At 69.5% G+C, this 56,450-nt stretch carries 51 protein-coding genes and 1 tRNA gene (2 of these 52 only partly in view); 25 read left to right on the forward strand and 27 right to left on the reverse strand.

Features of this window, described 5'->3' with window-relative positions:
* The 5 genes from ggt to rsmD form a co-directional block, all read right to left on the reverse strand.
* Positions 1 to 1,645, reverse strand: partial view of a gamma-glutamyltransferase gene (gene ggt / locus IHE47_RS11185; protein WP_192105964.1) — the 5' portion only. The gene continues 74 nt to the left of window position 1, outside the view; 1,645 of the gene's 1,719 nt are visible here — the first part of the coding sequence; its start codon is at positions 1,643 to 1,645; its stop codon lies off the left edge, out of view.
* The gene (locus IHE47_RS11190) at positions 1,642 to 1,902 is read right to left on the reverse strand and encodes a YfhL family 4Fe-4S dicluster ferredoxin (protein WP_192105965.1); all 261 of its coding nucleotides are present in this window, start codon (positions 1,900 to 1,902) and stop codon (positions 1,642 to 1,644) included. The genes ggt and IHE47_RS11190 overlap by 4 nt, the downstream gene beginning before the upstream one ends.
* A gap of 74 nt (positions 1,903 to 1,976) precedes the next feature.
* Complete coding sequence (locus IHE47_RS11195; protein ID WP_192105966.1) at positions 1,977 to 2,480, reverse strand: hypothetical protein; 504 nt, start codon at positions 2,478 to 2,480, stop codon at positions 1,977 to 1,979.
* Positions 2,473 to 3,030, reverse strand: coding sequence for a pantetheine-phosphate adenylyltransferase (gene coaD, locus IHE47_RS11200; protein ID WP_192105967.1), 558 nt, complete (start codon positions 3,028 to 3,030; stop codon positions 2,473 to 2,475). The genes IHE47_RS11195 and coaD overlap by 8 nt, the downstream gene beginning before the upstream one ends.
* A 29-nt stretch (positions 3,031 to 3,059) precedes the next feature.
* A complete protein-coding gene (rsmD, locus tag IHE47_RS11205) occupies positions 3,060 to 3,629 on the reverse strand; it encodes a 16S rRNA (guanine(966)-N(2))-methyltransferase RsmD (protein WP_192105968.1) in 570 nt (189 codons plus the stop codon).
* A 77-nt stretch (positions 3,630 to 3,706) separates the two neighbouring features.
* Here rsmD and ftsY point away from each other — a divergent pair, with 77 nt between their 5' ends.
* From ftsY to IHE47_RS11230, 5 genes are all read left to right on the forward strand, one after another.
* The gene (gene ftsY, locus IHE47_RS11210; protein ID WP_192105969.1) at positions 3,707 to 4,777 is read left to right on the forward strand and encodes a signal recognition particle-docking protein FtsY; all 1,071 of its coding nucleotides are present in this window, start codon (positions 3,707 to 3,709) and stop codon (positions 4,775 to 4,777) included.
* A 12-nt stretch (positions 4,778 to 4,789) separates the two neighbouring features.
* A complete protein-coding gene (locus IHE47_RS11215; RefSeq protein WP_192105970.1) occupies positions 4,790 to 5,866 on the forward strand; it encodes an AsmA family protein in 1,077 nt (358 codons plus the stop codon).
* Positions 5,863 to 6,924: an A/G-specific adenine glycosylase gene (gene mutY, locus IHE47_RS11220; protein ID WP_192105971.1), complete on the forward strand. Its 1,062-nt coding sequence runs from the start codon at positions 5,863 to 5,865 to the stop codon at positions 6,922 to 6,924. The genes IHE47_RS11215 and mutY overlap by 4 nt, the downstream gene beginning before the upstream one ends.
* Complete coding sequence (locus tag IHE47_RS11225; RefSeq protein WP_192105972.1) at positions 6,921 to 7,199, forward strand: oxidative damage protection protein; 279 nt, start codon at positions 6,921 to 6,923, stop codon at positions 7,197 to 7,199. The genes mutY and IHE47_RS11225 overlap by 4 nt, the downstream gene beginning before the upstream one ends.
* Positions 7,200 to 7,477: 278 nt before the next feature.
* On the forward strand, positions 7,478 to 8,008 hold the full coding sequence (locus tag IHE47_RS11230) for a hypothetical protein (RefSeq protein ID WP_192105973.1): 531 nt from the start codon (positions 7,478 to 7,480) through the stop codon (positions 8,006 to 8,008).
* On the opposite strand, the gene IHE47_RS11235 is transcribed toward IHE47_RS11230, so the two are convergent.
* Positions 7,986 to 8,465 carry a GNAT family N-acetyltransferase gene (locus tag IHE47_RS11235; protein ID WP_192105974.1) on the reverse strand — a complete coding sequence of 160 codons (480 nt, stop codon included), beginning with the start codon at positions 8,463 to 8,465 and terminating at the stop codon, positions 7,986 to 7,988. The two genes, IHE47_RS11230 and IHE47_RS11235, sit on opposite strands and share 23 nt — an antisense overlap.
* 246 nt (positions 8,466 to 8,711) lie before the next feature.
* Between IHE47_RS11235 and IHE47_RS11240 the strand changes: the two genes are divergently transcribed.
* The 3 genes from IHE47_RS11240 (at position 8,712) to IHE47_RS11250 (ending at position 10,381) form a co-directional block, all read left to right on the forward strand.
* Positions 8,712 to 8,787, forward strand: a tRNA-Phe gene (locus IHE47_RS11240).
* 128 nt (positions 8,788 to 8,915) lie between these two features.
* A complete protein-coding gene (locus tag IHE47_RS11245) occupies positions 8,916 to 9,998 on the forward strand; it encodes a sensor domain-containing diguanylate cyclase (protein ID WP_192105975.1) in 1,083 nt (360 codons plus the stop codon).
* Positions 9,999 to 10,123: 125 nt separating this feature from the next.
* On the forward strand, positions 10,124 to 10,381 hold the full coding sequence (locus IHE47_RS11250; protein WP_192105976.1) for a hypothetical protein: 258 nt from the start codon (positions 10,124 to 10,126) through the stop codon (positions 10,379 to 10,381).
* A gap of 1 nt (position 10,382) precedes the next feature.
* On the opposite strand, the gene ybaL is transcribed toward IHE47_RS11250, so the two are convergent.
* From ybaL to IHE47_RS11270, 4 genes are all read right to left on the reverse strand, one after another.
* Complete coding sequence (gene ybaL / locus IHE47_RS11255) at positions 10,383 to 12,062, reverse strand: YbaL family putative K(+) efflux transporter (RefSeq protein ID WP_192105977.1); 1,680 nt, start codon at positions 12,060 to 12,062, stop codon at positions 10,383 to 10,385.
* A 343-nt stretch (positions 12,063 to 12,405) separates the two neighbouring features.
* On the reverse strand, positions 12,406 to 14,220 hold the full coding sequence (recQ, locus tag IHE47_RS11260) for a DNA helicase RecQ (RefSeq protein WP_192105978.1): 1,815 nt from the start codon (positions 14,218 to 14,220) through the stop codon (positions 12,406 to 12,408).
* Between the two features lie 786 nt (positions 14,221 to 15,006).
* On the reverse strand, positions 15,007 to 16,620 hold the full coding sequence (locus IHE47_RS11265) for an APC family permease (RefSeq protein ID WP_192105979.1): 1,614 nt from the start codon (positions 16,618 to 16,620) through the stop codon (positions 15,007 to 15,009).
* Positions 16,621 to 16,875: 255 nt separating this feature from the next.
* Positions 16,876 to 18,258: an L-serine ammonia-lyase gene (locus tag IHE47_RS11270; RefSeq protein WP_192105980.1), complete on the reverse strand. Its 1,383-nt coding sequence runs from the start codon at positions 18,256 to 18,258 to the stop codon at positions 16,876 to 16,878.
* Between the two features lie 65 nt (positions 18,259 to 18,323).
* Here IHE47_RS11270 and IHE47_RS11275 point away from each other — a divergent pair, with 65 nt between their 5' ends.
* Entirely contained in the window at positions 18,324 to 18,563 is a 240-nt protein-coding gene (locus tag IHE47_RS11275) for a glutaredoxin family protein (RefSeq protein ID WP_192105981.1), read from the forward strand.
* An 81-nt stretch (positions 18,564 to 18,644) separates the two neighbouring features.
* Here IHE47_RS11275 and IHE47_RS11280 read toward each other — a convergent pair whose 3' ends face one another.
* Together IHE47_RS11280 and IHE47_RS11285 are read right to left on the reverse strand one after the other, a co-directional pair.
* Positions 18,645 to 19,202 carry a YceI family protein gene (locus tag IHE47_RS11280; protein ID WP_192105982.1) on the reverse strand — a complete coding sequence of 186 codons (558 nt, stop codon included), beginning with the start codon at positions 19,200 to 19,202 and terminating at the stop codon, positions 18,645 to 18,647.
* On the reverse strand, positions 19,199 to 19,771 hold the full coding sequence (locus IHE47_RS11285) for a cytochrome b (protein ID WP_192105983.1): 573 nt from the start codon (positions 19,769 to 19,771) through the stop codon (positions 19,199 to 19,201). The genes IHE47_RS11280 and IHE47_RS11285 overlap by 4 nt, the downstream gene beginning before the upstream one ends.
* 219 nt (positions 19,772 to 19,990) lie before the next feature.
* On the opposite strand from IHE47_RS11285, the gene IHE47_RS11290 reads away from it, so the two are divergent.
* Entirely contained in the window at positions 19,991 to 23,548 is a 3,558-nt protein-coding gene (locus tag IHE47_RS11290; RefSeq protein WP_225561779.1) for a hybrid sensor histidine kinase/response regulator, read from the forward strand.
* 79 nt (positions 23,549 to 23,627) lie between these two features.
* Here IHE47_RS11290 and IHE47_RS11295 read toward each other — a convergent pair whose 3' ends face one another.
* Together IHE47_RS11295 and IHE47_RS11300 are read right to left on the reverse strand one after the other, a co-directional pair.
* On the reverse strand, positions 23,628 to 24,047 hold the full coding sequence (locus tag IHE47_RS11295; RefSeq protein WP_192105984.1) for a DNA polymerase III subunit chi: 420 nt from the start codon (positions 24,045 to 24,047) through the stop codon (positions 23,628 to 23,630).
* 77 nt (positions 24,048 to 24,124) lie between these two features.
* Positions 24,125 to 25,612: a leucyl aminopeptidase gene (locus IHE47_RS11300; RefSeq protein WP_192105985.1), complete on the reverse strand. Its 1,488-nt coding sequence runs from the start codon at positions 25,610 to 25,612 to the stop codon at positions 24,125 to 24,127.
* A 96-nt stretch (positions 25,613 to 25,708) separates the two neighbouring features.
* On the opposite strand from IHE47_RS11300, the gene lptF reads away from it, so the two are divergent.
* Genes lptF through ltaE form a run of 3 tightly spaced genes read left to right on the forward strand, consistent with a single transcriptional unit; the run spans position 25,709 to position 28,966 of the window.
* On the forward strand, positions 25,709 to 26,839 hold the full coding sequence (gene lptF / locus IHE47_RS11305) for an LPS export ABC transporter permease LptF (protein ID WP_192105986.1): 1,131 nt from the start codon (positions 25,709 to 25,711) through the stop codon (positions 26,837 to 26,839).
* The gene (gene lptG / locus IHE47_RS11310) at positions 26,836 to 27,927 is read left to right on the forward strand and encodes an LPS export ABC transporter permease LptG (protein WP_192105987.1); all 1,092 of its coding nucleotides are present in this window, start codon (positions 26,836 to 26,838) and stop codon (positions 27,925 to 27,927) included. The genes lptF and lptG overlap by 4 nt, the downstream gene beginning before the upstream one ends.
* Positions 27,928 to 27,946: 19 nt before the next feature.
* Entirely contained in the window at positions 27,947 to 28,966 is a 1,020-nt protein-coding gene (gene ltaE, locus IHE47_RS11315) for a low-specificity L-threonine aldolase (protein WP_192105988.1), read from the forward strand.
* 273 nt (positions 28,967 to 29,239) lie between these two features.
* Here the strand turns inward: ltaE and IHE47_RS11320 are convergent, their stop codons facing one another.
* The 3 genes from IHE47_RS11320 to ubiH all read right to left on the reverse strand — a co-directional run bounded on the left by IHE47_RS11320 (position 29,240) and on the right by ubiH (position 32,645).
* The gene (locus tag IHE47_RS11320; protein ID WP_192105989.1) at positions 29,240 to 30,037 is read right to left on the reverse strand and encodes a dienelactone hydrolase family protein; all 798 of its coding nucleotides are present in this window, start codon (positions 30,035 to 30,037) and stop codon (positions 29,240 to 29,242) included.
* Positions 30,038 to 30,228: 191 nt separating this feature from the next.
* Positions 30,229 to 31,428 (reverse strand): UbiH/UbiF/VisC/COQ6 family ubiquinone biosynthesis hydroxylase, encoded by a 1,200-nt coding sequence (locus tag IHE47_RS11325; RefSeq protein ID WP_192105990.1) that lies wholly within the window; start codon positions 31,426 to 31,428, stop codon positions 30,229 to 30,231.
* Entirely contained in the window at positions 31,425 to 32,645 is a 1,221-nt protein-coding gene (ubiH, locus tag IHE47_RS11330; protein WP_192105991.1) for a 2-octaprenyl-6-methoxyphenyl hydroxylase, read from the reverse strand. The genes IHE47_RS11325 and ubiH overlap by 4 nt, the downstream gene beginning before the upstream one ends.
* A 79-nt stretch (positions 32,646 to 32,724) precedes the next feature.
* Here ubiH and IHE47_RS11335 point away from each other — a divergent pair, with 79 nt between their 5' ends.
* From IHE47_RS11335 to IHE47_RS11345, 3 genes are read left to right on the forward strand one after another with little or no spacing between them, the layout of a single operon-like run.
* Positions 32,725 to 33,324, forward strand: a complete 600-nt coding sequence (locus IHE47_RS11335) for a hypothetical protein (RefSeq protein WP_192105992.1) — start codon at positions 32,725 to 32,727, stop codon at positions 33,322 to 33,324.
* A 2-nt stretch (positions 33,325 to 33,326) separates the two neighbouring features.
* On the forward strand, positions 33,327 to 33,899 hold the full coding sequence (locus tag IHE47_RS11340; protein ID WP_192105993.1) for a cob(I)yrinic acid a,c-diamide adenosyltransferase: 573 nt from the start codon (positions 33,327 to 33,329) through the stop codon (positions 33,897 to 33,899).
* Positions 33,900 to 33,908: 9 nt separating this feature from the next.
* Positions 33,909 to 34,832 carry a histone deacetylase family protein gene (locus tag IHE47_RS11345; protein ID WP_192105994.1) on the forward strand — a complete coding sequence of 308 codons (924 nt, stop codon included), beginning with the start codon at positions 33,909 to 33,911 and terminating at the stop codon, positions 34,830 to 34,832.
* 65 nt (positions 34,833 to 34,897) lie between these two features.
* Here IHE47_RS11345 and msrB read toward each other — a convergent pair whose 3' ends face one another.
* Complete coding sequence (msrB, locus tag IHE47_RS11350) at positions 34,898 to 35,296, reverse strand: peptide-methionine (R)-S-oxide reductase MsrB (RefSeq protein ID WP_192105995.1); 399 nt, start codon at positions 35,294 to 35,296, stop codon at positions 34,898 to 34,900.
* 96 nt (positions 35,297 to 35,392) lie between these two features.
* Between msrB and lptD the strand changes: the two genes are divergently transcribed.
* Genes lptD through IHE47_RS11390 form a run of 8 tightly spaced genes read left to right on the forward strand, consistent with a single transcriptional unit; the run spans position 35,393 to position 44,108 of the window.
* Positions 35,393 to 37,843, forward strand: a complete 2,451-nt coding sequence (gene lptD, locus IHE47_RS11355) for an LPS assembly protein LptD (RefSeq protein ID WP_192105996.1) — start codon at positions 35,393 to 35,395, stop codon at positions 37,841 to 37,843.
* 31 nt (positions 37,844 to 37,874) lie between these two features.
* The gene (locus IHE47_RS11360; protein WP_192105997.1) at positions 37,875 to 39,242 is read left to right on the forward strand and encodes a peptidylprolyl isomerase; all 1,368 of its coding nucleotides are present in this window, start codon (positions 37,875 to 37,877) and stop codon (positions 39,240 to 39,242) included.
* 11 nt (positions 39,243 to 39,253) lie between these two features.
* The gene (gene pdxA / locus IHE47_RS11365; protein WP_192105998.1) at positions 39,254 to 40,282 is read left to right on the forward strand and encodes a 4-hydroxythreonine-4-phosphate dehydrogenase PdxA; all 1,029 of its coding nucleotides are present in this window, start codon (positions 39,254 to 39,256) and stop codon (positions 40,280 to 40,282) included.
* 46 nt (positions 40,283 to 40,328) lie between these two features.
* Positions 40,329 to 41,144: a hypothetical protein gene (locus IHE47_RS11370; protein ID WP_192105999.1), complete on the forward strand. Its 816-nt coding sequence runs from the start codon at positions 40,329 to 40,331 to the stop codon at positions 41,142 to 41,144.
* A 48-nt stretch (positions 41,145 to 41,192) separates the two neighbouring features.
* Complete coding sequence (gene rsmA, locus IHE47_RS11375; RefSeq protein ID WP_192106000.1) at positions 41,193 to 41,990, forward strand: 16S rRNA (adenine(1518)-N(6)/adenine(1519)-N(6))-dimethyltransferase RsmA; 798 nt, start codon at positions 41,193 to 41,195, stop codon at positions 41,988 to 41,990.
* 50 nt (positions 41,991 to 42,040) lie between these two features.
* Complete coding sequence (apaG, locus tag IHE47_RS11380) at positions 42,041 to 42,424, forward strand: Co2+/Mg2+ efflux protein ApaG (protein WP_192106001.1); 384 nt, start codon at positions 42,041 to 42,043, stop codon at positions 42,422 to 42,424.
* A gap of 12 nt (positions 42,425 to 42,436) precedes the next feature.
* Positions 42,437 to 43,285, forward strand: a complete 849-nt coding sequence (locus IHE47_RS11385; RefSeq protein ID WP_192106002.1) for a symmetrical bis(5'-nucleosyl)-tetraphosphatase — start codon at positions 42,437 to 42,439, stop codon at positions 43,283 to 43,285.
* Between the two features lie 46 nt (positions 43,286 to 43,331).
* Positions 43,332 to 44,108: a class I SAM-dependent methyltransferase gene (locus IHE47_RS11390; RefSeq protein WP_192106003.1), complete on the forward strand. Its 777-nt coding sequence runs from the start codon at positions 43,332 to 43,334 to the stop codon at positions 44,106 to 44,108.
* Positions 44,109 to 44,176: 68 nt separating this feature from the next.
* On the opposite strand, the gene secA is transcribed toward IHE47_RS11390, so the two are convergent.
* Positions 44,177 to 46,900 (reverse strand): preprotein translocase subunit SecA, encoded by a 2,724-nt coding sequence (gene secA / locus IHE47_RS11395; protein WP_192106004.1) that lies wholly within the window; start codon positions 46,898 to 46,900, stop codon positions 44,177 to 44,179.
* Positions 46,901 to 47,081: 181 nt separating this feature from the next.
* On the opposite strand from secA, the gene IHE47_RS11400 reads away from it, so the two are divergent.
* The gene (locus tag IHE47_RS11400; RefSeq protein WP_192106005.1) at positions 47,082 to 47,525 is read left to right on the forward strand and encodes a DUF721 domain-containing protein; all 444 of its coding nucleotides are present in this window, start codon (positions 47,082 to 47,084) and stop codon (positions 47,523 to 47,525) included.
* A gap of 149 nt (positions 47,526 to 47,674) precedes the next feature.
* Here IHE47_RS11400 and lpxC read toward each other — a convergent pair whose 3' ends face one another.
* The 8 genes from lpxC to ftsW all read right to left on the reverse strand — a co-directional run.
* Entirely contained in the window at positions 47,675 to 48,589 is a 915-nt protein-coding gene (gene lpxC / locus IHE47_RS11405) for a UDP-3-O-acyl-N-acetylglucosamine deacetylase (RefSeq protein ID WP_192106006.1), read from the reverse strand.
* Between the two features lie 440 nt (positions 48,590 to 49,029).
* Positions 49,030 to 50,211, reverse strand: a complete 1,182-nt coding sequence (gene ftsZ, locus IHE47_RS11410) for a cell division protein FtsZ (protein ID WP_192106007.1) — start codon at positions 50,209 to 50,211, stop codon at positions 49,030 to 49,032.
* Positions 50,212 to 50,357: 146 nt separating this feature from the next.
* Positions 50,358 to 51,593: a cell division protein FtsA gene (ftsA, locus tag IHE47_RS11415; protein ID WP_192106092.1), complete on the reverse strand. Its 1,236-nt coding sequence runs from the start codon at positions 51,591 to 51,593 to the stop codon at positions 50,358 to 50,360.
* A gap of 13 nt (positions 51,594 to 51,606) precedes the next feature.
* Complete coding sequence (locus IHE47_RS11420; RefSeq protein ID WP_192106008.1) at positions 51,607 to 52,353, reverse strand: cell division protein FtsQ/DivIB; 747 nt, start codon at positions 52,351 to 52,353, stop codon at positions 51,607 to 51,609.
* A complete protein-coding gene (locus IHE47_RS11425; protein WP_192106009.1) occupies positions 52,350 to 53,363 on the reverse strand; it encodes a D-alanine--D-alanine ligase in 1,014 nt (337 codons plus the stop codon). The genes IHE47_RS11420 and IHE47_RS11425 overlap by 4 nt, the downstream gene beginning before the upstream one ends.
* On the reverse strand, positions 53,363 to 54,808 hold the full coding sequence (murC, locus tag IHE47_RS11430) for a UDP-N-acetylmuramate--L-alanine ligase (protein WP_192106010.1): 1,446 nt from the start codon (positions 54,806 to 54,808) through the stop codon (positions 53,363 to 53,365). The genes IHE47_RS11425 and murC overlap by 1 nt, the downstream gene beginning before the upstream one ends.
* A complete protein-coding gene (gene murG, locus IHE47_RS11435; protein ID WP_192106011.1) occupies positions 54,805 to 55,881 on the reverse strand; it encodes an undecaprenyldiphospho-muramoylpentapeptide beta-N-acetylglucosaminyltransferase in 1,077 nt (358 codons plus the stop codon). The genes murC and murG overlap by 4 nt, the downstream gene beginning before the upstream one ends.
* Positions 55,878 to 56,450, reverse strand: partial view of a putative lipid II flippase FtsW gene (gene ftsW, locus IHE47_RS11440; protein ID WP_192106012.1) — the 3' portion only. 666 nt of this gene lie beyond the right edge of the window; 573 of the gene's 1,239 nt are visible here — the last part of the coding sequence; the start codon falls outside the window, past its right edge; its stop codon occupies positions 55,878 to 55,880. The genes murG and ftsW overlap by 4 nt, the downstream gene beginning before the upstream one ends.

The raw sequence follows: 56,450 nt of genomic DNA on the forward strand, positions 1-56,450 counted from the left end.
AGGTGACCACGTTCATGAAGCCCCAGCCTTCGCGCGGCTTGAGCGTGTAGCCCATCTTCTGGAGCTGCGCGCTGGTGGCGGCGTCGAACACGCCATCCTCCACGTACACCACGTCGGGCAGGAACTGGTGGTGGAAGCGCCTGGCGGCGGTGATCTGCTGCGCGCTGTCGCCGTCGATGAAGTGCAGGATGCCTTCCAGCACCTGGGTGATGATGGTGGAGCCGCCGGGCGAGCCGATCACCGCGCTGCGGTCCTTGCCGAGCACGAGGCTGGGCGACATCGAGGACAGCATGCGCTTGCCGCCCTCCGGCGCGTTCGCCTTGCTGCCGAGCAGGCCGTAGACGTTGGGCTGGTCCGGCACCAGCGCGAAATCGTCCATCTCGTCGTTGAGCAGCACGCCGGTGCCCGTGGCGACGAAGGTGGAGCCGAGGACGTAGTTCACGGTGGACGTGATCGCCACCATGTTGCCGTTCTTGTCGATGATCGAGAAATGCGTGGTGTGCATGCCCGGGTCGCGCGCCGACTCGTGCGGCAGCATGGACGAAGGCGTGGCCCGGTCGGGCAGGATGCTCTGGCGCAGGCCGTCGGCGTAGTACGGCGACAGCAGCATGTCCAGCGGCATCTTCACGAAGTCGGGATCGCCGAGGTAGTCGTTGTGGTCGCGGAACGCGCGGCGCATCGCCTCGATCACGTAGTGCATGCGGCGCGCCTGGTCCATCTTGGCGAGGTCGTAGCCGCGCAGGATGTTTAGGATCTCCGCGATGGCCACGCCGCCGGAGGACGGCGGCGGCGCGGTGACGATCTTGTAGCCCTGGTAGTCGACGACGATGGGCGCGCGTTCCCTGGCGCGGTAGTCCGCCAGGTCCTGCAGCGTCCAGTTGCCGCCTGCCGCGCGTACTGCGTCCACCAGCTTCTGCGCCACTTCGCCGTGGTAGAAGCCGGCGTCGGCGCCCTTCTGCGCGATCGATTCCCAGGTACGCGCCTGGTCCGGGTCGCGCCAGACCTCGCCCTCGGCCGGCGGCTTGCCGCCGGGCAGGAACTTGCCCGCCGAGGCGGGCCAGCGCTCGAGGTTCTTCTGCTCGTCCCTGATCGCGCCCAGCAGCCGCGGATCGGGCTTGAAGCCGTCGCGCGCGATGCGGATGGCCGGCGCCAGCGACACGCTGAGCGGCAGCCTGCCGTAGCGCTTCGCCAGCAGCTCCAGTCCGGCCGGCTCGCCGGGGATGCCGGCGGAGAGCGGCCCCTTCAGCGCCGCGTCGCGGTTCGGCGTGCCGTCGGGGTTGAGGTAGTCCTTCGGGTTCACCGCCATCGGCGCGGTCTCGCGCGCATCGATGAAGGCGTCGCGGTCGCCCCTGGCGGTGTGCAGGGTGGCCATGAAGCCGCCGCCAATGCCCGAGCTCTCCGGCTCGACCACCGACAGGGTGGAGGCCACCGCCACCGCCGCGTCGAACGCGTTGCCGCCCTTGGCCAGCACTTCGAAGCCGGCGTTGGTGGCGAGGAAATTCGCGCTGGCGATGCCGGCATGGCCGGGGCGCTGCGCCTCCGCGACGCCCGCTGCGGGCCGGGGCGCGCCGTCGGCGGCCAGCGCCGCGCCGCTCGTCAGCAACAGGCCGAGCAGCAGGGCGCGGCCGTGCAGGGAGATGTTCATGCGGCGGGTTCCTGGCTCATCAGGTGGCGGTACTTGAGTTCGAGCGCTTCGCGCGACTCGGCGTGCGCGGGGTCGACGATGATGCATTCGACCGGGCACACCTCGATGCATTGCGGCTCGTCGTGGTGGCCGACGCATTCCGTGCACAGCGCGGGGTCGATCACGTAGAACTCCTCGCCCAGCGAGATCGCCTTGTTCGGGCAAACCGGTTCGCAGACGTCGCAGTTGACGCAGGTGTCGAGGATCTTCAGGGACATCGTTTCGCTTCACGCGGCGCGGCCTGCGGCACGGGCATTGCGCCCGCGCCGCGCGGCCGACCATCGATTGCCGATTACATCTGCACGAAGCGGACGGTGGCGCCGGTCGGCTTGACCGCGTCCTCGACGCGCTGCTGGTCGGCCTTGTCGCCGATGAACAGCACGATCACGTCCTTGAAGGTGCCCGGCTGGGCATCCTTGAACGCGGCCACCAGCAGGTCGGCGGTGGTGGCGGACACCGGGCCGGCGAAGGCCAGCAGGTTGCCGGGGGTGACGCCGCGGGAGACCGTGTCCTGCACGTTCTGCAGCTGGCGGGCGTTCTGCGCCTTGTCGTCGTCGGTCTGGCCCGGGGTCACCAGGTAGGCGTAGGGCTGCTGCGCGGCCATGCCCTGCAGGTTCTTCTGCACCAGCTGGCTCAGGTAGGTGTTCCAGGCCTTGGCGTCGTTGATGTCGGCGGGCTTGGTGGCCGTGGTGGTCGCGGCGGCCTGCTGGTCCTGGTCCGAGCCCTGCTGCGAGCAGCCGCCCAGGGCGAGGCCGGCGGTCAGCGCGATGGCGGCGATGAGAACGAACTTACGCATGATGGTCACCTTCTTCTGTTACGGGTTGCTTGGGGAGGCCGGCGTTGCGGCCCTTGTGCCAGCGCTGACGCATGGCCTGTTGCACCGCCGGATGCACGAAACCGGAGATATCGCCGCCGAGACGGCCGATCTCGCGCACCAGCGACGAGGAAATGAAGCTGTACTGCTCCGCCGGCGTCAGGAACAGCGTCTCCGCCTGCGGGATCAGGTGGCGGTTCATGCTGGCCAGCTGGAATTCGTATTCGAAATCCGACACCGCGCGCAGGCCGCGCAGGATGACCCCGGCGCCGGTCTCGACCACGAAGTCGGCCAGCAGCGAATTGAAGCCGCACACCTCCACGTTGCGCAGGTCGGCCAGCGCCAGCCGCGCCAGCGCGATGCGCTCGTTGAGGCTGAAGCCAGGCCCCTTGCTGGAGCTTTCGGCCACCGCCACCACCACGCGGTCGAACAGCGGCGCGGCGCGCGCCACCAAGTCGGCATGGCCGTTGGTGATCGGATCGAAGGTGCCCGGATAGACGGCCAGGCGCGGGTTGCCGGAAGTTTGGTTCACGAGCCGGGGGGATGCTGTGGAAACTGCCCTTAGCTTAACGGAAGCGCGCGCCGATAGAGCGCAAAACGCACCTCGCCGGCGCGCCCCTCGCGGTGCAGCGACCAGACCGCGGGGACGGCCGGCGCCACGTCGCGCGGCGATTCCAGGTAGACCCAGGCGTGTTCGGCCAGCCAGCCGCCCTGCTCCAGGCCCTGTGCCAGTGCGCCCCACAGGTCCAGCGCGAACGGCGGGTCGAGGAAGACCAGGTCGAACGGCCGCGCCGCGCCATGCAGGAAGCCCCGCGCGTCGATCGCCGCCACTTCGCCGCCTGCGGCCTTGAGCCGGGCCAGGTTGTCGCGCAACGCCCGCGCCGCCTGCGCCTCCGGCTCGACGAAGCAGGCGCCGGCCGCGCCGCGCGACAAGGCCTCGATGCCCAGCGCACCGGTGCCCGCGCACAGGTCCAGCACGCGCGCGCCCTCGATCATCGGCGCCAGCCAGTTGAACAGCGTCTCGCGCACCCGCTCCGGCGTGGGCCGCAGGCCGGGCAGCCCGGGCACGTCCAGCCGCGAATTGCGCAGGCTGCCGCCGATGATGCGGATGCGGCCGGCACGACCGTTCATTCGGCCGGCTCCAACTCAGCGGCCGGTACAGGTGGGGGTGTTAGCATGCCGCCCATTGTCTTTGAATCGCCCCCGCAATGCTCAATTTCTGGAAGAAGAAGCCCGCCGAGACCCCGCCTGCAGCCGCGCCCGCAGCGCCTGCGGCGGACCCGTCGCCGGAAGCCGCGGCTCCCCCGGTCCCGGCCGAGGTGCCGGCCGCGGCCAGCGCCGCCGAGCCGGTCGAAGCCGCCCCGGCCAGGCGCGGCTGGCGCGAGCGCCTCGCCGGCAGTGCGCTGGGCCGTGGCCTCGGCTCCCTGTTCCAGCGCAATCCCAGGCTCGACGACGACCTGCTCGACGAACTGGAGACCACCCTCATCACCGCCGACGTGGGCGTGGAAGCCAGCACCGCACTGGTGGAAAACCTGCGCCAGCGCATGCACAAGCGCGAGTTCGCCGACGCCGCCGGGTTGCGCAACGCATTGCGCGAGGCGCTGGTGGCGCTGCTCAAGCCGGTGCAGCAGCCACTGGATCCCTCCGGCCACAAGCCTTTCGTGGTGCTCACCGTGGGCATCAACGGCGTGGGCAAGACCACGACCATCGGGAAATTGGCCCGCAGGTGGCGCGACGAAGGCCGCAACGTGCTGCTGGCCGCGGGCGACACCTTCCGCGCCGCCGCCGTCGAGCAACTCAAGACCTGGGGCGAGCGCAACGCCGTGCCGGTGATCTCGCAGGGCCAGGACGCCGATGCCGCCAGCGTGATCTTCGACGCGCTGCAGGCCGCGCGCTCGCGCGGCGCCGACGTGCTGGTGGCCGACACCGCCGGCCGCCTGCACACCCAGGGCGGCCTGATGGACGAGCTGGGCAAGATCGCCCGCGTGCTGAAGAAGCTCGACCCCGCGGCGCCGCACGAGGTGCTGATGGTGATCGACGGCACCACCGGCCAGAACGCGGTGAATCAGCTGCGCCAGTTCCGCCAGATCGTCGGCGTCACCGGCCTGGTGGTGACCAAGCTGGACGGCACCGCCAAGGGCGGCGTGGTGTTCGCGCTGGCGCGCGAGTTCGGCCTGCCGATCCGCTTCGTGGGCCTGGGCGAGACCGCCACCGACCTGCGCGCCTTCGACGCCGTCGCCTTCGTCGACGGCCTGTTGCCGGCGGCGGACCACGACTGATGCGGGGCTGACGTGGCGCCCCGGCTGCGACGCCTGCTGCTGGCCGCGAGCGCACTGGCGCTCGCCGTGCTGCTGGCCGTGGCGATCTCGGTCTACCTGTTGCTGCGCCCCGACCGCTTCACCGCGATGCTGCAGGAGCAGGCGCGGCAGGCCGGCCTCGTGCTCAACCTGGACAGTCCCGCCAGCCCCAGCGTGCTTCCGCGCCCGGCGCTGGAACTGCACGGCATCACCCTCGTCGCCGAAGGCGCGGACAGCCCCATCCTGTTCGCCACCAGCGGCCGGCTGGTGCTGCCATGGAGCACCCTGCTCGGCGGCCCCGCCGCCATCAAGCAGATGGAGGTCGACGGGCCGCGCGTCGACCTCGGCGCCCTGCAGGGCTGGCTCGCCACGCAGCCGCCACAGCCGGCGAACGCGCCGCCCGCGCTGCCGCGCATCGACACCGGCATCCGCATCGAGCACGGCAGCGTGGTGCATGGCGACGAGCTGCTGTTCGACAACGTCACGCTGACCGCCGGCACGCTGACGCCCGACCGCCGCTTCCCGCTGGACATGTCGGCCACCACCGCCTCGGGCGCGCCGCTGCAGATGCGGCTCACCGCCACGCCACGCATCCATGGCAACGCACTGCAGCTCGACGACATCCAGCTGCACCTGTCGCAGGGCAGCGGCAGCACGCTCGCGCTGCACGGCGACGCCCGCTGGCGCGGCGGGGCGAACGCGGACGCGCAACTCGGCGGCAGGCTCGACCAGGCCGATGCCGGCAGCTACGACGTCGCGCTCACGCTCACGCCCGCCGACCAGACCGACCCGCTGCTGCTGCACCTGAAACTGGACGGCCCCGACAATCACGCCGACATGAGCCTGCCGCCGCTGGCGCTGGCGCACTGGTGGAGCACGTTCGGCACGCCAAGCGATCCGCAGGCGGCGGTGCAGCCAGGCCTTCCGCCCGGCAGCGGCACGCTGCACCTGTCGAAACTGCAGATCGGCAGCCTCGGCATCACCGGCCTCGACGTGCAGGCCGGCGACGCCGTGCCCGCCGCCGCCAGCAGCGCGGCGGACAAGCCCGGCAGCGGCGGCGCAGCGAAGTGAAGCCGTTCGCCGATGCCCTGCTGGCCTGGTTCGACGACCACGGCCGCCACGACCTGCCCTGGCAGCACGCGCTGGACGACGGCCGGCGCGACGCCTACCGCGTGTGGCTGTCGGAAATCATGCTGCAGCAGACCCAGGTGGCCACCGTGGCCGGCTACTTCGAGCGCTTCGTCGCCGCGCTGCCCACCCTGCGCGACCTCGCCGCCGCGCCGGAAGACCAGGTGCTCGCGCTGTGGTCCGGCCTGGGCTACTACCGCCGCGCGCGTTTCCTGCAGCGCGCCGCGCAGCTCTGCGTGGAACGCCACGACGGCGAGTTGCCGCGCGACTTCGACGCGCTGGCCGCGCTGCCTGGCATCGGCCGCTCCACCGCCGGCGCCATCCTCGCGCAGGCGCACGGGCTGCGCTTCCCCATCCTCGACGGCAACGTCAAGCGCGTGCTGGCGCGCTACCACGGCATCCACGGCCATCCCGGCGAAAGCGCGGTGGAGAAGCAGCTCTGGCGGCACGCCGACGCGCACACCCCGGCTGCGCGCGTGGCCGACTACACGCAGGCCATCATGGACCTGGGCGCCACCGTGTGCACGCGCAGCCGGCCGCGTTGCGCAGCCTGCCCGCTGGCCGGGGACTGCATCGCCCTGCGCGACGGCCTCGTCACTCAGCTGCCCTCGCCCAAGCCGACGAAGACCACGCCCACCCGCGCAACCGTGATGCTGATACTGCGCGACGCGCGCGGCCACGTGCTGCTGGAACGGCGCGGCCCGCTAGGCGTGTGGCCCGGCCTGTGGAGCCTGCCCGAAGCCGCGGACATCGACGCCGCCTGGCGCCATGCGCGGCGGCACGCACGCATCGACGACGCGCAGGCGCTCGCCCCTTTCACCCACGTGTTCAGCCACTACAAGCTGCGCGTCGAACCGCTGCTGTTCGACGGCGCGACGGCCGCGCGCGGCATCGCCGATAATCCGGACCTGCGCTGGTGCGACGCCGGCACGCAGGCCGCGCTCGGCCTGCCCGCACCCGTGCGCAAGCTGCTGCAGAACCTCGAAGGATCCACCGCATGAGCCGCATCGTCCACTGCGCCAAACTCGGCATCGACGCCGAAGGCCTCGACTTCGCCCCCTGGCCCGGCCCGCTGGGCCAGCGCATCTACGCCGGCATCAGCAAGCCCGCGTGGCAGCAGTGGCTGGCCCACCAGACCATGCTGATCAACGAGAACCGGCTCAACCCGCTCGACCCGGCGGCGCGCAAGTACCTCGCGGAACAGATGGAGAAATTCCTGTTCGGCGGCGAGGTCGACCAGGCCACCGGCTACACCGCGCCCGACGCGGAATCCTGACGACGGCCTGGCCGGGCCGGGACCGGTCCGGCATGCCGCATGGACGGCGGCGCAAACGCCGCTTCGCATCGATCGAATGCCATAGGCATCGGCACCGCCGGCTTCACCGCCCGTGATAGCCTGCGCCGTCGATGCGCACCCGGGAGTCCGGCCGTCCGGATTCCCGGCTGCGACGGCATTCCGGCCGACGATTCCATGCACGCAAGCAGCGGCCCAGCGGCCGCGGGCGGCATGCATCGCGTCGTCCGGCGATCACTGACCGAACAGGGGAAATACAGGTGTTGACGCTCGAAGAATGGACGATGCTTGGCACATGGGCCGCACCTGCGGTGGCGGCGCTGGGTTTCCTGCTGATCCGCAACCAGCTCCAGGGCGACCGCGAGGCGCTGGAGACGCAGACCAGCTGGGAGATCTACAACGTGGGCGGCGGCATCCTGCAGACCTTCATCGGCAACCCCGAGTGCCGGCCGTTCTTCTACGACGGCGTCGAGGCACCAAACGCGGAGCCGCTGCGCAGCAAGGTGCTGGCGGTGAACGAGCTGATCTGCGATCACATGGAAAACATCATCCTGCACCGCCGCGCGCTGGATGCGGAAACCTACCAGGTGTGGGTGCTTTACATGCAGGGCCTGTACAACCGCAGCCCGGTGATGCGCGCGTTCCTGCAGCCCGAGTCCGAGGGCTATCGCTATTCCGGCCAGTTGCTGGACCTGCTGCGCGAAGGCCTGCGCGAGCAGGTGGGCTCGCAGGACTGGCTGGACCGGCAGAAGGCCGCCGCCACCGCGGTCAGGCAGCCGGGTAACGCATGATGGTGATCGGGCGGCCCACGTAGCTGTCCGTTTCCAGCGTGCGCCAGCCGAGGCGCCGGTACAGCTCCACCTGGTCGAAGGTGTACAGGTAGAGCGCCGGCGCCAGGGCCACGGCATAGTCCATGGCGTACTGCACCAACGCGGCGCCGATGCCGCGGCGACGCCACTCCGGCAACACCAGCACGTTGGCCAGCCACGGCCCCAGCCCGGGGCGGGTGGGCAAATCGTGCGGCACGATGCTGGCGATGCCCGCCAGCGCGCCGTCGACGCGCGCGCCGAAGAACTTGGGCACGTGCACCGACGCCTGCAGCGATTGCGCGATATCGTGCCGGTTCTCGGCCCAGACGGCGGCCGATTCGGCATGTGCCCATTCGTCGTAGACCCAGCTTGCCGCCTGCCCGGCTTCGCCCGCGTCGCGCAGCGGCGAGATGTCCAGGTTGGCGGGAATGGCTGGCATCGTTGCTTTCGATCATGGCGGATACGGGCTTGCACGATAACAGTCCCACGCCGCTGCGCGCGCCGGGCCGGTGCCGCCAGGGCATCGCATGGCGCAACGGATGCCGCCGGTGCACGGCATGCGGATACGCGGAAAGCCTTGCGCTACGGGCCTGCGGACACCGCGTCGGCGACGCCAGCGGAACGTGGCCGTCCCTTGACAACCCCGCCACCCGCCGCTTTAATACGCGGCTTGCCGAAATGCTTTGGCCGGGTAGCTCAGTTGGTAGAGCAGGGGATTGAAAATCCCCGTGTCGGCGGTTCGATTCCGTCCCCGGCCACCATGTTCAGACGGCCCGCAGCGATGCGGGCCGTTTTTATTTGCGCTACTGTCGCCCTCGGCCGGCTTTCACGGGTGCGGCCCGGGGAACCCGCAGGGGGTTCGGGCATTCGCACGTCGAGAGTGTTTGGTGTGGCACGGCAGTCGGCAGGACAGGGCAAACCCACGCACGAACCGAAGCGCGTCGCGCAGACGACGCTGTCCCGGCGCGTCCATCGCTTCCGCATGCTGGGCATGGGCGTGGCGGCGCTGCCGATCGCGGCGGTGTTGCACGAAAACGGCTGGTCGCCCTGGCTGGCGGCCCTGCTCGCGTTCACCGGCCTGATCTGGCCGCAGCTGGCCCGCTGGCTGGCCAGGCGCAGCGCCACGCCGTTCCAGGCCGAGCTGCACAACCTGATGGTCGATTCGCTGCTCGCCGGGCTGTGGGTGCCGCTGATGCACTTCAACCTGCTGCCGGCCGTGCTGCTCCCCACCGTGGCCACCGCCGACAAGATCAACACCGGCATCCGCGGCCTGTGGCTGCGCTCGCTGCCGGTCATGCTGCTTGGCGTGCTGGTCGGCGGCCTGCCCACCGGCTTCGCGGTGCGCCTGCAGACCAGCACGCTGGTGATACTCGCCTGCCTGCCGCTGCTGGTCGTGCATACCCTGGCGGTCAGCCTGGGCACCTACCGCCTGATCCGCACGGTGCAGGGGCGCAACCGGCAATTGGCCGCGCTGAGCCGGCAGGATCCGCTGACCGGCCTCGCCAACCATCGTCACTGGCGCGAGGAGAGCGCCCGGCTGCTGGCCGAGCGCAGCGCGCAAGGCCTGCCCAGCACGCTGCTGATGATCGACATGGACAGGCTCAAGGCGATCAACGACGAGTACGGCCACGGCGCGGGCGACGACGCGCTGTGCCGGCTGGCCGCGCTGATCCGCAGGCATGCCGGGCCGGAGGCGCTGGCCGGCCGGCTCGGTGGCGACGAGTTTTCCGTCATGCTGCCCTGCGGGCGGACCCATGCCGCGGCCATTGCCGAGCAACTGCGCGAGACCATGGCTGCCGCGCGCTGGCCACAGCGCCCGGGCCTGTGCTGCACGATCAGCGTGGGCCTGATCGAGGCCGGCGAGGTCGAGAACACGCTGCATGACTGGAGCGAAGCCGCCGACCGTGCGATGTACCGGGCCAAGCAGTCCGGGCGCAACCGCATCGCCAGCGACGAGTCGGTCGCCTCCTGAACCTTCCCGCGGCCCGGGGAGACTGTGAATGGCTTCCCGGCTGTCACCGCCCTGCCACCCGCGGATCACCGGCACGCCATGCGCGGCGGCGAGACTCTCGCGCCTAGCCCGCGAGTGCCGCAGCCGTGCCAGCCCAGTACGTCACCCCGTCGAAGTTCGGCCTGTTCCGCATCGTGCGGCACGGACGGCGCTGGCGCAGCCTGCTTGGAGGCTGCGAGCTGGCGCGGCACGACGACGCGCTCGCGGCACTGGCGTACCTGCAGTCCAGTTGCCCGCGCGCACGCTTGCCGGCCGACCTGGATGCGTGGCGCTACCTGGCCGAACCGCCGGCCCGGCTGGCGCAGGCCAGCAGCAACGACGAGGACTGGCTGTTGACGGGCTGACTCAGGCCGTGGCCGCCGCCCCGCCCGCGGCAAGGCGGTCGAGCATGCCGCGCGCGATTTCCCGCTCGCCGGACAGCACCAGGTTCGCGCCCTGCCCGCGCAGGTGCGCGGCGCCGGCGCCGGAACCCGCACGCGCGCAGATCGTCAGCCCGGGATTGATCCGCCGCGCCACGCGCACGATCTCGCCGGCCTCGAACGCATCCGGCACGGTCACCAGCAGCGCCTTCGCGGCACCGAGGTTGGCGGCGGCCAGCGCCTCGTCGCGCGAGGCCTGGCCGGAGATGGTGCGGATGCCTTGCGCGCGCAGCTCCTCGACGCGCTCGTGCTCCAGCTCCATCGCCAGCAGCGGAATGCCGTCCGCGCGCAGCGCGTCGCACAGCAGTCGCCCCACCCGCCCATAGCCCGCCACCACGACATGGCCGGACAGGTCCCCGGCCTGCTCGGGCACGGGCTCGTCGGGCGCCGCCGCCGCGGCATCCTGCGCCGCCTCGCGCGCGTCCAGCCACGGCCTGGCGCGATCGAGCAGCTTGAATAGCAGCGGGTTGAGCAGGATGGACAGGATCGCCGCGGCCAGCAGCACGTCCTGCGCCTCCTTCGACACCATCTGCTGGGCCACGCCCACGCCGATCAGGATGAAGGAGAACTCGCCGATCTGCGCCAGGCTCACCGCGATGGTGAGCGCGGTGCGCAGCGGCCGCCGCGAGGCCAGCACGATGAGCAGCGCCGCCAGCGACTTGCCCAGCACGATGATCGCCAGCGCCGCCAGCACCACCAGCGGCTCGCTGAGCAGCACGCGGTAGTTGAACAGCATGCCGACCGAGACGAAGAACAGCACCGCGAACGCGTCGCGCAGCGGCAATGTCTCCTCCGCCGCGTCGTGCGCCAGCTTCGATTCGCCCATCATCATGCCGGCGAAGAACGCGCCCAGTTCGAACGACACGCCAAACGCACCGGCCAGGCCGAACGCCACGCCCAGCGCGATCGCCAGCACCGCCAGGCGGAACAGTTCGCGCGAGCCGCTGACCGCCACCCGCGCGAGCAGCCACGGGATCAGCCGCGCGCCCACCACCAGCATCAACGCCACGAACAGGATCACCTTGCCGATGGCGATACCCACGGTGCCGGCCAGCGCGCCGAACGAGACGCCCTGCCCCGCGGCCAGCGCGCCGCCCACCGCGGGCAACAGCACCAGGGCCAGCACCATCGCGAAGTCCTCCACGATCAGCCAGCCCACCGCGATGCGGCCGCGCTCGGTTTCCAGCAGCCGGCGTTCCTCCATCGCGCGCAGCAGCACCACGGTGCTGGCCACCGACAGCGCCAGCCCGAACACGAAGCCCTGCGCGAACGGCCAGCCCAGCGCCATGCCGAGCAACACGCCCAGCACGGTGGCCACCGCCATCTGGATCAGCGCGCCGGGGATGGCCAGCGACTTCACCGACAGCAGGTCCTTCAGCGAGAAATGCAGGCCCACGCCGAACATCAGCAGCACCACGCCGACCTCGGCCAGCTCGTGCGCGATACGGCCGTCCGCCACGTAGCCCGGCGTGAACGGCCCCACCACCACGCCGGCCAGCAGGTAGCCGGCCAGCTCGGGCAGTTTCAGCCGGTGCGCCAGCGCGGCGAACACGAAGGCCAGCACGATGCCGCTGACGAGGGTGGCGATGAGCGGTGCTTCGTGCATGGCGGCTATCCGGTTCCGTAGGTCCTGATTGGCGTCGAGTCTCAGCGGCGAACTGATTTGCTCCTCCCCCTGCTTGCAGGGGGAGGCTGGGAGGGGGTGGAACCTTGCGCAAGACGCTCATGGATTGCTTTCGCGAGAGCTTAACCCCACCCCAGCCCTCCCCTGCACGCAGGGGAGGGAGTCAGTAGCGTTGCACGGTTGAGATTCGACGCTAATCAGGCTGCGCGCAGTGAAGGGAGCCAGTAACGTCGCACGACTGAGATTCGACGCCAATCAGGTCCGCAGCTGAGGTACGCACCCGTTGCACATCCGGCGGCGCGCACAAGCGCGCCTCCGCAGCGCCTCATTCCGCCGCGTTGATCACCGCGAGGAAGTCGCGCCCGTAGCGCGCGAGCTTGGCCTCGCCCACGCCGCTGACCTGGGCCAGCTCGCCTTCGTTCGCCGGCATCGCGCGCAGCATCGCCAGCAGGGTCGCATCGTGGAACACCACGTAAGGCGGCACGCCCTGCTGGCGCGCGAGCTGCGTGCGCAGCGCGCGCAAGGCATCCCACAGCGGCTGCTCGTAGGCCTCGATGCCGAGGTTGGCGCCCGTCACCAGCTGGCTGTCGCGGCGGCGGCGCGCGGAACGCACGGGTTTCGCGTCCTCGCGCAGGCGCACGTCCTGCTTGCCCAGCAGCACGTCGCGGCTGGCCGCGGTGAGCCGCAGCGTGCCGTAGCCCTCCGCGTCCGTGCTCAGCAGGCCGGCGGCGAGCAGCTGGCGGAACACCGAGCGCCAGCCCTTCTCGTCGATGTCGGCCCCGATGCCGAAGGTGGAAAGCTTGTCATGGTCGAGCTGGCCCATGCGCTCGTTGTCCACGCCGCGCAGGATGTCGATCACGTGGCCGGCGCCGAAGCGCTGGCCGCTGCGGTACACCGCCGACAAGGCCTTCTGCGCAGGCACGGTGGCGTCCCAGGTCCTGGGCGGCTCCACGCAGTTGTCGCAGCGGCCGCAGGGGCCGTGGTAGTCCTCGCCGAACGCGCCCAGCAACAGCTCGCGGCGGCAGCGCGTGGCCTCGGCGTAGGCCAGCAGCGACTCCAGCTTCTGCCGCTCGATGCGCTTGCGCTCGTCCGCCGATTCCGACTGCGCGATCATCTGGCTCATCGTCACCACGTCGGCGAGGCCGTAGATCATCCACGCCTCGGCGGGCAGGCCGTCGCGGCCCGCGCGGCCGGTCTCCTGGTAGTAGCCTTCCATGCTGCGCGGCAGGTCCAGGTGCGCCACGAAGCGCACGTCCGGCTTGTCGATGCCCATGCCGAAGGCCACCGTGGCCACCATCACCACGCCGTCCTCGCGCAGGAAGCGCTGCTGGTTCCTCGCACGCGTGGCCGCGTCGAGGCCGGCGTGGTACGGCAAGGCCTCGATGCCAGCCTCGGCCAGCCATGCCGCGGTCTCGTCCACCTTCTTGCGGCTGAGCGCATACACGATGCCCGCCGCGCCGCGATGGCCGTCGATGAACTGCATCAGCTGCGTGCGCGGGTTGTGCTTCAGCATCACGCGGTAGCGGATGTTGGGCCGGTCGAAACTGGAGACGAACTGGCGCGCGTCGCCCAGCGCCAGCCGCTCCACGATCTCCTCGCGCGTGCGCGGGTCCGCGGTGGCGGTGAGCGCGATGCGCGGCACCTGCGGGAAGCGCTCGTGCAGCACGGTGAGTTCGCGGTATTCGGGGCGGAAGTCGTGCCCCCACTGCGACACGCAATGCGCCTCGTCGATCGCGAACAGCGCGATCTCCGTCTGCCCGACCAGGCCGAGGAAACGCGGGGTGAGCAGGCGTTCCGGCGCCACGTAGAGCAGGTCCAGCTCGCCCGCCATGAACTGCCGCTCCACCTCGCGCTGCGACTGCGTGTCGAGGCTGGAGTTGAGGTAGGCCGCCGCCACGCCCGCGGCGCGCAACGCCTCCACCTGGTCCTGCATCAACGCGATCAGCGGCGACACCACGATGCCGGTGCCCTGCCGCAGCAGCGCGGGAATCTGGTAGCACAGCGACTTGCCGCCGCCGGTAGGCATCAGCACCAGCGCGTCGCCGCCCTCCGCCACGTGTTCGACGATGGCCTGCTGCTGGCCGCGGAAACCGGGATAGCCGAAGACGTTGCGGAGGATGTCGAGTGGAGAGCGGTGCATTCGGTGAATGCTAGCAAATGGGGGCAGTGCGGCGGCTGCCGCTGCGCTGACAAAACCTGTAATCCTCACCGCCCTTCGGGGTTTCGGACGACGCTGGCGCTTTATTGCGCGTTGAAATTTTTGCTTTCAAACAACCACAAGCAACAGGACGAAAACGTCGCGACGCCAGTCACCCAGTGATCGCAGGGTCGAACAAGCACAATCGCTACTGGATGACTCGCTGCGCCCCTCCTTTCGGGGCCGCCCTACGTGCGTTCTGCGCACTTCGCGCTTGTCCGACTTCTGCCGGGATGACGAGCTGTAGCTTGTAGCACTGCTTGGACTTGGCTCTGCTCCGGCCTCTGGCCATTGCTTCTGCGCGCTTGGAGCGCGCTGCTTTACCCGGGGCCCCTCGGCGGCGGTGAGGCGTGGACGATCAGGCCGCGCAGCGGGCGAGTCCACGGATGGACTCGCCTTTTCGACCGGGCAGGAGCCCGGCCGAAAAGCCCGGCCACGCCTCACGCACTCGGAGGGCAGGATGCCCGGAGAGCGCCGCCGCGGGGTGGCCTTCTCTTTTGGTTACTTTTCTCTTGGCCACGCAAGAGAAAAGTGACTCGGGCTGCGACAGCAGCACGAAACCGCTCCGTCGCTTGCGATCAAAGCAGCCAACCAACTAAGGAAACTCTGATTTTGCTCGTCATCCCGGCGAAGGCCGGGATCCAGCGTCTGTGGGCCATCAACTGCAAAGACGCTGGATTCCTGCTTTCGCAGGAATGACGAGCAAGAACCCGATTGATCAGACCTTCCTTAACCGTGCGAATGCCCAGCCGCCTCCCGCTCAGCCACCTCCACCGAAGGCGTCCGCCACCCCGACTTCACGCCCCACACGTAGAACACCAGGCTGATCACCGCGACCACCACCAGATCCCAGCCATAGGGCAGATACCCCTGCCCGCCGAACGTGGTGCTGCCCGCCCAGGACACGAGCGCAATGGCCGGCAGGTAGGCGATCAACCACCACGCCCCCTTGAGCTGGCGGCCGAAGTCATGCCAGCCGCTCTTCGCCTGGTAGTACAGGTACACCGGCAGCGCCACGACCATCAGCAGGATGATCTGCCCCGTGAGCGGCCACTTCGCCCAGTACAGCAGCTCGGTGGACATCACGAACGCGACGCCGGCGAGCACCGGCAGTCCGGCAAGGCGCAGCGGACGATGCAGGTCGGGCGCGGTGCGCCGCAGCGTCATCACGCTGACCGGACCGGTGATGTAGGAAATGATCGTCGCCACCGAGATCACCGCCGCCAGCGTGCCCCAGCCGCGGAACTGGAACAGGAACAGGTACGACACCACCAGGTTGAACCACATTGCCGGGCGCGGCACACCCGACTTCGGATCGATGTGGCCGAAGATCTTCGGCATCGTGCCGTTGCGCTCCATGCCGTACAGCATGCGCGCGGTGGTGGCGGTGTAGGTCATGCCGGTGCCGCTGGGGCTGATGAAGGCATCGGCGTAAAGCAGCAGCGCCAGCCAGTTGAGGTTGACGATGACCGCCAGCTGCGCGAACGGCGAGCTGAAATCGATGCCGTGCCAGCCGGCCTTGGCCAGCAGGTCGGGCGGCACCGCACCGAGATAGGCCACCTGCAGGATGATGTAGATCACGGTGGCCAGCCCGATCGAACCGACGATCGCGAACGGGATGCTCTTGCCCGGGTTGCGCGCCTCGCCGGCCAGGTTCACCGGACTCTGGAACCCGTTGAAGCTGAAGACGATGCCCGCGGTCGCCACGGCGGTGAGCACGGCGGCGAAATCGATCGCGTGCGCGTCGCCATGCACACCCACCGAGAAGTTCTCGTGGTGGAAGCCACTGGCGATCAGCGCGATGCCGGTGGCCGCCGGCACGATCAGCTTGAACACCGTGATCGCGGTGTTGGAGTGCGCGAACAGCTTCACGCTCCAGAAGTTCAGCAGGAAGTAGAGCAGCACCAGGGCCGCGGCGATCCACAGGCCGGGCACGGTCAGTTCGCCGTGGCCGCCCGCGGCGTGCAGGTACAGGTTCTGCGCCCATTGCCATTTCCAGCCGGCCATGTACTGCACCGAGGCCTCGGCCTCCACCGGGATCACCGAGACGATGGCGATCCAGTTGGCCCAGGCGCCGATGAAGCCGACCAGCGAGCCGTGCGAGTAGTGGCTGTAGCGCACCATGCCGCCGGACTCGGGGAACATCGAGCCGAGTTCCGCGTAGGTCAGCGCGATGGTCATGATGATCGCCGCGCCCAGCACCCAGGCCCAGATCGCGCCCGGGCCCGCCAGCCCGGCCGCGCGCCACGCGCCGAACAGCCAGCCGGAGCCGATGATCGAACCCAGGCCAGTGAGCATCAGGGCGAACGGGCTGACGTCGCGGCGGATCGAGCTGGAAGACATGGAAACTCCTGAGGCGCGTACCGCGCATTCCCCGAAACAAGTGGGGAATGGTTGCAGACCCGGCCCCGGGACGCCACCCGCCACAGGTCACGACGGCGGGTTGAGCCCCGTGGAACCGGGGTCTCGCGACGGCGTCATGCCCGCGGAGGCGGGCATCCACGTTGCCTTCCGGCAGCGCTTTTCAGCCGTATTTGGTGGATGCCCGCTTGCGCGGGCATGACGCCATCGAAGCTCTGAACGTCAAACGGACGTGCCTCAGCACTCGATGACGTTCACCGCGAGGCCGCCGCGCGAAGTCTCCTTGTACTTGTCCTTCATGTCGCGGCCGGTGTCGCGCATGGTGCGGATCACCTTGTCCAGCGAGACGCGGTGCTTGCCGTCGCTCTTCAGCGCCATGCGGCTGGCGTTGATCGCCTTCACCGAACCCATCGCGTTGCGCTCGATGCAGGGAATCTGCACCAGGCCGCCGATCGGGTCGCAGGTGAGGCCGAGGTTGTGCTCCATGCCGATCTCCGCGGCGTTCTCGATCTGGTGGATGCTGCCGCCCAGCGCGGCGGTGAGGCCACCCGCGGCCATCGAGCAGGCCACGCCCACCTCGCCCTGGCAACCCACCTCGGCGCCGGAGATCGAGGCGTTCTCCTTGTACAGGATGCCGATCGCCGCGGCGGTGAGCAGGTAGTCGACGATGCCGTCCTCGTCGGCCTTGGGGCAGAAGCGCAGGTAGTAGTGGCCCACCGCCGGCACGATGCCTGCGGCGCCGTTGGTGGGCGCGGTGACCACGCGGCCGCCGGCGGCGTTCTCCTCGTTCACCGCCAGCGCGTAGAGGTTCACCCAGTCGAGGATGGTCAGCGGATCCTTCAGCGCGGCCTCGGGCTGGTTGCGCAGTTCCTCGGCCATCGCGGGCGCGCGGCGCGCCACGTGCAGGCCGCCCGGCAGGGTGCCGGGCGAACGCAGGCCGCGGGTGACGCAGTCCTGCATCGCCTTCCAGATGGTGAGCAGGCCCGCGCGTGTTTCCGCCTCGGGGCGCCACACGCTTTCGTTCGCCATCATCAGCTGCGCGATAGTGAGGTGGTGCTGCTCGCACAGCGCCAGCAACTGGTCGCCGGTGGAGAACGGGTAAGGCTGCTCGGTGGTGTCGGCGACGATGCGGTCCTCCGCCGCCTCGTCCTGGTTCACCACGAAGCCACCACCCACCGAGTAGTAGTCGCGCGTGGCCAGCTCGTTGCCGTCGGCGTCGTAGGCGGTGAAGCGCATGCCGTTGGTGTGGAACGGCAGCTTCTGGCGCTTGTTGAACACCAGGTCGGCCTTCTCGTCGAACGCGATCTCGTGCCTGCCCAGCAGGTGCATGCGGCGCGTCTTGCGGATGCGCTCGAGGATGCCGGGGATCGCGTCGGGATCGACCGTGTCGGGATGCTGGCCCTCGAAGCCCAGCAGCACCGCCTTGTCGGTGCCGTGGCCGCGGCCGGTCATCGCCAGCGAGCCGTACAGCTCGGCGCGCACGCGCGCCACGCGGTCCAGCACGCCCTTCTCTTCCAGCCAGCGTTCGGCGAAGCGCGCCGCCGCGCGCATCGGCCCCACCGTGTGCGAGGAGGACGGCCCGATGCCGATCTTGAACAGGTCGAATACGCTGACGGCCATGCGGCGCTCGCAGATAGCGGAAACAGGACGCTATTCTACGAGCGGTACCGCCCATCCGCAGCCGCATGTCCCACCTGACCCTCTACCAGCGCGACTATTGCCACCTGTGCGACATGGCGCTGGCGGTGCTGGCCGAGGCACAGGCACCGGAGTTCGACAGCGTGTGGGTGGACGACAGCGCGGAGCTGGAGCGACGCTACGGCACCCGCGTGCCGGTGCTGCGCGACGGGCGCGACGGGCGCGAGCTGGACTGGCCATTCGACGCGCCGGCGGTGCGTGGCTTCCTCGCCACCGCGTCGTCGTAAGGAGCGCACCCTGTACGTGATGGCTCTTGCTCCGATCAAACACCAGAGCAATCGCGCACAGGGTGCGCTCCTACCGGCGGATCATTTCGCCGTCAGCACCAGGTGCGCGTGCACCTTCACGTCGGCGCCGATCACCGAGGTGTCGGCGTAGTCGCCGCCGCCCACCTTGAAATCCAGGCGCTTGAGCGTGCCGCTCACGTCCAGCGTGGCGCCCTTGCCCTGCGGCCTGAAGTCCACCGCGAGGCTCACCGGCCTGGTCACGCCGCGCAGGGTGAGCTGGCCGTCGGCCACCACCTTGCCGCCGACGCTGCGGAAGCCGGTGGTGACGAAGTGCGCCGTGGGGTACTGCGCCACGTCGAAGAAATCCTTTCCGGGCAAGGCGCCCTGCTGGTCCTTGTCGCTGACCGCGACGCTGGCCATGCTCACGCTGACGTCGAACTTCGACTGCGCGAGCTGGGCCGGGTCGTAGCTGATCGCGGCCTGCCACTGCCTGAAGCTGCCGTCGAAGCCGGCGCCCTGGAAGCTGCCGGTGAAGCCCAGCGTGCTGGCGGGTTGCACCGCGTAGTCGGCGGCGAACGCGGCGCAGGGCGCGGCGAGCGCGAGCAGGGCCGCGGCGGCGAAGCGATGAATGGTTTTCATGGGTTTCCTCCCTTGTCGTTGCGCGATTTGCCGAACGGCAACATGCGGCGCAGCACGTCGTCGCCGTCGAACACGTGGTGCTTGAGCGCGGCGCCCACGTGCGCCACCAGCACCAGCACCAGGAACCAGAACAGGTATTCGTGCAGCGCATGCGAGAAGTGGCGCAGCGCGTCGTCCTTCGCCGCCAGTGCGGGCAGGTTGAACAGCTTGAAGAACTGCAGCGGCTTGCCGGTCACCGAGTTGAACCACCAGCCGGAGAGCGGCAGCGCCAGCGCCAGCAGGTAGAGCAGCAGGTGCACGATGCGCGAGGCCAGCATCTGCCAGCGCGGCGCCAGCTCCTCGCGCGGGCGCCCGTCGCGCCAGCGCCAGGCCAGGCGCAGCAGCATCAGCGCCAGCACGGTGAGGCCGATGGACTTGTGCAGCGCCAGCCAGTTGATCTTCCGCATCGGGTTGCCGGCCAGGTCCATGCACAGGCCGAACACGCCGTTGCCTAGGATGGCCAGCGCCACGACCCAGTGGAAGGACTTGGCGATGGTTCCCCAGTGGTGGGCGTCGCTGCGCAGCGTCATGGCGGATCCTCGATGGCATGGTGGTCGATGCGCGGCAAAGTCTGGACGAAGGCCGGCGCGGATGCCAGCGCCCGGAACGGGACACAGTGTTCCCCCGGCGTTCGCTTCCCTTGCCCCCTTTTGGCATGATTCGCGGTCTGACGTGGTGCGGCTCGCGCGGATCGCCGCGCGAGCCGGAGCACCGCCGTAGCGGGGACAACGATGGGACGCGGGCCGTTGATGTCTGCGGGCTTGCTGGGCCTGCTGCTGCTCATCGCGATGCCTGCACCGGCACGGGCGCAGGCCATGCCCGCCTCCGCGCCGCCGCCGGCGGTTCCGCTGGTCACGCCGCAGTTCCGCCGCTACGGCGTGGACGATGGCCTGCCGAGTTCGAACGTCTACGCCGTGGCGCAGGATCGCAGCGGGGTGGTCTGGTTCGGCACCAAGGGCGGCATCGCGCGCTTCGACGGCGTGCAGTTCCAGGTGTTCCGCCACGTGTCGAACGACCCCGGCTCGCTGTCCGACAACGGCATCTCGACCCTGCTGGTGGACAGCCGGAACCGCCTGTGGGCGAGCGGCCTCAATGCGGGACTGAACCGCTACGACGCAACCACCGGCAAGTTCGTGCACTGGGGGCACGACCCGGCCGACCCGACCAGCCTGTCCAGCGCGCGCGTCTGGTCGCTGGCGCAGACGCCGGACGGCGCACTGTGGGTGGGCACGGACAACGGGCTGGATCGCCTGCGCCCGGACGGCCACGGCTTCGACCACGTCGAGTACCAGCCGCCCGCGGGCAAGGCCGAGAACTTCGGCGCGGTAGGCGCGCTCCACGTCGATGCGCACGGGCAACTGTGGATAGGCACCGACCTCGGCGTGTTCCGCCGCGACACCGCGGGCCGGATGCACAGGGTGCTGGCCGCCGACCCGCACGATTCGATGTCGGCCTGGAACATCGACAGCGACGGCGACGAGGTGCGCATCGCCACCGACCGTGGCCTGATGGTGGTGGGGGCGGACGGACTGGCGCGGCGCTTCGGCGGCACGGCGATCCCGGCCACCAACGTGATGGACAGCAAGCGCGACCGGGCCGGCCGGCTGTGGATAGGCACGCAGCGCGGCCTGTTCATGCAGCCGCGCCCCGGTGCGCCGGTGATGGCGATCACCAACCACCCCGTGCTCAACGGCAACCTGCCCGGCAGTTGGGTGTGGCACATGCTGGTCGACCGTGCCGGCGGCCTGTGGCTGGCGGTGCTCGACGGCGGCGTGGGCTACCTGGCGCCGGGCTGGGGCAGCTTCAGCCGCTTCACCCACATCCCGGACGACCCGGCCAGCCTGCGCGACGCCGTCGCCACCACCATGGCGCGCGGCAAGGACGACCTGCACGTCTGGGTGGGCGAACGCGCCGGCCGGGTGGACCGGCTCGATCCCGTCACGGGGCAGGTGGAACACGTCCTGTCGAACCTCGACGGCGACGTGGTCGGCATGACCGAGGACTCGCGCGGCCGGCTGTGGGTGGCGCTGCAGGGCTACATCGCCGTGTGCGATGTCGCGCAGCGCCGCTGCACGCGCATCGATCCGGGCCATGGCGTCATGCGCCATCCGCTGGAAGTGGAGCCGGGCCCGGACGGGCAGATGTACGCGCGCACCTTCGGCGAAGGCATCTTCCGCATCGACCAGGACACGCTGGCGGTGACGCCGGTGCCGATGGACCTGCCCAACGAGCGGGTGCGCTGGGGCAGCCAGATGACCCTGCGCGACGGCGTGTTCTGGTACGCCAGCGACGGCGGCATGATGCAGTTCGACCGGACGCGCGGGCGCTTCGCGATGGCGCCGGGCGCGACGCCGGGACAAGGCGTGGACGCCTTCGCCTTCGCCGTCGACGGCATGTGGACGGCCAACGCGAACGGCCTGTCGCACTACCGCATCGAAGGCAACGCGATGGCGCTGGACCGCACGGTGGATTCCGCGCAGGGCTGGCCTTCGATCAACGTGGTGGACCTCAAGGTCGACTCGCAGGACCGCGTGTGGGTGTTCGGCCATGACGGGCTGTGGCGCTTCGATCCGGCAAGCGGGCACTTCCGCTCCTTCGGCCTGCAGGACGGCCTCGCCAACGGCGAGTTCTCGCGCGGCTACGCCGAGATGCCCAGCGGCTACCTCTATGCCGCGACCCTGGGCGGCGTGGTGGCGTTCGACCCCGACCGCATCGGCGCGCAGAAGGCACCGCCGCCGCTGGCGATCACCGGCGTCACCGTGCGCCGGCGCGGCGTGCGGCAGGCGCTGCCCATCGAGCGCGGCGTGGTGCACGTGGGCTGGCGCGACCGCCAGCTGAGCATCCAGGCGCGGGTGTTCTCCTACCTCGACCCCTACGCCAACCGCTACCGCTTCTTCCTGCACGGCTTCGATCCCGGCTGGGTGGACGTGGGCAATCCCGGCGAACGCGACCTCTCCGGCCTGGGCAGCGGCGATTACACGCTGGAGGTGATGGCGGCCGGCGCGGAAGGCGTGTGGACGCACCTCGCGCAACCGCTGCACATCCACGTGCAGTCGCCGCCCTGGCTGCGCTGGTGGGCGTGGCTGCTGTACGCGCTGGCGCTGGCGTCCGCGGCGAGCCTGCTCATGCTGGAGTGGCAGCGGCGCCTGGCGCAGCGCCACCACGTCGACCTGATCGAGCAGCGGCACGCCCTCGCCGAGCAGGCCAATGCGGCGAAGACGCAGTTCCTCGCCACGCTGAGCCACGAGATCCGCACCCCGATGACCGGCGTGATGGGCATGGCCGAACTGCTGCTCAACACGCCGCTGGACAGCCGGCAGCGGGACTACACGCGCGCCATGCAGCGCTCCGGCGGCATGCTGCTGAAACTGCTCAACGACGCGCTCGACCTGGTGCGCATCGACGCCGGCCGCTTCGAACTGGAGCCGTCGCCGTACGACCCGCGCCAGGTGGTGCTCGACGTGGCGCAGCTGGAACAGGGCATGGCCTGGAGCAAGGGCCTGCAGTTCGTGGTGGAGGTCGCCGACAACTTCCCCGCACTGGTGGTGGGCGATGCGGTGCGCATCAAGCAGGTGCTGCTGAACCTCGTCAACAACGCGCTGAAGTTCACCGAGCACGGCAGCATCACCCTGCGCGCCACGCGCAGTGGCGACGACCTGCTGTTCAGCGTCAGCGACACCGGGCCGGGCATCCCCGGCAACAGCCAGTCGCGGCTGTTCCGGCGCTTCGAGCAGGAGGAAAGCCCGCAGCGCCGCGCCGGCAGCGGGCTGGGCCTGGCGATCTGCCGCGAACTGGTGGAGATGATGGGCGGCCGCATCGAGCTGCAGTCGCGGCTGGGCCACGGCAGCACCTTCCTGGTGCGCCTGCCGCTGATCGAGGCAAGCCCGGCACCACCGGAACCCGCGTTGCCGCCGCCGACCGGCGGGCGCCGCCTGCACCTGCTGCTGGTGGAGGACGACGCCATCGCCGCCGCCGTCGTCACCGGGCTGCTGCAACAGCAGGGACACGCGACCCGCCACGTGGCCAACGGCCTGCAGGCGCTGGCCGAGCTGGAGCGCGAGCGCTACGACGCCGTGCTGCTCGACCTCGACCTGCCCGGCCTGGACGGCTTCCAGATCGCCCGCCTGATCCGCCAGCGCGAGACGGAGCGGCGGCTGCCCATCGTGGCGGTCACCGCGCGCACCAGCGATGGCGACGAGGCGCTGGCGCGTGCCGCCGGCATGGACGGTTTCCTGCGCAAGCCGGTCAGCGGCGAACAGCTGGCGGCGATGCTGGCAGGCGTGCTCGAGGGCGGGGTCCCGGCGTAGGAGCACCCTGTGCGCGATTGCCTTGCGCTTCGATCAGGCGCCGAGGCCATCGCGCACAGGGTGCGCTCCTGCCGGCAAGTCACATGTCGTGCTTGGACAGCTCGAAGCCGCGCCGCTTGTATTCGCCCCAGCGCTCGCGCGAACCGGTGCGCTCGTCCGGGTCGGCGGCCACCACCTCCAGCACGCGCTGGAAGTTGCCGCTGGCGCAGTCCTCGCGCAGGTTGATCACCATCGGCCGGTCCGGCGTGTCCACGCCGGGCGGCACGATCAGCACCGCGGTATCCGCATCGTCCTCGTCGCCGGCCAGCTGGTGCGGGATGAAGGCATCCTCGTCGAAGGCCCACAGCAACTCGTCGATGGCCTCGGCCTGCACGTGGTCGCGGGCCAGGATCAGGGTGGGCTGCTGCGCCGCGAACGCACGCTTCGCCAGCTCGCACACCAGCAGCAGCGGCTGCTCGCGGAAACGCGGCTTGTCGATCAGGTAGAAGTCGGCGCGCATGGAGTGAAAGCCGGGATTGGGGAGTCGGAAAAGCGGCATGCTACAGGCTTCGGCTCTTGCCAATCCCGAATCCCGAATCACGAATCCCGGTCCAGCAGCCACTGCGCCAGCAAGGCCACCGGGCGGCCGGTGGCCAGGCCCTTGCGGCCTTCGTCCCACGCCGTGCCGGCGATGTCCAGGTGCGCCCAGCGCTGGCCTTCGGCGAAGCGCGACAGGAAGCAGGCGGCGGTGATCGCGCCGGCGCTCTTGCCGCCGATGTTGGCTACGTCGGCGAAGCCGGAGTCGAGCTGCACCTGGTAGTCGTCCCACAGCGGCATGCGCCACGCGCGGTCCAGAGTGTGCTCGCCCGCGGCGAGCAACTCGCCGGCGAGGTCGTCGTGCTTGCTGAACAGGCCGCTGGCATGCTTGCCCAGCGCGATCACGCAGGCGCCGGTGAGCGTGGCTGCATCGACGATGGCCTGTGGCTTGAAGGTCTGCGCGGTCCAGGTGAGCGCGTCGCACAGGATCAGGCGACCCTCGGCGTCGGTGTTGAGCACCTCGATGGTGAGGCCGGACAGGCTGGTGAGCACGTCGCCGGGGCGGTAGCTGTCGCCGTCGGGCATGTTCTCCGCCGCGGGCACCACGCAGACCAGGTTGTGCTTCAGGCCCATCTTCACGGCGGCCACGAAGGCGCCGAGCACGCCGGCCGCGCCGCCCATGTCGAACTTCATCTCGTCCATGCCCGGGCCGGGCTTGAGGCTGATGCCGCCGGTGTCGAAGGTGATGCCCTTGCCGACGAAGGCGTAGGGCGCCACGCCTTCGGCGCCGCCCCGGTATTCCAGCGCGACCAGCTTCGGCTTGTTGACCGAGCCGCGGCCCACCGCGAGCAGCGAGCCGAAGCCCAGCTTTTCCATCTCCACGTGGTCGAGCACGCGGCAGGAAACCTTGTCGTGCGCATCGGCGAAGGCCTGGGCCTGGGTGGCGATGTAGGCCGGGTTGCAGATGTTCGGCGGCAGGTTGGCCAGCTCGCGGGCGAAGCGCACGCCTTCGGCGATGGCCACGGCCTGGTCCAGGCCGGCCTGCGCTTCGGCGCCGGCGGCGAAGGCCAGCGCGGCGAGTTCCGGCTGCGCCGTCTTCTCGCGCGGCTTGAAGGTGGCGGTGTAGCGGTAGGCGGCATGGTCGGCGGCCAGCGCGGCGGTGCGCACGCGCCACGCGGCATCGAAGCCGGGCACGTCCACTTCGGCGAGGAAGGACACCGCCGCGGTCAGCGGCAGCTTGCCCAGCGCGCGCGCGGCCTCGATCGCCACCTTCTGGTAGCGCGCCGCGTCGAAACCCTTCTGCGCGCCCAGGCCCACCACCAGCACGCGCCTGGCGGCCACGCCGGCCGGGGCGTACAGCACGGCGGTGCTGCCGGCCTTGCCGCTGATGTCGCCGCTTTCCACCTGGCGCTTGATCGCGCCGCCGGCGGCGTCGTCCACGCGGGCGGCCGCGCTGGTCAGCACGCCCTGTTCGTACACGCCCACCACCACGCAGGCGGTGTCGGCGGCTTCGGGAGCGGTGGTGACGAGGCTGAACTGGAGGGTCATGGCGGGGTCCTGCATGGGCGCGATGGACAGGGAACCGGCTAGACTGGCGGTTCCCCGCAGCCATTCGGCGTTGACGGAAGCCTTCAAGTTTATCGCATGCTGAGCATTCTCGACCGCTATTTCCTGCGCGAGCTGGCGCAGACCGTGACCGCCACCGTGGTCGTGCTGATGGTGATCGTCGCCGGCACCGCGTTCGCCGGTGTGTTGCAGCAGGTGGCCAAGGGCAGTTTCCCGGCCAGCGTGATGTTCCAGGTGCTGGGCCTGCGCACGCTGCAGCAGCTCACCAGCATGCTGCCACTGGCTTGCATGATCGGCGTGCTGATGGGACTGGGTCGCATGTACCGCGAGAGCGAGATGCACGTGCTGATGTCCTCGGGCATGGGGCCGAACGGTTTGTTGCGGCCCACGGCCATCCTCGCCGCGGTGCTGGTGCTGCTCACCTCCGTGGTGGCGCTGTGGCTGGGCCCGTGGGCGGCCGCCACCAGCAACAACCTGGTGACCGTGGCGAACCGCTCGGTGATCGCCGCCGGCCTCGACGCCGGGCGCTTCACCGAACTTCCGGGCAAGGGCGGCATCGTCTTCACCGACACGCTCAGCCAGGACGGCACCCGGCTTGGGCACAGCTTCGTATCCACCCAGCGCCCGACCAAGGGCGGCCCTGACCACGTCAAGGTGGTCACCAGCGACAGCGGCGAGCTGTACCAGGAAAGCAACGGTTCCAACCGCTTCATCGCGTTCCACACCGGCTGGCAGTACGACATCCCGCTGGGGGCGGACAACTGGCGCCGCATGCAGTACGAACGCAACGACACCGCGCTTTCCAGCGTGACCGACAACGACGACAGCAGCGACCTGGCCGAGAGCATGCCCACGCTGCAGCTGCTGCACACCGAAACGCCGGACGCGCGCGCCGAACTGGCATGGCGCACCAACGCGCCGGCCCTGACCCTGGTGATGCTGATGCTGGCGCTGCCGATGTCGCGCCAGAGCCCGCGCGAACCGCGCTACGGCCGCCTGATGCTGGCGATGGCGACCTTCTACCTCTACTACGTGCTGCTGGCGCTGGGGCGCGCGCAGCTCGACAAGGGCCGCTGGCACCACCAGACCGCGATGTGGCTGCTGCACATCGTGATGATCGCCTTCGCCGGCTGGCTGTGGTGGAAGCAATACGCGCCACGCAAGCCGGGCAACGGCAAGCCGGGCGGCAGCAAGGCGCTGCCCGCATGATCCGGCGCGTGGACAAGCTGGTGGCGCTCAGCGTGCTCGGCTCGGTGATCGGCGTATGGCTGGTGCTCACCGGCTTCGACGCGGTGACGCAGTTCATGCGACAGCTCGGCAACATCGGCAAGAACGGCTACACGCTGACCGACGCCACGGTGTACGTGCTGGTGACCACGCCGCGCCGCGCCTACGACATGTTCGGCAACGCGGCGCTGATCGGCAGCCTGCTGGGCCTGGGCGGCCTGGCCGCCACCAGCGAACTCACCGCGCTGCGCGCCTCCGGCATGTCGCGGCTACGCATCGCCGTATCGGCCACCGGCGTGATCGCGGTGCTGATCCTGGGCGTGGTCGTCCTCGGCGAAACCGCCGCCCCGTGGGGCGACCAGCTCGGGAACGCCATGCAGCTGCGCCTGAAGGCCAACAACATCGGCAACACCGGCAGCGGCCTGTGGGCGCGCGACGGCGACCGCATCATCAATGCCCGCGGCGGCGCCATGGCGGTCCACGCCGGCGACCACGACACCGTGCAGCTCATCGACGTGCGCGTGTTCACGCTCACCAGGGACGGCCAGCAGCTCACCCGCTTCGAGCAGGCCAAGACCGCCGACCACGACGGCCGCACCTGGATCCTGCACGACGTGCGCAGCACCACGCTGGACGACACCGGCGTGCACAGCAGCACCGCGCCCAGCGAGCAGTGGAACTCCAGCCTCAACCCGCAGGTGCTGGCGCAATCGGCGATCCAGCCGCAGTACCTGTCGATGCGCGACCTGCGCCGCAACATGCGCTACCTGGAAAACAACGGCGAGAGCCCAGGCGTCTATGCCGTGGCGTTCTGGACGCGCGCGCTGTACGCGCTCAACGTGCTGGTGCTGGTGCTGTGCGCGATGCCGTTCGCGTTCGGAACGATGCGCTCGGGCGGCCTCGGCAAGCGCATCTTCATCGGCATGCTGCTGGCGATCACCTGGTACTTCCTGCAGAAGGCGATGGTGAATTTCGGTACTGTCTACGGTATACCGCCGCTGCTCGCCAACCTGTTGCCCGCGGCCCTGCTGGCGCTGGCGGCCTGGTCGTACTTCCGCAAACACGCATGACGGACAAGGGGTGGCGGCGATGAACGTGGTCGACCTGCGCAGCGACACCGTCACCCGTCCCACGCCGGCGATGCGCGCCGCGATGCTGGACGCCGAGGTGGGCGACGACGTCTACGGCGAGGACCCCACCGTCAACGCGCTGCAGCGCCGCCTGGCCGGCGACCTCGGCTTCGAGGACGCGCTGTTCGTGCCCAGCGGCACGCAGGGCAACCTGCTCGCTCTGATGAGCCATTGCGAACGCGGCGACGAATACCTGGTCGGCATGGACGCGCACACCTACAAGTTCGAAGGCGGCGGCGCGGCCGTGCTGGGCTCGATCCAGCCGCAGCCCGTCGTGCAGGATGCCGACGGCACGCTGCCGCTTGATCGCCTCGCCGCGGCGGTCAAGCCGGTGGATCCGCACTTCGCGCGCACGCGCCTGCTCGCGCTGGAGAACACCTGGCACGGCCGCGTGCTGCCGCAGGACTACCTGCGCGCCGCGCACGACTTCGCCCGCGAACGCGGCCTTGCCCTGCATCTCGACGGCGCGCGCATCTACAACGCGGCCGTGGCCGGCGGGGTATCGGCGCGCGCCATCGCGCGGCACTTCGACAGCGTGTCCGTGTGCCTCTCCAAGGGACTGGGCGCGCCGGTGGGCTCGGTGCTGGCCGGCCCCGCGCCGCTGATCGAGAAGGCGCGGCGCTGGCGCAAGGTCACCGGCGGCGGCTGGCGCCAGGCCGGCATGCTCGCCGCCGCCTGCCTGCATGCGCTGGACCACCACGTGGCGCGGCTGGCCGACGACCATCGCCGCGCGGCGTACCTCGCCGACCGCCTGCGCGAGATCGCCGGCGTGAACCTGCTGGGCCAGCACACCAACATGGTCTTCGTCGACGTGCCGGTCGAACGCCTGCAGGCGCTCGACGCCCACCTGCGCGCCGCGGGCATCCGCATCAGCATCGGCTACCTGCCCACGCTGCGGCTGGTGACGCACCTGGACGTGGACGACGAGGGCATCGAATGCGTGGCGGAGGCGTTCCGCGCGTTCTTTGCGCACGGCTGACGATGCAGTTCTCCCTCTCCCCGCCGGGGAGAGGGCTGGGGTGAGGGGCGGGTGCTCGCGACGATCTTTCATCTCCGCACTTTGGCTCGCCTGCGGCGGGCTTTCGATCGCCTGCCGGCGGCCGAGTCACTTCTCTTTGCTGGCCACACATAGAGAAAAGTGACTCGGCCGCCGACAGGCGGACGAAACCGCTTTGAAACTTGCGAATGGGAGCGGAAAAGCCCCTCTCCCCTACCCCTCTCCCGCAAGCGGAAGAGGGGATTCATGGCGCAATCAATCGCGTCGTCCGGCAAACGCCTCATCCAGCCACGCATGCATCAGGCGATACGAACGCGCCGCCACCTTCGCGTCGTACTTGCAGCCGGGCGAGTTCTCGCCTTCCTCGGTGAAGCAGTGCACCGCATGCCCCAGCACCACGAACTGCCAGTCGGCGGGGCTCTGGCGCATCTCGTCCATGAACTTGCCGGCATCCTTCATCGTCCACGTGTCGTCGGCGCCGTTCATCGCCAGCACGCGGGCCTTGATGTGTTTCGCCATCGAGGCATCGTCGGTGGAGAGGTCGCCGTGGAAGGACACCACGGCCGCCACGTCGGCGCCGCTGCGGGCGAGGTCGAGCACGGCCGCGCCACCGAAGCAGAAGCCGATCGCGGCGAGGCGCGTGGTATCGATGGGCGCGTCTTTCGCCTGCGCCTTGAGCTGCGCCAGCGCTTCGTTGATCCGTGCGCGCATCAACGCGCGGTCCGCGTACAGCGGCTTGACGGCGGCCTGCGCCTGCGCGTCGTTGTCGAGTTGCGGACGCACGTCGGCGCCGTACATGTCGGTGAGCAGGATCACGTAGTCCTTGCCCGCGATCATCTCCGCCTTCCTGATCGCTTCGTCGTTGATGCCGAACCAGTTCGGCACCATCACCAGACCGGGACGCTTCGCGCTGCCGGCATCGTCGTAGACCAGCACGCTGCGGAAGCGCGTGCCGCCCTGGGTCCACTCCACCGGGCGATGCACCATCTTCGCCTGCGCGGCGAAGGCGAACCCGGCGAGCAGGACTGCAGCAAGACAACGGATGTGGCGCATGGCAAAACCCTCCCTTAAATGGAACCTGATCAACGGCGAGACTCAGCTAGAAGCGGCTTTTACTTGAGGAGTGCGGCCAGGGATGGCCGCCCATTTGATCTTCGCGATCAGGGATGATCGCATTTACTTAGAGTGCGGCCAGGGATGGCCGCCCGTTTGACCTCCGCGTTCGCGGACGAACGCAAAAAACATCAAAGCCCGGCGGCGTGCCGTGCGATGCGCCGCTTCAGCGGCGCCAGCCGGTCGAGCAGGCGCACGCCGAGGCCGCGCGCGGCGACCAGCGGCGGCGCCTGCCAGGCATAGACACGCGCCAACGCATCGAAGCCGCGCGCATCCAGCGTGTCGGCACTGCGGCGGCGACGCGCATAACGGCGCAACACATGCGATGCGGCGAAATCCCGGCCGGCGTCGCGCGCGGCGACCAGAACGTCGCGCAACTCCGTCACGTCGCGCAGCCCGAGGTTCACGCCCTGCCCGGCCAGCGGATGCACCGCGTGCGCGGCGTCGCCCAGCAGCACGAAGCGTTCGGCCTGGTAGTTTTCCGCCAGCTGCAGCCTGAGCGGGAAAGCGGCGCGTTTCGTGCTGGACACGATGCGCCCCAGGCGGAAATCGCTGGCCACGCCCAGCTCCTGCATGAAGGCCGCATCGTCCAGCGCCAGCACGCGTTGCGCCTCGTCCTCGGGCAGCGACCAGACGACGGAGCTGCGTCCGTCGGCCAACGGCAGCAGCGCCAGCGGGCCGGTGGGCAGGAAACGCTGCCACGCCGTCTGTTCGTGCGGCCGTTCGCTGACGACGTGCGCCACCACCGCGCGCTGCGCGTAGTCGCGGCCACGGGTGGCAATGCCCACCATGTCGCGCAGCGGCGACGCGGCGCCGTCGGCAGCCACCACGAGGCGTGCGGACAGGCTCTCGCCATCGGCCAGATCCAGCGTCACGCGATCCCCTCGCGCCTCGATGCCCTGCACCTCGGCCGGGCACAGGCGGCGCACGCCGGCAGCTTCCAACGCCTGCCACAGCGTCCACTGCACGAGGTTGTTCTCGACGATGTGGCCGAGCAGGTCGCGACCTTCGTCCGCCGCGTCGAAGTCGATCGCCGCGCCACTTTCGCTGTCCCAGACGTGCATGCGCGCGTAAGGGCCGGATCGTGACTCGCGGATGGACGTCCAGACGCCCAGCTCGTCCAGCAGGGCGACGGACGATGGCGCCAGCCCGACCACGCGCAGGTCCACTTCGTCGCCGGCGCTCCACGGCTGCGGCGCGCGCGCTTCCAGCAGGGCGGTGGCGAAACCGGCCTTCGCCAGCGCCAGCGCAGCGGCAGCACCGACCATGCCGCCACCGACCACGGCGACGTCCAGCGCGGGCGCGCGACGGCGTTCCGCGGCGGTGCTCATGGCAGGCGCTCCAGCACCGCACGCGGCGGCTCGCCGCGGAAGCCCATGCCGTGGCGTGCGAGGCGATCCTGCAGCGGTGCGAGGCGGTCGTTGGCGAGCAGCGCCAGCGAGCGCAACGGGGCCAGCAGCGGTTGTTCGAGGCAGGCCAGCCGCACCAGGCCGTGACTCATCGCCATCGTGCCTTCGCGGTCGGGCGCGCGACGCGCGGCGTATTGCTCCAGCAAGGCGGGCGCGCCCGGATCGTCCGCGGCGGCAACCAGTTCGGCGAGGGTCAGCGCGTCGCGCAGGCCGAGGTTGAAACCTTGCGCGCCGATCGGATGCACGGTCTGCGCCGCGTTGCCCACCAGCACCGCGCGCGGGCCGGTGAGCCGCTGCGCGGCCACGCGCTGGATCGCATAGGGGTGGCGCTTGCCGGGCCGCGCGAGGCGGCCCAGCCGCCAGCCGAAGCGCTGCTGCGCCAATGCCGCGAAGGCATCGTCGTCCATCGCCATCACTTCATCGGTCTGCCCGGCGGGCACGGTGAGCACCAGCCCGCAGCGTCCCTGCGCCAACGGCAGCAAGGCCACCGGGCCCTGGTCGGAGAAACGCTCATAGGCGCGATTCGCATGCGCGCGTTCGGGCGTGACGGTGGCGACGAACAGGGTCTGTTCGTAGTCGAGCCGCTCGGCCTCGATGCCCAGCTGCGCGCGCACGAAGGATTCGGTGCCGTCGGCGCCCACCAGCAGCGCGGCATCGACCACGTGCTCGCCCTCGCTGCCGCGGATGCGTGCGCGCCAGCCATCCGCCTGCGCTTCCAGCGATTCCAGCTTCGCGGGGGCCAGCCGGGTCAGTCGCGTGCAGGCATCCAGCCGGCGCAGCAGGGCCGCGCCCAGCTCGCGCGCAGGCAGCGTCCAGCCCACGGCATCCACGCCATGCTTCGCCGCATCGATGCGCGCGCTGCCGAACTCGCCGGCGCGGCTGACATGGATGTGGCGGATGGCCGTGGCCTGCGCGGCCGCATGCGGCCACACGCCGATGACGGCGAGGCCGTTGACGGTGGCGCGGGCCAGCGCGAGGTTGCGCTCGTCGTAGCTGGGCTGGGCGTCGATGCGCGGCGCGGCGGCCTCGACCAGGGTGGCGGCGACGCCGGCGGCGTCCAGCGCGATGGCGAGGCTGGCGCCGACCAGGCCGCCACCGACGATCAGCACGCCGCCGGCAGGGGATGCGGTGGGATTCATGCGCAGGATGATACGCGTCCGCGCGGTTGCCTTGGGCTAAACTGTGCGTCTGAATCCAGCCGCGCTGCACGGAGTACACATGGCAACCACAACGACCCGACGCCTGGCCATCTTCCTGGCCCTGGCCCTGGTGATGGGCGTCACCCGCTTCCATCCCTCGCTGCTGCACCACGCATTGTGGGATGCCTCGTGGGGCGTATTCTTCCTCGCCGGTTTCTGGCTGCGCGGCCAGGGCCGCTGGGCCTTCCCGCTGCTGATGGCCGAGGCGGTGCTGGTGGATTACTTCGTCATCACCGGCATGGGCATCGACTTCTGGCAGCACTACTGCGTGTCGGCGGGCTACTGGTTCCTGGTTCCGTCCTACGGCGCGCTGTGGCTGGGCGGCAGCTGGCTGGCGAAGCATCAGCAGGGCGTCAACCTCACCACGCTGGGCCTGGCGCTGGCCGCGCTGCTCGTCGCCGAGGGCGCCTGCTACCTGATCTCCAACGGCAGCTTCTACTGGATCAGCGCCAGCGTGCCGCTGCCGCGCAGCTTCGGCGCATGGTTCGCCAACCTCGGCGACTGGTACCTGCCCTTCCTCGAAGGTACCGCCCTCTATGCGGGGCTGGGCGTGGTGGCGCACGTGCTGGCGACGCAGCTGTCGCGCGCTTCCCAGCACGGCGGCCAGGCGCAGCACTGACGGTGGGCAACCGCCTTTCGAAGATCTACACGCGCACCGGCGACGACGGTTCCACCGGGCTGGGCGACGGCTCGCGCGTGCAGAAGGACTCCCCGCGCGTGGCCGCCTACGGCACCGTGGACGAGCTCAACAGCGCCATCGGCATGGTGCTGGCCAGCGCAGGCGTGGACGACGCCGTGCGCGAGGCGCTGACGCAGATCCAGCACGAGCTGTTCGACCTCGGCGGCGAGCTGTGCATCCCCGGCATGGCGATGATCGAGGACGCCGACGTCGCGCGGCTGGAAGCCGTGCTGGACGGCTTCAACGAGGCGCTGCCGCCGCTCAAGGATTTCATCCTGCCCGGCGGCGGCATGGCGGCCTCCTGCTGCCACCTGGCGCGCACCGTGTGTCGCCGCGCCGAGCGCGAGGTGATCGCGCTGCGCCGCGTGGAGCCCGAGGTGCGGCCGCAGACGCAGCGCTACCTCAACCGCCTCTCCGACCTGCTGTTCGTGCTCTGCCGCGTGCTCGCCCGCGCCGGCGGCCACGGCGAGGTGCTGTGGCAGCACGAGCGGCGGCGCAAGCCCGCCGCCGGTTGAAGGGGCCGCATGCTGCGGCTCTACACCCATCCCGCCTGCCTGCAACACGACAATGGCCCCGGCCACCCCGAGGCACCGACGCGCCTGGGCGCGGTGCTGCGCGCGCTCGACCATGACCGCTACGCCGCGGTGGACCGCGTGGAGGCGCCGCGCGCCAGCCGCGAGCAGCTCCTGCGCGTGCACACGGCAGCACATGTCGAGCGCATGCTCGCGGCCGTGCCGGAAGGCGAGGCGCGGCGGCTGGACGAGGACACCGTGCTGTCGCCCGGCTCCGCCGAGGCCGCCCTGCGCGCCGCCGGCGCCACGGTGGCGGCGGTGGATGCCGTGCTCGGCGGCGGCCACGTGTGCCGGGCGTTCTGCGCGGTGCGCCCGCCCGGCCATCACGCCACGCGCGGGCAGGCGATGGGTTTCTGCCTGTTCAACAACGTGGCGGTCGCCGCGGCGCATGCGCTGGCGGCGCATGGCCTGAAGCGCGTCGCCATCGCCGACTTCGACGTGCACCACGGCAACGGCACGCAGGACATCTTCTGGCGCGAGCCGCGCGTGCTGTTCGCCTCCAGCCATGAGATGCCGCTGTATCCGGGCACCGGCCACCCGGGCGAACACGGCGCGGGCAACATCCTCAACCGGCCGCTGTCGGCCGGCGACGGCCCCTACCTGTTCCGCGAACTGTGGGAAGGCGACCTGCTGCCGCGGCTGCACGCGTTCAAGCCGCAGCTGGTGCTGGTCTCCGCGGGCTTCGACGCGCACCAGCGCGACCCGATCGCCAACCTGTGCCTGGGCAGCGAGGACTACGCCTGGATCACCGCGAAGCTGGTCGAACTGGCGAACCGCCATGCCGACGGCCGGCTGGTTTCCACGCTGGAAGGCGGCTACGACCTCGCGGCCCTGGCCGCCAGCGCGGCGGCGCACGTCGAGGCCATGCTTGATTGAAAAGTGCGGCCATGGATGGCCGCCCGTTTGATCTTCGCGATCAGGGATGATCGCAAAGGCCAAGCTCACTCCGGCACGAAATCCAGTGCCAGCGAGTTGATGCAATAGCGCAGCCCGGTGGGCTGGGGGCCGTCGGGGAACAGGTGGCCCAGGTGCGAGCCGCAATGCGTGCAGCGCACCTCGATGCGGCGCATGCCGTGGCTGTCGTCGTCGTGGACGGACACCGCGGCCGGGATCAGCGGCTGCCAGAAGCTGGGCCAGCCGGAGCCGGAGTCGTACTTGCCGTCCGAACCGAACAGCACGCTGCGGCAGGCCGCGCACACGTAGGTTCCTTCGGCATGATGGCGGTACCACTTGCCGCTGAACGGCGGCTCGGTGGCCGAGCAACGGCAGACCGCGTACTGCTCGGGGCTCAGCTCGGCCCACCACTCCGCCTCGCTCCTGACCAGCCCGGGTTCGCTCATGACTGAATCCTCGTTGCCCGCGGCAGCCCTTGCTGTCTGCCTGATCCGGGGTGTTTCTGCTAGCTTTACCGACCTCACTGCCGCCGGGTTTCCATCGTGACGCGCAAGCTCCCTCCACGCCGCCTGCTGGCGGTTGCCGCTGCCCTTGCCCTGGTCGGTGGCCCGGTCGAAGCCGGTCACGCCGGGCAACATCGCGGCACCACGCTGGATGGCAGCGAGCAGGTCTGCCCGCTGGGCACCTTCGTCTGCCCGCCGCGTCCGTACAGCTACGTGATGTGCCACCCCAATGCGATGCTGGAGTTCTACGACCCCACCCTGAGCAAGGACAGCAGCATCCGCGACACCAGCAAGACCTACGTGTCCGCGAAGCACGTGGACAGCGCCGACCAGACCGTCTACCACCTGTCCGGCGACGTGCGCATGGACAGGGCAGATCAACGGCTGCAGGCGGACACGGTTGACTACAACGACGACACCACCGACTACGACGCGCGCGGCAACGTGCGCTACCAGGACTACGCGCAGCTGATGTCCGCCACGCATGCGCGCGGCAACGACGCTTCCGGCATCGGCATCGCCGACGACGTGCGCTACCAGATGCTGGATTCGCGCGGCAACGGCGTGGCCCGCCAGGCGCAGGAATTCGACGTCCAGCACACCCGCTACACGGAGGCCACCTACTCCACCTGCGACGTCGGCAGCCACCTGTGGGAGTTCCGCGGCAAGAGCATCACCGTGGACAAGGAGAACGGCGTGGGCGTGGCGCGCGACGCCACCTTCCGCGTCGGCAACGTGCCGCTGCTCTACCTGCCGTGGTTCAGCTTCCCGGTGGACAACCGGCGCAAGTCGGGCTTCCTGTACCCGACCATCGGCCACAGCAGCCGCTCGGGCTTCTTCCTCAGCACGCCATACTACCTGGACCTCGCGCCGAACTACGACGCCACGCTGGATCCGCGCATCTACACCTCGCGCGGCTTCATGCTGGACAGCGAGTTCCGCTACCTGTTGCCGGGCAGCAACGGCACGATGGACGTGGAGTACCTGCCGAACGACCACGGCCCCACCGATCCCGGCACCACCGCCAACACCGCGGGCACGAACCGCTACCGCTACATCATCAAGGACTCCACCCACCTGTGGGGGAGCTGGAACTTCAGCACCTCGATCGACCGCAGCTCGGACAACAACTTCTTCTACGACTTCGGCAACCAGATGGGTGGCGCGCCGATCTACATCCTCACCTCCACCGCGCAGGTCGCCGGCGGCGGCAAGTGGGGGGACGCGTGGTGGAACGCCTCGGTGGGCGGCACCGCCTACCAGAACATGAACCCGTTCCTCGACGACGCCTCGCTGCCCTACCGGGAGTTGCCCTACGGCAATTTCAACATCGACTGGCCGATCAACAACTGGCTGGAATTCGGCATGACCAACCAGTTCGCGGCGTTCCGCAAGCCGGGCTACGTGGAAGGCAGCCGCGAGGATCTGCAGCCCTACCTGTCCGCCGACTTCGGCACGTCCGCATGGTTCGTGCGCCCGCGCGTGGAATGGCGCTACACCGACTACCAGCTCAGCGCCGGCTACCAGCAGTACGGCTACTACGGCCTGCTGGGCAGCGGCACGGCCTCGCCGTTCACGCAGCAGTCGCCCAGCCGCTCGCTGCCCATCGTCAGCGTGGACAGCGGCCTGGTGTTCGACCGCGACACCTCGCTGTTCGGCCAGGACTACACGCAGACGCTGGAGCCCCGGCTGTATTACCTGTACGTGCCGTACCGCAACCAGGACAACCTGCCGCTGTTCGACAGCAGCCTGATGACGTTCGACTACTGGCAGTTGTTCTCCACCAACCAGTTCGCCGGCGCCGACCGCCAGATGAACGCGAACAACCTCACCGCGGCCATCACCACCCGCCTGCTCGACGACAGCGGCGTGGAGCGGCTGTCGGCCAGCTTCGGCCAGATCCGCTACTTCACCCCGCAGCAGGTGCAGATGCCGAACAGCGCGAACACCGTGTCGCCGGCCACCGACTGGAGCGGCTCGGCCTACGTGGCCCAGTTGGACCTGCAGCTCAACGACCGCTGGCGCGCCAGCAGTTCGTACCAGTGGGATCCGCACACCCGCAATACCGACATGGCCATGTTCCAGTTGCAGGGGCGGCTGGGCCTCGACGGCATCGTCAACTTCGCCTACATCTACCGCACCGGGCTGATGGAACAATACAGCGCCTCGGCGGTCTACCCGCTGTCCGAGCGCTGGCGCCTGATCGGTGCCTGGACGTACGCGGAACCGGTCAAGGGCGTGGTCAACCCGTTGCGGGGCACGATCGAGGCCGTGGCCGGCGTGCAGTACGACAGTTGCTGCGTCACCCTGCGACTGGTCGACCGCAGCTACGTGAACCAGGGTTACTACGGCGTCGCCGCTCCCATCACGGGGACGCCGGTCAACCGGCGCGACAACGCCATCATGTTCGAAGTGGTCTTCAAGGGCCTCGGCTCCACCAGCAGCCAGATCGACCCACTGCTGCGCCGTGATATTCTCGGCTATCAATGATCCGCTGTATTCCTCTCTTGGCTGCTCCCTGATGAAGCGTTTTCTCGCACCGATCCTGTCCATCCTCGTGTTCGCGCTCGCCCTGCCCGCGCAGGCCCAGTTGCTGCCCAGCGCCGGGACGGGTGCCACCACGTCGCCCAACACGCTGGACCGCATCGTGGCGGTGGTGAACGAGGACGTGATCCTGCAGAGCGAGCTGGACAACGCGGTGCACTCCGTCCAGCAGCAGTACGCCAGCCAGCCCGGCCAGTTGCCGCCGCTGAACGTGCTGCAGCAGCAGGTGCTGGACCGCCTGATCCTGATGAAGCTGCAGCTGCAGAAGGCCGACGACCAGGGCGTGCACGTCTCCGACAACCAGGTCGACCAGGCCGTGGCCCAGGTGGCCCAGCAGAACAAGATGACCCCTGACCAGCTGCGCACCGAGGTCGAGCGCACCGGCCAGGACTTCGGCGCCTTCCGCCAGCAACTGGCCGACCAGCTCACCGTGCAGCAGCTGCACCAGAGTGTGGTGCACGACTCGGTGTCGGTCACCGACAGCGAGATCGACAACCTGCTCGCCAGCCCCAGCTACAAGGCCGGCGAAGTACACCTGGCGCACATCCAGATCAGCATCCCGGGCGGCGCCGATGCCGCCGCCATCCAGGCGGCAGCGGCCAAGGCCGAGGCGGCGATCAACGCGATCAAGGGCGGCATGGACTTCAACGCCGCGGCGATCCGCTACTCCGACGCGTCCGACGCGCTGGACGGCGGCGACCTCGGCTGGCGCCGCATGGACGAGATCCCGCCGGCCTTCGCCGACACCGTGGCCAACATGAAGCCCGGCGATGTCAGCTCCGCGCTGCGCGGCCCCACCGGCTTCCACATCCTCAAGCTGGTCGGCCAGCGCGAGCCGTCCAAGCAGATCGTCACCGAGTACCACGCGCGCCAGATCCTGCTCAAGCCCAGCGAGCTGATGACGGCCGACCAGGTGCAGCAGAAGGCGCAGGATCTGTACGGCCAGATCGTCAACAAGCACGCGGACTTCGCCAAACTGGCCAAGGACAACTCCAAGGACGACACCACCGCCAACGTAGGCGGCGACATGGGCTGGTTCGCACAGCAGGCCTGGGGCGCCGCCGTTGCGCAGCAACTCGGCCAGCTGAAGGACAACGAGGTCTCGAAGCCGTTCCAGGCCGGCGACGGCAGCTGGGACATCGTGCAGCTGCTGGGCACGCGCCAGAGCGACCTCACCAACCAGATGGCGCGCGACCAGGCCCGCCAGGCCATCGGCAACCGCAAGGCCGAGCAGGCTTACGACAGTTTCCTGCGCGACCTGCGCGCGAACGCCTACATCCAGGTGCTGGTGCCCGAGCTGCGCGACGACACCAACACGCCGGCCGACGCCGGAAAAGCCTCCTAAGAGCCGTCGGCATGGCGCTCCCGCGGCTCGCCGTCACTGCTGGTGAGCCGGCCGGGGTCGGTCCGGAACTGGTCGCGCGACTGGCCGCCACGCCACTGGCGGCCGACCTGGTGGCTGTCACCGACCGCGACCTGCTCGCCCGCGCCGCCGAGCGCTGCGGCTTGCGCATCATCCTGGACGACGACGACGGCTCGCCGCTGGCGCAACGCGAACCCGGCCGCCTGCGCGTGCGCCACGTGCCGCTGGGCGCCGGGGAAATCCCCGGCCAGCCCGACCCGCGCAACGCGCGCCACGTACTCGCCACCCTGGCCGAGGCCGCCGACGGCTGCATGGCCGGCCGCTACGCCGCCGTGGTTACCGCGCCGCTGCAGAAGTCCGCGATCAACGAGGCCGGCATCCGCTTCAGCGGCCACACCGAGTTCTTCGCCGAGCGTGCCCATGCCGACGTGGTGATGATGCTGGCCAGCCCCGAGCTGCGCGTGGCGCTGGCCACCACGCACCTGCCGCTGGGCGCAGTGCCGGCCGCCATCACGCGCGAATCGCTGGCACGCACGCTGCGCATCGTCCACGCGGAACTGCGCACGAAGTTCGGCATCGCCGCGCCGCGCATCGCCGTGCTGGGCCTCAACCCGCATGCGGGCGAGGGCGGCCACCTCGGCCGCGAGGAACTGGACACCATCATCCCGCTGCTGGACGCGCTGCGCGCCGAAGGCATGCAACTGCTCGGCCCGCTGCCCGCCGACACCGCCTTCGTGCCCGCCCAGCGCGCGCACTACGACGCGGTGCTGGCGATGTACCACGACCAGGCCCTGCCGGTGCTCAAGAGCGAAGCCTTCGACCGCACCGTCAACCTCACCCTCGGCCTGCCCTTCATCCGCACCTCGGTCGACCACGGCACCGCGCTCGACCTCGCCGGCAGCGGCCGCGCCGATCCCGCCAGCCTGATCGCCGCCGCGGGGATGGCCATGAATCTCGCCGCTCAGCCTTGCAATCTCCAGGCAAGGGCCACTTCCGCCTCGAAGCAAATCATTTTGGATTGATCGGCGAAATCATTTTCAGCTGGATCACGCCACGCATGGAGTGAGTATGGAAACCGTCTGTCAGGCTTGTGGTTACCAACGGAAACCGACCGATCAGGCGCCTGACTGGGAATGCCCCGCATGCGGCAAGGCGTATTCGAAAACATCACATGGCTCACCGGCATCACTGCCGGTCAAGGCGCAGAACTCCTCACCCGATCCTGATAACCCTCACGTCGGCGAGGGTGCTTGCGCGAATTATCTAGCGACGCACTACTGCTTGCCGCAAACATACCGTGACGCTTTTCTGCGGCGAGTGGTGATTCCGGTACTTGCGACGACAGCCATGCTCACCATGATCGTGCTGCTCACTGCCGTATTTTTGGGGCCAGTCAAGCGGCAGGGATTATCAATTGGCTGGTTGATCTTCCCCTTCGATGGTCTCGCGTTGTTGGTGGTGTGCTACGTAGCCAGCATGATCTGGCGGAGCATGACCATTCGCGCCGATTCGATCGAGATCGTGCAAGCATCTTCGACACGAGTGATCCGCGCCGTGGACGTGCTCGGCTATGCAACCGATTATGTGCATGCTGGCCGTTCCTCCGGTTGGAGATATGCCTTTGTTTGTCGCCAATATGGCCAACCAGAGGAACGTATGTATTTTGTGCTCGGGCCGGACAACTTGAAGGATCCACGCTTGCTCGGCCTATTCCGAGCCATGCACAACTATGGAAATTCGAGCCTTGACAAACTGCTGGGCGAAGTAATGAGTGGCGAACAACGCAAGTCGGATCAATTTATCGCAGGGATGCTTTTTCTGATTGACCTCTATATGACGTGGAGCTTCTGGCCACTGATCTGCACCATGCTCAGAAAAATGTGAGATGGACGCACTACCAGCATCCGCAACATCGGGAAATCTGTCCTTGCCATGAACCACGCCCCCGCCCGCCCCAAGAAAAGCTTCGGCCAGCACTTCCTGCACGACCGTCGCTACATCGACGACATCGTGCGCGCCATCGCACCGCGCCCCGGTGACTTCCTGGTGGAGATCGGCCCCGGCGAAGGCGCGCTCACCCTGCCGCTGCTGGCCGCGGCCCGCTCGCTCACCGCGATCGAGCTGGACACCGACCTGATCCCCGCCCTGAAGGAACGCGCGGCCAGCGTGGGCGAGCTCGCGGTGATCCACGCCGACGTGCTCAAGGTGGACTTCGCCGCGCTGGCGCATCGCCACGGCGTGGAGCGCCTGCGCATCGCCGGCAACCTGCCCTACTACATCTCCAGCCCGATCCTGTTCCACTGCGTCGAGCACGCGTCCGCCATCGAGGACATGCACTTCATGCTGCAGAAGGAAGTGGTCGACCGCATGGCCGCCGAACCCGGCAGCAAGGTATACGGACGCCTGTCGGTGATGTTGCAGCTGGCCTGCCGCGTGCTGCCGTTGTTCGAGGTGCCGCCGGAAGCGTTCCGGCCGCCGCCGAAGGTGGACTCGGCCGTGGTGCGCCTGGTGCCGCTGGCGCCGCACGAGCGCCACGACGCCGCCCCCGCGCTGCTGCACGACGTGGTGAAGGCCGCCTTCGGCCAGCGCCGCAAGACGCTGGCCAATGCGCTCAGGCAACTGCTCGACAGCGACGCCATCCGCGAAGCCGACGTGGACCCCAGGGCCCGCGCCGAGACGCTCGCCCCCGGGGATTTCGTGCGGCTGGCGAAGCGGCTCGCCGCGCGCTGACCTCGCCCGCGACGCTGCGCCGGGGGGGCGTTCACCCGTACAATCGGCAGATGAGCGAAAACAATCCCTACACGATCGACGTGCAGGTCAGCACCCGTTTCGTCCCCGACCAGTCGCGCCCCGACGACAACCGCTACGCGTTTGCCTACACCATCACCCTGCGCAACACCGGCAAGGTGCCCGCGCAGCTGATGGCGCGGCACTGGGTCATCACCGATGCCAACGGCAAGGTGGAGGAAGTGCGCGGCGACGGCGTGGTCGGCGAGCAGCCGTGGATGCGCCCGGGCGACGATTACGAGTACACCTCCGGCGCCGTGCTGGAAACGCCGGTGGGCATCATGGGCGGCAGCTACCAGATGCTGGCCGACGACGGCACCCGCTTCGACGCGACCATCCCGCCGTTCACGCTCGCCATTCCACGCACCTTGCATTGACGGCGGCACAGGATGGCCACTTATGCGATCGGCGACGTGCAGGGCTGCTACCCGGAACTGCAGCGCCTGCTCGACAAGCTGCGTTTCGACCCGGCGGCGGACAAGCTGTGGTTCTGCGGCGACCTGGTGAACCGCGGCGGCGAGTCGCTGGCCACGCTGCGGCTGATCCACGGCCTGCGCGGGCACTGCATCGTCACCCTGGGCAACCATGACCTCAGCCTGCTGGCGATCGCGCTGCGCAAGCCCGAGGCGCAGGCCAAGGTGAACCCCGAATTGCGCGAGGTGCTGTTCGCCGACGACGCGCCGGTACTGTTCGAGTGGCTGCGCGCGCAGAAGCTGCTGCACCACGACGAGCAACTGGGATGGACGATGATCCATGCCGGCCTCGCGCCCGCCTGGACGCTGCGCCAGGCGCAGAAGGCCGCGCAGGACGTGGAGCACGAACTCGCCAGCCCGCGCCACCCGCGCATCCTGCGCAACCTGTTCGGCAACCGCCCGGCCGGCTGGTCGAGCCGGCTGCAGGGGCTGGACCGCCATCGCGCCACCATCAACCTGCTGACCCGCATGCGCTACTGCGACGTCAACGGCCGCATCGACTTCGAGGCCAAGGACATCCCCGGCACGCAGCGGCCCGGGCTGTACCCGTGGTTCGAGGTTCCCGGCATGCGCCGGCGCGAGACGCGCATCGTCTGCGGCCACTGGTCCGCGCTCGGCCGCTTCGCCGGCCTCGGCGTGTACGCCATCGACACCGGCTGCGTGTGGGGCGGCCAGCTCACCGCGCTGCGGCTGGATGGCGAGGAGCCGCAATACGTCGCCGTCGCCGCCGAACCGCACCGCAAGCGCGTGCCCGGCGCGGATTGACCGCGCGTGCTAGCGTGACCGCTCCCCGCCCGCAGGAGCCAACGCGATGGAACACCAGGGTGCCGTCGTCCGGCAGTTCGGATCGCAGGCACAGGCCTACCTGAGCAGCAGCGTGCATGCGCAGGGCCGCGACCTAGGCCAACTCGCCGAACTTGCCGCCCGCGTGGCCGCCGGCGCAAGCGCACTCGACCTCGGCTGCGGCGCCGGCCACGCCAGCTTCGCGCTGGCGCCGCACGTCGCCGAGGTGGTGGCCTACGACCTCTCGCACGACATGCTGGCCGTGGTGGCGCAGGCCGCCGCGACGCGCGGCCTGGCGTCGCTGCGCGTGCAGCAAGGCCCAGCCGAGCGACTGCCGTTCGCCGACGGCAGCTTCGCCCTCGTCGCCAGCCGCTACAGCGCCCACCACTGGAGCGACGTGGGTGCAGCGCTGCGCGAAGCCGCGCGCGTGCTTGCCCCCGGCGGCACGTTGTGCCTGATCGACGTGGTGGGTCCGCAAGGCCCGCATGCGCCGCTGCTGGACAGCCACTTGCAGGCGCTGGAGCTGTTGCGCGACACGTCGCACGTGCGCGACTACAGCCGCCTCGAATGGCGCGCCATGCTCGCCGGCGCCGGCCTCGCGCTGCAGGACGAGCACGACTGGCGGCTGGACATCGGCTTCTCCAGCTGGCTTGCGCGCATGCGCACCCCGCCGGCGCTGGAAGCAGCGATCCGGCAATTGCTCGCGCATGCGCCCGACGAGGTGCTCGCCCATTACCAGGTCGATCCGGCGACGCTGGACTTCAGGCTCGAATCGGCGATGTTCGTGGCGCAACGGATCGGCTGATCCAGCGCCAGCCGCAAAAGGAAACGGCCGGGTCACCCCGGCCGTTTCCTCCATTCATGCCTTCAAGCTCAGCTCAGCTGGCCGTGGCAGTGCTTGAACTTCCTGCCCGAACCGCAAGGACAGGGATCGTTGCGGCCCACGCGCGGTCCCTCGGGCTGCGGAAGCTGCATGGCCGCCGCGGCCGCGCCGGCCGCATCGGCGCCCAGCGCCGCATCGGGGGCACCGCCACCGCTGGCCAGCATCTGGCGCTGCAGGCGCTCGGCGAGGCGCTGCTGCTCGGCCTCCATCGCGGCGACTTCCTCCTCGCTGCGGATGCGGATGCGCGCCAGCATCTGCACCACCTCGCCCTTGATGCGGTCGAGCATGTCGGAGAACAGCCGGAACGATTCGCGCTTGAACGCCTGCTTGGGATCCTGCTGTGCGTAGCCCACCAGGTAGATGCCCTGGCGCAGGTAGTCCATGTTGGCCAGGTGCTCCTTCCAGGCGTTGTCCACCACGGTGAGCATGATGTGCTTTTCGAGCGCGCGCATGGTCTCGACGCCGACCTGCGCCTGCTTGGCCTCGAACAGCTGGTCCACGCCTTCGCGGACATGTTCGAGGATCATCCCCGCGTCGACTTCCTTCTGCTGCTCCAGCCAGTGCGGCAGGTCCATCGACAGGCCGAACCTGCCTTCCAGCTCGCGATCGAGGCCGGGGATGTCCCACTGCTCGTCGATGCTGTCCGGCGGCACGTGGTCGCGCACGATGCTTTCGGCCACGTCGTGGCGGATGTCGGCCACGGTGGCGGACACGTCCTCGCCTTCCAGCAACTCGTCGCGCTGGCGGTAGATCACCTTGCGCTGGTCGTTGGCGACGTCGTCGAATTCGAGCAGGTGCTTGCGGATGTCGAAGTTGTGCTGCTCGACCTTGCGTTGCGCCTTCTCGATCTGGCGGCTGATCATGCGGTCTTCGAGCGCGTCGTTTTCCTTCATGCCGAAGCGCTTCATCCAGCGGATCAGGCCCTCGCCGCCGAAGATGCGCAGCAGGTTGTCCTCCAGCGACAGGTAGAAACGCGAGGAGCCCGGGTCGCCCTGGCGGCCGGAACGGCCGCGCAGCTGGTTGTCGATGCGGCGCGACTCGTGGCGTTCGGTGCCGATGATGTGCAGTCCGCCCGAGGCCAGCACTTGCTCGTGCAGTTTCTTCCACTCGGTCTTGACGCGGGTGCGCTCGGCGTCGCCGGCATCGGCCGGCAACGCGGCCAGCGCGGCCTCCAGGCTGCCGCCCAGCACGATGTCGGTACCGCGGCCGGCCATGTTGGTGGCGATGGTGACCGAACCCGGCGCGCCCGCCTGGGCCACGATGTGCGCCTCGCGCTCGTGCTGCTTGGCGTTCAGCACTTCGTGCCGCACGTTGGCCTTGCGCAACTGCTCGGAGAGCAGCTCGGACACCTCGATCGAGGTGGTGCCCACCAGCACCGGCTGGCCGCGCTTGTGGCAGTCCTTGATGTCCTCGATCACCGAGTTGTACTTGGCCTGCTGGCCGAGGAAGACCAGGTCCGCGTTGTCCTTGCGGATCATCGGCTTGTGGGTGGGGATCACCACCACCTCCAGGCCGTAGATGCTCTGGAACTCGAACGCCTCGGTGTCGGCCGTGCCGGTCATGCCGGCCAGCTTCTTGTACATGCGGAACAGGTTCTGGAACGTCACCGTGGCCAGCGTCTGGTTCTCGCGCTGGATCGGCACGCCTTCCTTCGCCTCCACCGCCTGGTGCAGGCCGTCCGACCAGCGGCGGCCCGGCAGGGTGCGGCCGGTGAACTCGTCGACGATGATGACCTCGCCGTCGCGCACGATGTAGTCCACGTCGCGCTGGTAGATCGCGTTGGCGCGCAGCGCGGCGTTGAGGTGGTGCACCACGGCGAGGTTCTTGGAGTCGTACAGGCCGCTGTCCTCGCTGATCACGCCGGCCTCGCGCAGCAGCTCGTCGGCATGCTGCATGCCGTCCTCGGAGAGGTGCACCTGCTTCTGCTTCTCGTCGACCCAGAAGTCGCCCTCGCCCTCTTCCTCCTTCTGGCGGATCATGCGCGGCACGATCTTGTTCACCGCGATGTAGAGCTGCGGCGAATCCTCGGCGGGGCCGGAGATGATCAGCGGGGTGCGCGCCTCGTCGATCAGGATCGAGTCCACTTCGTCGACGATGGCGTAGTTGAGGCCGCGCTGGTAGCGCTGCTCCTTGCTGAGCGCCATGTTGTCGCGCAGGTAGTCGAAGCCGAACTCGTTGTTGGTGCCGTAGGTGATGTCGGCGGCGTAGGCCTTGTGCTTGTCGGCATGGTCCATGCCCGGCCATACCACGTCGGTGGAGAGGCCGAGGAAGCTGTACAGCTTGCCCATCTGCGCCGAGTCGCGGCGGGCGAGGTAATCGTTCACGGTGACCACGTGCACGCCCTTGCCTTCCAGCGCGTTGAGGTACACCGGCAACGTGCCCACCAGGGTCTTACCTTCACCGGTACGCATCTCGGCGATCTTGCCCTGATGCAGCACCATGCCGCCGATCAGCTGCACGTCGTAGTGGCGCATGCCCAGCACGCGCTTGGCGCCTTCGCGCACCACCGCGAACGCCTCGGGCAGGATCTTGTCCAGCGGCTCGCCGCCGGCGACGCGCTGCTTGAACTCCGCGGTCTTGCCGCGCAGCGCCTCATCGCTCAACTTCTCGAATTCGGGTTCCAGCGCATTGATGCGCACCACGATGCGCGACAGCTGGCGCAGCACGCGCTCGTTGCGGCTGCCGAAAATGCTGGTGAGGACGCGATTGAACATCGATCTTCCGGATGACGTGGACAAAAGGCCGCGGCTGGGCGCAAGCCAAACGGGCATGTTACTACACGGGCCCGGACGGCATGCAGGACGGTCGTCCCGGCATGGCGGCGGCGACAGGCGGATTCAAGGTCGACGGGCGGGTATCATCGGCGCATCACCCCCACCCTGGAACCATCGGTCCATGTCCCGCGCCGCCCCCTCCCGCGGCCCGCAGGCCCTAGGTGCTTGCGGATCGTTCGCCAGCCTCGCCAACCGGGCGGCCGCGCTGGATGCGATGGACCGTGCGCTGCGCCAGACCCTGCCGATGCCGCTGCGCGACGAGGTGCGTTTCGCCAACCTGCGTGGCGGGCGCCTGCTGTTCCTCGCCAGCTCGCCGGCCTGGGCCACGCGGCTGCGCCTGTTGCAGGCGCAGATTCTTGCCGCGGCACGCAGCCTCGACATCCGCGCCGAGACCATCGGCATCAAGGTAAGCCCGCTGCCGCAGATCGCGCTCGAACCCGAACGCACGCGGACCTTGTCGCCCGCGGCGGCCAGCCACTTGCGCGCCGCAGCCGCGGCCGCGGTGGATCCCGAGTGGAAGGAGCTGTTCGGCAAGTTGGCCGGACTGGCCGGGCCTGGCGAGTGATTTTGCGACGATCCTGATCGCGAGGATCAGACGGGCGGCCATCCAAGACCGCACTCTTCAGGCAAACGCCCCCGAGACAAAAAAAGCCGCCGCATCGTTGGATGCGGCGGCTCTTGTTTCTTGCCTGCTGATCGTTGCGGTGCGCGCGATCAGATCGCCTGCGCAGGATGCGCGTAGGAGATCGGCGAAGTGGCTGGGTCGTCCTGGTAGCTGGCCTCTTCCCAGGCCGTGGCATCGGCCATCAGGGTGCGCAGCAGCTTGTTGTTGAGTTCGTGGCCGGACTTGTGGGCGCTGTAGGCGCCGATCAGGCTGTGGCCGAGCAGGTAGAGATCGCCGATGGCATCGAGGATCTTGTGCTTGACGAACTCGTCCTCGTAACGGAGGCCGTCCTCGTTGAGCACGCGGTAGTCGTCCAGCACCACGGCGTTGTCCATCGAGCCGCCCAGCGCGAGGTTGTGTTCGCGCAGCATCTCGATGTCGCGCATGAAGCCGAAGGTGCGCGCGCGGCTCACTTCTTTCACGAACGAGGTGGTGGAGAAATCGATCTCGGCGCGCGAGGTGCGCTTGCTGATGATCGGGTGGTTGAACTCGATCGAGAAGCCGACCTTGAAGCCGTCGAACGGCTCGAAGCTGGCCCACTTGTCGCCTTCCTGCACCTTCACCGGCTTCTTGATGCGGATGAAGCGCTTGGCGACGTTCTGCTCCTCGATGCCCGCGGACTGCAGCAGGAACACAAAGGGACCCGCGCTGCCGTCCATGATCGGCACTTCGGGAGCCGACAGGTCCACGTAGGCATTGTCGATGCCGAGGCCGGCCATCGCGGAGAGCAGATGCTCGACCGTGGCCACGCGCGCATCGCCGTTGACCAGCGTGGTGGAGAGCCGGGTGTCGCCCACGTTGTCGTGGCGGGCGCGGATGTCCACCGGCGGATTGAGGTCCGTGCGACGGAACACGATGCCGGTGTTGGGCGCGGCGGGACGCAAGGTCATGTACACCTTGTCGCCGGTGTGCAGGCCCACGCCGGTGGCGCGGATGATGTTCTTGAGCGTGCGCTGCTTGATCATTGTCGTTGGTACCTGCCAAAGAGCAGCCAATTCGGTGCCGGATGCTAACACAGTTTTAACCAGCTGCAATAGCAAACCGTACCGTACAGTCTGGTCGCCCCCCCCACGCGCCCGTGATCCCGGGATGCGTGTCACGAAACATGTCCAGCCGTGCCATGGCACGGCGCCACACGCCCCCCGGGCCGGGACGGGAATTCCGGCACCGGGGCAGCGGACCAGCCAACCCGGGCCGGGCCCGGGACGACGGATCATGCGCCTCCCTGTCGCATTGTGTCTGGCAAATCCCGACCTTGAACGCACCAATCGGCCGTTCGATTACAGCCATGGCGACATGCCAGGCCCGGATCCACCCTTCATGTTTCAGCTCTGACCAATTCGGCATGCGTTCGTTCAACTCCTTTTAACAAGCACGTGGTGCCCGGTTCAGGGCGCCAACCGCCTCAGTCGGCCTGGCGGCGCAGGAAAGCCGGGATGTCCAGGTAGTCCAGGCCATTCTCCTGGCTCTTGGCCGGCGCCTCGCTGCGCGGATTGGCGCTGAACACCGCTTCCGGCTGGGCGTAATCCACCACTTCGTTGCCGGTGCCGGTACGCAGCACCACCGGACGCGGACGCTGGCGCATCTCGACCTGCCTGGCTTCCACCGCGCGCACGCTCTGGCGTGCCGGGGCGCGGTTGAGGCCGGTGGCGACCACGGTGACGCGCACTTCGTCCTTCAGCTCCGGATCGAGCGACGTGCCGATCACCACGGTGGCGTCCTCGCTGGCGAAGTCGTTGATGACGCGGCCGATCTCGTCGAATTCGCGCATGGTGAGGTTGGGGCCGGCGGTGACGTTGACCAGGATGCCGCAGGCGCCATTGAGGTTGACGTCTTCCAGCAGCGGGTTCTTGATCGCCTGCTCGGCCGCGGCCTGCGCGCGGTCGTCGCCGCTGGCGACGCCGGTGCCCATCATGGCGAGGCCCATCTCGCTCATCACGGTGCGCACATCGGCGAAGTCCACGTTGATCAGGCCCGGCGCCGTGATCAGGTCGGCGATGCCCTGCACCGCGCCCTGCAGCACGTTGTTGGCGGCCTTGAACGCGTTGACCAGGGTCACTTCGCGGCCCAGCACGCTGATCAGCTTCTCGTTCGGCACTGTGATCAGCGAATCGACGTGCTGCGACAGGTCCTCGATGCCCTTCTGCGCCACCTGCATGCGGCGACGGCCTTCGAACGGGAACGGCTTGGTGACCACGGCCACCGTGAGGATGCCCTTCTCCTTGGCCAGCTGCGCCACCACCGGCGCGGCGCCGGTGCCGGTGCCGCCGCCCATGCCGGCGGTGATGAACACCATGTCGGCGCCTTCCAGCATCGCCTCGATGCGCTCGCGATCCTCCAGCGCGGCCTGGCGGCCGACTTCGGGATTGGCGCCCGCGCCCAGGCCCTTGGTGACGTTGGCGCCCAGTTGCAGGTGGGTGCGCGAATTGCAGCTGCTCATCGCCTGCGCGTCGGTGTTGGCGACGATGAACTCCACGCCCTCGATGTTGGCGTTGATCATGTGCGCCACGGCATTGCCGCCGCCGCCGCCCACGCCGATGACCTTGATGACTGCGTTCGGTGCCAGCTTTTCGATCAGTTCAAACATTTCCCGTCCTCCAGAGTTGTTGTCGTTGTAACCATGGATGCAACTCCTGTTGCTCCGTGGTGGTGGGCGGCTGACCTGCCACCCGTGGCCCTGCTTCCTGCGTGGCCAAAACCCAGCCCATCCGCCGGTCGCCTTCCGGCGCCGCGTCAGAAGTTCTTCTTGAACCAGTTGCTCACCTTGCCGAGCACGCCGCCGACCTGGCCGAGCGAACCGCCGCCGCCGCGCACCGGCGCGTTGTGGCGCGAGGCGTGCAGCAGCAGGCCCGCGCCGGTGGAGTACAGCGGGCTGCTGATGACTTCTCCGAGGCCGCTGATTTCCTGCGGCACGCCGAGGCGCACCATCTTGTGGAAGATCTCCTCGGCCAGCTCCAGCGCGCCTTCCATCTGCGCCGCGCCGCCGGTGAGCACCACGCCGGCCGCCACCAGGCTGTCGTAGCCGGAGCTGCGCAGCTTGTCCTGCACCATCTCGAAGATTTCCTCGTAGCGTGCCTGCACGCTCTGCGCCAACGCCTGCCGCGCCAGCCGGCGCGGCGGGCGGTCGCCCACGCTGGGCACCTGGATGGTTTCGTCGGCATGCGCCAGCCCGGTCAACGCGCAGGCGTACTTGATCTTGATTTCCTCGGCGTGCGCGGTCGGCGTCTGCACGGCGTAGGTGATGTCGCCGGTGATCTGGTCGCCGCCGATCGGCAGCGAGGCGGTGTAGCGGATCGAGCCCTGCGTGTAGATCGCGATGTCGGTGGTGCCGGCGCCGATGTCGACCAGGCACACGCCCAGCTCGCGCTCGTCGGGCGTGAGCACCGCCCGCGCGCTGGCCAGCGCCGACGGCACCAGCTCGTCCACCGACAGGCCGCAGCGCTGGATGGACTTGGTGATGTTCTGCACCGCCGCCGCCGCGCCGGTGACCAGGTGCACGTTCGCCTCCAGCCGCACGCCGCTCATGCCGACCGGCGAACGGATGCCGTCCTGGCCGTCGATGCGGTATTCCTGCGACTCCTTGTAGAGCACCTTGCGGTCGGCCGGGATCGCCACCGCGCTGGCGGCCTCCAGCACCTGGTCCAGGTCGTCCGCGGTCACCTCGCGCTCGCGGATCGCCGCGTTGCCGTGCGAATTGCGGGTTTCCAGGTGGCTGCCGGAGATCGAGGCGGTGACCGCGCGGATGTCGCAGCCGGCCATCAGCTCGGCCTGCTGCACGGCCTGCTGGATCGAGTGCACGGTGGATTCGATGTCCACCACCATGCCCTTGCGCAGGCCGCGCGAGACATGGGTGCCCATGCCGATCACGGTGATTTCCTCGCCCGGCTCGTATTCGCCCACGATGGCGGTCACCTTCGAGGTGCCGATATCGAGGCCCACCACCAGTTGCTTGTCGTTGCGCGTCTTCATGGCCATGGCGTTCTCAGGAGCGTCGCGTGGTGGCGGCGGGCTTGGCGGCGGCGGGTGCCTGCTCCGGCCAGCGCACGGCGAAACCGTTGGTGTAGCGAAGGTCGGCGTAGACGAAACCGTCGGCGTGGCCGGCCATCATCTGCGGATAGACATCGAGGAAGCGGCGCAGGCGGTCACCGGCCAGGTCGCGGTCGCCGATCACGATGCGCGCGCCGCTGGTCGTGGTGACGCTCCAGCTGCCGCGCGCGGTCAGCGCCACGCCATTGATCGAGAGATGCGTGCCGGCGAAGGCCTTGCCCACGTCGGCGTAGAAACTCACCACCTCGGCGAGCCGGTCGTCCGGCCCCTGCAGGCCGGGTAGCGTGGCGGCGTCGGCGGCGCCGATCGGCGCGTCGAACACCTTGCCCTGCCGGCTGATCAGCTGCTTGTCGTTCCAGCGCGCGAACGGCTGGCGCTCGATCACGCGCAGTTGCAGGGTGTCCGGCCAGCGCTTGCGCGCCTCCACCGACTCCACCCACGGCAGCGCGGCCACGGCCTGCTGCACGCCGTCCAGGTTCAGCGCGAAGAAGCCCTTGCCGAGGCGCGGCAACACCGCGGCGCGGATCTGCTCCATGCCCACGTGCCTGAACTCGCCCTGCACGGTGAGCTGGGTCACCGGCCAGCGGTTGGCCGCGAACCAGCCGTTCAGCACGCCCACGACGGGCAGCGCCAGCAGGGCGGCGACCAGGCACCAGACGACGGGGCGCAGGCCTCCCCTCATGCAGCGCCTCCTGCGGAGTCGCGCGATTCGGGATACGGGATTCGGGATTCGTTCGCACCATTGTGCGCAAAACTGGTTTCGAGCACGCGCCAGCACAGCGCTTCGTAGTCGATGCCCGCGGTGCGCGCGGCCTTGGGCACCAGCGAGTGCGAGGTCATGCCCGGCGCGGTGTTCACTTCCAGCAGCCAGTTGCGGCCCTGGCGGTCGCGCATCACGTCGACGCGGCCCCAGCCGGCGCAGCCCAGCGCGTCGAACGCGGCCAGCGCCAGCGCGCGCAGTTCGTTCTCGGCATCGCCCTGCAGGCCGGGGCACAGGTACTGCGTGTCCTCGGCGACGTACTTCGCGTTGTAGTCGTAGAACGCGCCCTTCGGCACGATGTGGATCGAGGGCAGCACTTCGCGGCCGAGGATGCCGACGGTGAGTTCGTCACCCTCGATCAGGGTTTCCATCAGCAGGTCGCCGGGATACTTCGCCGCCAGCTCGACGGCGTTGTCCAGCTGCGCCTCCTCGAACACGCGGGTGACGCCCACGCTGGAACCTTCGCAGGCCGGCTTCACGATCAACGGGAAGCCGATCTGCTTCGCCGCCGCATGCACGTCCGAGCCACGCGGCAAGGCCGCGAACTTCGGCGTGGGCAAGCCCAGCGACTGCCACACGCGCTTGGAGCGCGTCTTGTCCATCGACAGCGCCGAGCCGAGCACGCCCGAGCCGGTGTACGGCACCTTGAGCGATTCCAGCGCGCCCTGCAGCACGCCGTCCTCGCCACCGCCGTGCTGGCCGTGCAGGATGTTGAACACGCGGGCGAAATGGCCGGCGCGCAGGGCGTCGAGCAGCGCCGGGATGCCGTCAATGGCATGCGCGTCCACGCCGCGCGCCTTCAGCGCCGCCAGCACGTTGCGGCCGGAGTCCAGCGACACCTCGCGCTCGGCCGAGCTGCCGCCCATCACCACGGCGACGCGGCCGAATTGATCGGGATTCGAGATTCGGGATTGGGGATTCGTCGCGCCCATCACACGGCACCTTTCGTCTTGAGTTGTCCCAGCCCGGCGATCTCCACCGCCGCCGCGCCGATGTCGCCGGCGCCGAGCAACAGCAGCAGGTCGCCGTCGCGCAGCAGCGCCGGCAAGGTTTCCTTCAGTTCGCGCGGGTGCTCCACCAGCACCGGATCGACCTTGCCGCGCGCGCGCACCGCGCGCGCCAGCGCGCGGCCGTCGGCGCCGGCGATCGGCGCCTCGCCGGCCGGGTAGACGTCGGTCAGCACCAGCACGTCGACCTCGGCCAGCACGTTGGCGAAGTCGTCCAGCAGGTCGCGCGTGCGGCTGTAGCGGTGCGGCTGGAAGCCGACCACGAGGCGGCGCTCCGGCCAGCCGCCGCGCGCCGCGGCGAACACCGCGGCCAGTTCGCGCGGATGGTGGCCGTAGTCGTCCACCAGCAGCACCGAGCCCTTGTCCAGCGCCAGCTCGCCGCGGCGATGGAAGCGCCGGCCCACGCCCTGGAAGTTCGCCAGCGCGTGGGCGATCGCCTCGGCGCCCACGCCCAGCTGCCAGCCGATGCTGGCGGCGGCCAGCGCGTTGAGCACGTTGTGCCGGCCCGGCAGGTTCAGCGTCACCGGCAGCGGTCCGGCGCGGCCGGGCAGGTGCAGGTCGAAGTGCATCTCGAAACCGCGTTGCGTCACGTTGGATGCGCGCACGTCGGCGTCCGCCGTGGCGATGCCGTAGGTCATCACGCGGCGCGTGGTGGTCTTCGCCAGTTCGGCCACCTCGGCGTCGTCCACGCACAACACGGCCAGGCCGTAGAACGGCAGGCGATGCAGGAAATCGGCGAAGGCCTTCTTCACCTCGGCGAAATCGCCGTGGTAGTTCTCGAGGTGGTCGGCGTCGATGTTGGTGACCGCGGCGATCACCGGCGACAGCAGCAGGAACGAGCCGTCCGATTCGTCGGCTTCCGCCACCAGGTACTGGCCGGTGCCCAGGCGCGCGTTGGCGCCCGCGGCATTGAGCTGGCCGCCGATCACGAAGGTCGGGTCGTAGTTGGCCTCGGCCAGCACGCTGGCGACCAGGCTGGTGGTGGTCGTCTTGCCGTGCGTGCCGGCGATGGCGATGCCGCGGCGGAAGCGCATCAGCTCGCCCAGCATCTCCGCGCGCGGGATCACCGGGATGCGCGCGGCACGCGCGGCGAGCAGCTCCGGGTTGTCCTCGTGGATCGCGCTGGAGGTCACCACCACGTCGGCATCGCCCACGTTGGCGGCGTCGTGCCCCACCTGCACCACCAGGCCCAGTTGCGCGAGGCGCTGCGCGGTGGGCGAGTTCGACTTGTCCGAACCCGACACCGCATAGCCGAGGTTGTGCAGCACCTCGGCGATGCCGCTCATGCCCACGCCGCCGATGCCGATGAAGTGCACGCGGCGGAACGTGGTCATCAGGTCCTCGTGCGCGAGCAAGCGACGCGGCGTCATGCAGCCACCTCCGTGCAGGCGCGGGCAATGGCGGCCGCCGCGTCGGGCTTGGCGAGCGCGCGCGCGGCCTCGGCCATGGCCAGCAGCTGCGCGCGGTCGGCGAGCAGCGTGTCGAGACGCTGCGCAAGTTGTTCCACGTTCAAATCACGTTCCTGGATCAGTTCGGCGGCGCCGGCGGCGAGCAGCGCCTCGGCGTTGCGGGTCTGGTGGTCGTCCACGGCATGCGGGAACGGCACCAGCACCGCCCCCAGGCCGGTCGCCGTGAGCTCGGCCAGGGTGAGCGCGCCGGCACGGCAAACCGCGAGGTCGGCCCAGGCATAGGTGCCCGCCATGTCTTCGATGAAGGGCAGCACCTGCGCCTCGACGCCGGCCTTCGCATAAGCCTCGCGGGCCTCGTCGATGCCGCGGTTGCCGCACTGGTGCAGCACCTCGGGACGACGCTCCGGCGGCAGCAGCGCCAGCGCCTGCGGCAACGCATGGTTCAAGGCGCGCGCGCCGAGGCTGCCGCCGAGCACCAGCAGGCGCGCACGGCCCGTGCGGCCCGCGAAGCGCTGCGCCGGCGGCGCCAGCGTGGCGATGGCGGCGCGCACCGGGTTGCCCACCCATTCCGCGCCCGGCAACGCGTCGGCGAAGCCGGCCAGCACGCGCTGCGCATGCGCGGCGAGCTTGCGGTTGGTGAAGCCGGCCACGCGGTTCTGTTCGTGCACCAGCAGCGGCCGATGCAGCAGATGCGCCGCCAGGCCGCCGGGTCCGGCCACGTAGCCGCCCATCGACAGCACGCTGCGCGGTTTCAGCCTGCGCAGCACGGCAAGCGCGGACAACAACGCCCGCGCCAGCATCAGCGGCGCCGCCAGGCGCGTCTTCCAGCCCTTGCCGCGCAGGCCGCCCACGCGGATCTGGTGCAGCTCGATGCCATGCGCCGGCACCACCTTCGTCTCCATGCCGTCGGCCGCGCCCAGCCACGCCACCGGCACGCCTTGCGCACGCAGCTTCTCGGCCACGGCGAGGCCGGGGAAGATGTGGCCGCCGGTGCCGCCGGCCATGATCAGCACGGGGCGCGCGTCGGGGCTCATGCCGCCACCGCCTCGCGCGGACGCGCCGTGTCGTTCGCATCCACGGCCGCCACCGCTTCCGGCATGCGTTTGGCCATCTGCCGCGCATCGAGCGCGCGATTGATTTCCCAGGTCGCGCGCAGCAGCACGCCGGCCATCGCGCAGGTCAGCGCCATCGACGAACCGCCGTAGCTGATCAGCGGCAGGGTGAGGCCCTTGGTCGGCAGCGCGCCGAGGTTCACGCCCACCGAGACGATGGCCTGCATCGCCAGCATCAGCGAGATGCCGAAGGCCACGTAGCCGGCGAAGCGCTGGCCCACCTCGACGCCCTTCAGGCCCATCGCCAGGCCGCGACCCACCGCCAGCGCGAACAGGCCCATCACCAGCACGATGCCGACCAGGCCAAGCTCCTCGCCGATCACCGCGAAGATGAAGTCGGTATGCGCCTCGGGCAGGTAGGACAGCTTGAGCACGCTGGAGCCCAGCCCCACGCCCGTCCACTCGCCACGACCGATCGCCATCAGCGACTGGGTGAGCTGGAAGCCGTCGGTGAACGGGTGCTCCCACGGGTTCATGAAGGAGGTGAGCCG

The sequence above is a fragment of the Rhodanobacter sp. DHB23 genome (assembly GCF_014842975.1).
GTDB lineage: Bacteria > Pseudomonadota > Gammaproteobacteria > Xanthomonadales > Rhodanobacteraceae > Rhodanobacter_A.

Bases quoted from the DNA above. Each gene is read 5' to 3' on its own strand.
- IHE47_RS11425 (WP_192106009.1), bottom strand. From the start codon at position 53,363: ATGGGCGCGACGAATCCCCAATCCCGAATCTCGAATCCCGATCAATTC.
- IHE47_RS11265 (WP_192105979.1), bottom strand. From the start codon at position 16,620: ATGTCTTCCAGCTCGATCCGCCGCGACGTCAGCCCGTTCGCCCTGATG.
- IHE47_RS11370 (WP_192105999.1), top strand. From the start codon at position 40,329: ATGGAAACCGTCTGTCAGGCTTGTGGTTACCAACGGAAACCGACCGAT.
- IHE47_RS11320 (WP_192105989.1), bottom strand. From the start codon at position 30,037: ATGCGCCACATCCGTTGTCTTGCTGCAGTCCTGCTCGCCGGGTTCGCC.
- IHE47_RS11295 (WP_192105984.1), bottom strand. From the start codon at position 24,047: ATGCGCGCCGACTTCTACCTGATCGACAAGCCGCGTTTCCGCGAGCAG.
- secA (WP_192106004.1), bottom strand. From the start codon at position 46,900: ATGTTCAATCGCGTCCTCACCAGCATTTTCGGCAGCCGCAACGAGCGC.
- IHE47_RS11225 (WP_192105972.1), top strand. From the start codon at position 6,921: ATGAGCCGCATCGTCCACTGCGCCAAACTCGGCATCGACGCCGAAGGC.
- IHE47_RS11345 (WP_192105994.1), top strand. From the start codon at position 33,909: ATGCTGCGGCTCTACACCCATCCCGCCTGCCTGCAACACGACAATGGC.
- msrB (WP_192105995.1), bottom strand. From the start codon at position 35,296: ATGAGCGAACCCGGGCTGGTCAGGAGCGAGGCGGAGTGGTGGGCCGAG.
- IHE47_RS11190 (WP_192105965.1), bottom strand. From the start codon at position 1,902: ATGTCCCTGAAGATCCTCGACACCTGCGTCAACTGCGACGTCTGCGAA.
- pdxA (WP_192105998.1), top strand. From the start codon at position 39,254: ATGGCGCTCCCGCGGCTCGCCGTCACTGCTGGTGAGCCGGCCGGGGTC.
- ftsZ (WP_192106007.1), bottom strand. From the start codon at position 50,211: ATGTTTGAACTGATCGAAAAGCTGGCACCGAACGCAGTCATCAAGGTC.
- IHE47_RS11390 (WP_192106003.1), top strand. From the start codon at position 43,332: ATGGAACACCAGGGTGCCGTCGTCCGGCAGTTCGGATCGCAGGCACAG.
- IHE47_RS11420 (WP_192106008.1), bottom strand. From the start codon at position 52,353: ATGAGGGGAGGCCTGCGCCCCGTCGTCTGGTGCCTGGTCGCCGCCCTG.
- ubiH (WP_192105991.1), bottom strand. From the start codon at position 32,645: ATGAATCCCACCGCATCCCCTGCCGGCGGCGTGCTGATCGTCGGTGGC.
- recQ (WP_192105978.1), bottom strand. From the start codon at position 14,220: ATGCACCGCTCTCCACTCGACATCCTCCGCAACGTCTTCGGCTATCCC.
- lptF (WP_192105986.1), top strand. From the start codon at position 25,709: ATGCTGAGCATTCTCGACCGCTATTTCCTGCGCGAGCTGGCGCAGACC.
- ltaE (WP_192105988.1), top strand. From the start codon at position 27,947: ATGAACGTGGTCGACCTGCGCAGCGACACCGTCACCCGTCCCACGCCG.
- murC (WP_192106010.1), bottom strand. From the start codon at position 54,808: ATGACGCCGCGTCGCTTGCTCGCGCACGAGGACCTGATGACCACGTTC.
- IHE47_RS11235 (WP_192105974.1), bottom strand. From the start codon at position 8,465: ATGCCAGCCATTCCCGCCAACCTGGACATCTCGCCGCTGCGCGACGCG.
- rsmD (WP_192105968.1), bottom strand. From the start codon at position 3,629: ATGAACGGTCGTGCCGGCCGCATCCGCATCATCGGCGGCAGCCTGCGC.
- ftsA (WP_192106092.1), bottom strand. From the start codon at position 51,593: ATGAAGACGCGCAACGACAAGCAACTGGTGGTGGGCCTCGATATCGGC.
- IHE47_RS11400 (WP_192106005.1), top strand. From the start codon at position 47,082: ATGTCCCGCGCCGCCCCCTCCCGCGGCCCGCAGGCCCTAGGTGCTTGC.
- IHE47_RS11290 (WP_225561779.1), top strand. From the start codon at position 19,991: ATGTCTGCGGGCTTGCTGGGCCTGCTGCTGCTCATCGCGATGCCTGCA.
- murG (WP_192106011.1), bottom strand. From the start codon at position 55,881: ATGAGCCCCGACGCGCGCCCCGTGCTGATCATGGCCGGCGGCACCGGC.
- ftsY (WP_192105969.1), top strand. From the start codon at position 3,707: ATGCTCAATTTCTGGAAGAAGAAGCCCGCCGAGACCCCGCCTGCAGCC.
- rsmA (WP_192106000.1), top strand. From the start codon at position 41,193: ATGAACCACGCCCCCGCCCGCCCCAAGAAAAGCTTCGGCCAGCACTTC.
- apaG (WP_192106001.1), top strand. From the start codon at position 42,041: ATGAGCGAAAACAATCCCTACACGATCGACGTGCAGGTCAGCACCCGT.
- IHE47_RS11325 (WP_192105990.1), bottom strand. From the start codon at position 31,428: ATGAGCACCGCCGCGGAACGCCGTCGCGCGCCCGCGCTGGACGTCGCC.
- IHE47_RS11385 (WP_192106002.1), top strand. From the start codon at position 42,437: ATGGCCACTTATGCGATCGGCGACGTGCAGGGCTGCTACCCGGAACTG.
- IHE47_RS11285 (WP_192105983.1), bottom strand. From the start codon at position 19,771: ATGACGCTGCGCAGCGACGCCCACCACTGGGGAACCATCGCCAAGTCC.
- IHE47_RS11280 (WP_192105982.1), bottom strand. From the start codon at position 19,202: ATGAAAACCATTCATCGCTTCGCCGCCGCGGCCCTGCTCGCGCTCGCC.
- IHE47_RS11195 (WP_192105966.1), bottom strand. From the start codon at position 2,480: ATGCGTAAGTTCGTTCTCATCGCCGCCATCGCGCTGACCGCCGGCCTC.
- IHE47_RS11360 (WP_192105997.1), top strand. From the start codon at position 37,875: ATGAAGCGTTTTCTCGCACCGATCCTGTCCATCCTCGTGTTCGCGCTC.
- lptG (WP_192105987.1), top strand. From the start codon at position 26,836: ATGATCCGGCGCGTGGACAAGCTGGTGGCGCTCAGCGTGCTCGGCTCG.
- IHE47_RS11300 (WP_192105985.1), bottom strand. From the start codon at position 25,612: ATGACCCTCCAGTTCAGCCTCGTCACCACCGCTCCCGAAGCCGCCGAC.
- ybaL (WP_192105977.1), bottom strand. From the start codon at position 12,062: ATGCACGAAGCACCGCTCATCGCCACCCTCGTCAGCGGCATCGTGCTG.
- lpxC (WP_192106006.1), bottom strand. From the start codon at position 48,589: ATGATCAAGCAGCGCACGCTCAAGAACATCATCCGCGCCACCGGCGTG.
- IHE47_RS11335 (WP_192105992.1), top strand. From the start codon at position 32,725: ATGGCAACCACAACGACCCGACGCCTGGCCATCTTCCTGGCCCTGGCC.
- IHE47_RS11270 (WP_192105980.1), bottom strand. From the start codon at position 18,258: ATGGCCGTCAGCGTATTCGACCTGTTCAAGATCGGCATCGGGCCGTCC.
- IHE47_RS11275 (WP_192105981.1), top strand. From the start codon at position 18,324: ATGTCCCACCTGACCCTCTACCAGCGCGACTATTGCCACCTGTGCGAC.